Annotated in this window: 48 protein-coding genes (1 of these 48 running past the window's edge); 18 read left to right on the forward strand and 30 right to left on the reverse strand. The window is 70.9% G+C overall.

Translation table 11 applies throughout. From position 1 onward, the window contains the following. Window positions 1-268: 268 nt before the first annotated feature. The 3 genes from ACFYO5_RS31605 to thyX all read right to left on the reverse strand — a co-directional run bounded on the left by ACFYO5_RS31605 (window position 269) and on the right by thyX (window position 3,914). Complete coding sequence (locus ACFYO5_RS31605; RefSeq protein WP_388715347.1) at window positions 269-1,954, reverse strand: ribonuclease J; 1,686 nt, start codon at window positions 1,952-1,954, stop codon at window positions 269-271. Between the two features lie 127 nt (window positions 1,955-2,081). After that, on the reverse strand, window positions 2,082-2,981 hold the full coding sequence (gene dapA, locus ACFYO5_RS31610; protein ID WP_356561777.1) for a 4-hydroxy-tetrahydrodipicolinate synthase: 900 nt from the start codon (window positions 2,979-2,981) through the stop codon (window positions 2,082-2,084). A 192-nt stretch (window positions 2,982-3,173) separates the two neighbouring features. Next, on the reverse strand, window positions 3,174-3,914 hold the full coding sequence (gene thyX, locus ACFYO5_RS31615) for an FAD-dependent thymidylate synthase (protein WP_356561779.1): 741 nt from the start codon (window positions 3,912-3,914) through the stop codon (window positions 3,174-3,176). Between the two features lie 227 nt (window positions 3,915-4,141). On the opposite strand from thyX, the gene ACFYO5_RS31620 reads away from it, so the two are divergent. After that, window positions 4,142-4,378, forward strand: coding sequence for a hypothetical protein (locus ACFYO5_RS31620; protein ID WP_388715352.1), 237 nt, complete (start codon window positions 4,142-4,144; stop codon window positions 4,376-4,378). Window positions 4,379-4,467: 89 nt separating this feature from the next. Further along, window positions 4,468-5,022 carry a hypothetical protein gene (locus ACFYO5_RS31625; RefSeq protein WP_388715355.1) on the forward strand — a complete coding sequence of 185 codons (555 nt, stop codon included), beginning with the start codon at window positions 4,468-4,470 and terminating at the stop codon, window positions 5,020-5,022. Between the two features lie 60 nt (window positions 5,023-5,082). Here the strand turns inward: ACFYO5_RS31625 and ACFYO5_RS31630 are convergent, their stop codons facing one another. The 5 genes from ACFYO5_RS31630 to rpsO all read right to left on the reverse strand — a co-directional run bounded on the left by ACFYO5_RS31630 (window position 5,083) and on the right by rpsO (window position 10,517). Further along, the gene (locus tag ACFYO5_RS31630) at window positions 5,083-5,541 is read right to left on the reverse strand and encodes a hypothetical protein (RefSeq protein WP_356561784.1); all 459 of its coding nucleotides are present in this window, start codon (window positions 5,539-5,541) and stop codon (window positions 5,083-5,085) included. 13 nt (window positions 5,542-5,554) lie between these two features. After that, on the reverse strand, window positions 5,555-6,307 hold the full coding sequence (dapB, locus tag ACFYO5_RS31635; protein WP_388715359.1) for a 4-hydroxy-tetrahydrodipicolinate reductase: 753 nt from the start codon (window positions 6,305-6,307) through the stop codon (window positions 5,555-5,557). Between the two features lie 33 nt (window positions 6,308-6,340). After that, window positions 6,341-7,720, reverse strand: a complete 1,380-nt coding sequence (locus ACFYO5_RS31640; RefSeq protein WP_388715362.1) for a M16 family metallopeptidase — start codon at window positions 7,718-7,720, stop codon at window positions 6,341-6,343. Then, window positions 7,717-9,936: a polyribonucleotide nucleotidyltransferase gene (locus tag ACFYO5_RS31645; protein WP_356561789.1), complete on the reverse strand. Its 2,220-nt coding sequence runs from the start codon at window positions 9,934-9,936 to the stop codon at window positions 7,717-7,719. The genes ACFYO5_RS31640 and ACFYO5_RS31645 overlap by 4 nt, the downstream gene beginning before the upstream one ends. A gap of 293 nt (window positions 9,937-10,229) precedes the next feature. Next, window positions 10,230-10,517: a 30S ribosomal protein S15 gene (gene rpsO, locus ACFYO5_RS31650; RefSeq protein ID WP_073494901.1), complete on the reverse strand. Its 288-nt coding sequence runs from the start codon at window positions 10,515-10,517 to the stop codon at window positions 10,230-10,232. A gap of 325 nt (window positions 10,518-10,842) precedes the next feature. On the opposite strand from rpsO, the gene ACFYO5_RS31655 reads away from it, so the two are divergent. Then, a complete protein-coding gene (locus ACFYO5_RS31655; RefSeq protein ID WP_356561790.1) occupies window positions 10,843-11,136 on the forward strand; it encodes a DUF397 domain-containing protein in 294 nt (97 codons plus the stop codon). A gap of 569 nt (window positions 11,137-11,705) precedes the next feature. On the opposite strand, the gene eccD is transcribed toward ACFYO5_RS31655, so the two are convergent. Beyond that, on the reverse strand, window positions 11,706-13,211 hold the full coding sequence (gene eccD, locus ACFYO5_RS31660) for a type VII secretion integral membrane protein EccD (protein ID WP_356561792.1): 1,506 nt from the start codon (window positions 13,209-13,211) through the stop codon (window positions 11,706-11,708). 316 nt (window positions 13,212-13,527) lie between these two features. On the opposite strand from eccD, the gene eccCa reads away from it, so the two are divergent. From eccCa to ACFYO5_RS31700, 8 genes are all read left to right on the forward strand, one after another. Further along, window positions 13,528-17,499, forward strand: coding sequence for a type VII secretion protein EccCa (eccCa, locus tag ACFYO5_RS31665; protein WP_388715367.1), 3,972 nt, complete (start codon window positions 13,528-13,530; stop codon window positions 17,497-17,499). Window positions 17,500-17,571: 72 nt separating this feature from the next. Continuing rightward, the gene (locus tag ACFYO5_RS31670) at window positions 17,572-17,808 is read left to right on the forward strand and encodes a hypothetical protein (protein WP_388715369.1); all 237 of its coding nucleotides are present in this window, start codon (window positions 17,572-17,574) and stop codon (window positions 17,806-17,808) included. A gap of 475 nt (window positions 17,809-18,283) precedes the next feature. Beyond that, on the forward strand, window positions 18,284-18,727 hold the full coding sequence (locus ACFYO5_RS31675) for a hypothetical protein (RefSeq protein WP_388715371.1): 444 nt from the start codon (window positions 18,284-18,286) through the stop codon (window positions 18,725-18,727). A 5-nt stretch (window positions 18,728-18,732) separates the two neighbouring features. Continuing rightward, window positions 18,733-20,904 carry a hypothetical protein gene (locus tag ACFYO5_RS31680; RefSeq protein WP_388715373.1) on the forward strand — a complete coding sequence of 724 codons (2,172 nt, stop codon included), beginning with the start codon at window positions 18,733-18,735 and terminating at the stop codon, window positions 20,902-20,904. Continuing rightward, window positions 20,904-21,560, forward strand: coding sequence for a hypothetical protein (locus ACFYO5_RS31685; protein ID WP_388715376.1), 657 nt, complete (start codon window positions 20,904-20,906; stop codon window positions 21,558-21,560). The genes ACFYO5_RS31680 and ACFYO5_RS31685 overlap by 1 nt, the downstream gene beginning before the upstream one ends. 5 nt (window positions 21,561-21,565) lie before the next feature. Continuing rightward, window positions 21,566-21,976 (forward strand): hypothetical protein, encoded by a 411-nt coding sequence (locus tag ACFYO5_RS31690; protein WP_388715379.1) that lies wholly within the window; start codon window positions 21,566-21,568, stop codon window positions 21,974-21,976. Between the two features lie 287 nt (window positions 21,977-22,263). Next, complete coding sequence (locus tag ACFYO5_RS31695) at window positions 22,264-22,422, forward strand: hypothetical protein (RefSeq protein WP_388715382.1); 159 nt, start codon at window positions 22,264-22,266, stop codon at window positions 22,420-22,422. Window positions 22,423-22,444: 22 nt separating this feature from the next. Next, on the forward strand, window positions 22,445-23,074 hold the full coding sequence (locus ACFYO5_RS31700) for a hypothetical protein (protein WP_388715385.1): 630 nt from the start codon (window positions 22,445-22,447) through the stop codon (window positions 23,072-23,074). Between the two features lie 395 nt (window positions 23,075-23,469). Here the strand turns inward: ACFYO5_RS31700 and ACFYO5_RS31705 are convergent, their stop codons facing one another. From ACFYO5_RS31705 to eccB, 7 genes are all read right to left on the reverse strand, one after another. Further along, on the reverse strand, window positions 23,470-23,772 hold the full coding sequence (locus ACFYO5_RS31705) for a WXG100 family type VII secretion target (protein WP_356561804.1): 303 nt from the start codon (window positions 23,770-23,772) through the stop codon (window positions 23,470-23,472). Between the two features lie 77 nt (window positions 23,773-23,849). Next, window positions 23,850-24,188 (reverse strand): WXG100 family type VII secretion target, encoded by a 339-nt coding sequence (locus ACFYO5_RS31710; RefSeq protein WP_388715388.1) that lies wholly within the window; start codon window positions 24,186-24,188, stop codon window positions 23,850-23,852. A gap of 93 nt (window positions 24,189-24,281) precedes the next feature. Next, a complete protein-coding gene (locus tag ACFYO5_RS31715) occupies window positions 24,282-25,433 on the reverse strand; it encodes a S8 family serine peptidase (RefSeq protein ID WP_388715391.1) in 1,152 nt (383 codons plus the stop codon). Window positions 25,434-25,590: 157 nt separating this feature from the next. After that, a complete protein-coding gene (locus ACFYO5_RS31720; protein ID WP_388715393.1) occupies window positions 25,591-27,369 on the reverse strand; it encodes a hypothetical protein in 1,779 nt (592 codons plus the stop codon). Next, complete coding sequence (locus tag ACFYO5_RS31725) at window positions 27,369-27,803, reverse strand: hypothetical protein (protein ID WP_356561810.1); 435 nt, start codon at window positions 27,801-27,803, stop codon at window positions 27,369-27,371. Before ACFYO5_RS31725 ends, ACFYO5_RS31720 begins: the two co-directional genes overlap by 1 nt. Window positions 27,804-28,032: 229 nt before the next feature. Next, on the reverse strand, window positions 28,033-29,277 hold the full coding sequence (mycP, locus tag ACFYO5_RS31730) for a type VII secretion-associated serine protease mycosin (protein ID WP_388715396.1): 1,245 nt from the start codon (window positions 29,275-29,277) through the stop codon (window positions 28,033-28,035). 158 nt (window positions 29,278-29,435) lie between these two features. Then, window positions 29,436-30,959, reverse strand: a complete 1,524-nt coding sequence (eccB, locus tag ACFYO5_RS31735) for a type VII secretion protein EccB (protein ID WP_388715399.1) — start codon at window positions 30,957-30,959, stop codon at window positions 29,436-29,438. Between the two features lie 198 nt (window positions 30,960-31,157). On the opposite strand from eccB, the gene eccE reads away from it, so the two are divergent. The 3 genes from eccE (at window position 31,158) to ACFYO5_RS31750 (ending at window position 37,150) form a co-directional block, all read left to right on the forward strand. Further along, window positions 31,158-32,483, forward strand: coding sequence for a type VII secretion protein EccE (gene eccE, locus ACFYO5_RS31740; RefSeq protein ID WP_388715402.1), 1,326 nt, complete (start codon window positions 31,158-31,160; stop codon window positions 32,481-32,483). Further along, on the forward strand, window positions 32,480-33,253 hold the full coding sequence (locus tag ACFYO5_RS31745; protein ID WP_388715405.1) for a hypothetical protein: 774 nt from the start codon (window positions 32,480-32,482) through the stop codon (window positions 33,251-33,253). The genes eccE and ACFYO5_RS31745 overlap by 4 nt, the downstream gene beginning before the upstream one ends. A gap of 471 nt (window positions 33,254-33,724) precedes the next feature. Beyond that, window positions 33,725-37,150 carry an SCO5717 family growth-regulating ATPase gene (locus tag ACFYO5_RS31750; RefSeq protein ID WP_388715409.1) on the forward strand — a complete coding sequence of 1,142 codons (3,426 nt, stop codon included), beginning with the start codon at window positions 33,725-33,727 and terminating at the stop codon, window positions 37,148-37,150. A 69-nt stretch (window positions 37,151-37,219) separates the two neighbouring features. Here the strand turns inward: ACFYO5_RS31750 and ACFYO5_RS31755 are convergent, their stop codons facing one another. The 9 genes from ACFYO5_RS31755 to rimP form a co-directional block, all read right to left on the reverse strand. Beyond that, window positions 37,220-38,170, reverse strand: coding sequence for a bifunctional riboflavin kinase/FAD synthetase (locus ACFYO5_RS31755; protein ID WP_388715412.1), 951 nt, complete (start codon window positions 38,168-38,170; stop codon window positions 37,220-37,222). A 171-nt stretch (window positions 38,171-38,341) separates the two neighbouring features. Continuing rightward, window positions 38,342-41,785, reverse strand: coding sequence for a trypsin-like peptidase domain-containing protein (locus tag ACFYO5_RS31760; protein ID WP_388715415.1), 3,444 nt, complete (start codon window positions 41,783-41,785; stop codon window positions 38,342-38,344). 287 nt (window positions 41,786-42,072) lie between these two features. Beyond that, window positions 42,073-42,978: a tRNA pseudouridine(55) synthase TruB gene (gene truB, locus ACFYO5_RS31765; protein WP_388715418.1), complete on the reverse strand. Its 906-nt coding sequence runs from the start codon at window positions 42,976-42,978 to the stop codon at window positions 42,073-42,075. Next, window positions 42,975-43,427, reverse strand: a complete 453-nt coding sequence (gene rbfA / locus ACFYO5_RS31770; protein ID WP_356561826.1) for a 30S ribosome-binding factor RbfA — start codon at window positions 43,425-43,427, stop codon at window positions 42,975-42,977. Before rbfA ends, truB begins: the two co-directional genes overlap by 4 nt. 44 nt (window positions 43,428-43,471) lie before the next feature. Continuing rightward, entirely contained in the window at window positions 43,472-43,768 is a 297-nt protein-coding gene (locus ACFYO5_RS31775) for a DUF503 domain-containing protein (RefSeq protein WP_356561828.1), read from the reverse strand. Between the two features lie 179 nt (window positions 43,769-43,947). Then, window positions 43,948-47,082 carry a translation initiation factor IF-2 gene (gene infB, locus ACFYO5_RS31780; protein WP_388715422.1) on the reverse strand — a complete coding sequence of 1,045 codons (3,135 nt, stop codon included), beginning with the start codon at window positions 47,080-47,082 and terminating at the stop codon, window positions 43,948-43,950. A gap of 147 nt (window positions 47,083-47,229) precedes the next feature. Then, complete coding sequence (locus ACFYO5_RS31785) at window positions 47,230-47,526, reverse strand: YlxR family protein (protein ID WP_356561832.1); 297 nt, start codon at window positions 47,524-47,526, stop codon at window positions 47,230-47,232. A gap of 127 nt (window positions 47,527-47,653) precedes the next feature. Further along, a complete protein-coding gene (gene nusA / locus ACFYO5_RS31790) occupies window positions 47,654-48,640 on the reverse strand; it encodes a transcription termination factor NusA (protein WP_356561834.1) in 987 nt (328 codons plus the stop codon). Window positions 48,641-48,642: 2 nt separating this feature from the next. Further along, a complete protein-coding gene (gene rimP, locus ACFYO5_RS31795) occupies window positions 48,643-49,167 on the reverse strand; it encodes a ribosome maturation factor RimP (protein ID WP_356561836.1) in 525 nt (174 codons plus the stop codon). Between the two features lie 258 nt (window positions 49,168-49,425). On the opposite strand from rimP, the gene ACFYO5_RS31800 reads away from it, so the two are divergent. From ACFYO5_RS31800 to ACFYO5_RS31810, 3 genes are read left to right on the forward strand one after another with little or no spacing between them, the layout of a single operon-like run. Beyond that, window positions 49,426-50,043: a hypothetical protein gene (locus ACFYO5_RS31800; protein WP_388715426.1), complete on the forward strand. Its 618-nt coding sequence runs from the start codon at window positions 49,426-49,428 to the stop codon at window positions 50,041-50,043. Then, a complete protein-coding gene (locus tag ACFYO5_RS31805) occupies window positions 50,040-50,576 on the forward strand; it encodes a ferritin-like domain-containing protein (protein ID WP_388715429.1) in 537 nt (178 codons plus the stop codon). Before ACFYO5_RS31800 ends, ACFYO5_RS31805 begins: the two co-directional genes overlap by 4 nt. Before the next feature lie 27 nt (window positions 50,577-50,603). Beyond that, window positions 50,604-51,497 carry an aminoglycoside phosphotransferase family protein gene (locus ACFYO5_RS31810; RefSeq protein ID WP_388715432.1) on the forward strand — a complete coding sequence of 298 codons (894 nt, stop codon included), beginning with the start codon at window positions 50,604-50,606 and terminating at the stop codon, window positions 51,495-51,497. A gap of 238 nt (window positions 51,498-51,735) precedes the next feature. On the opposite strand, the gene ACFYO5_RS31815 is transcribed toward ACFYO5_RS31810, so the two are convergent. From ACFYO5_RS31815 to ACFYO5_RS31825, 3 genes are all read right to left on the reverse strand, one after another. Continuing rightward, window positions 51,736-53,439: a proline--tRNA ligase gene (locus ACFYO5_RS31815; RefSeq protein ID WP_356561844.1), complete on the reverse strand. Its 1,704-nt coding sequence runs from the start codon at window positions 53,437-53,439 to the stop codon at window positions 51,736-51,738. Window positions 53,440-53,560: 121 nt separating this feature from the next. Beyond that, complete coding sequence (locus tag ACFYO5_RS31820; RefSeq protein ID WP_356561846.1) at window positions 53,561-54,091, reverse strand: GNAT family N-acetyltransferase; 531 nt, start codon at window positions 54,089-54,091, stop codon at window positions 53,561-53,563. Between the two features lie 109 nt (window positions 54,092-54,200). Then, window positions 54,201-55,049, reverse strand: a complete 849-nt coding sequence (locus ACFYO5_RS31825; protein WP_388715437.1) for a GNAT family N-acetyltransferase — start codon at window positions 55,047-55,049, stop codon at window positions 54,201-54,203. Between the two features lie 101 nt (window positions 55,050-55,150). Between ACFYO5_RS31825 and ACFYO5_RS31830 the strand changes: the two genes are divergently transcribed. Beyond that, window positions 55,151-55,888, forward strand: coding sequence for a GNAT family N-acetyltransferase (locus tag ACFYO5_RS31830; protein ID WP_388715440.1), 738 nt, complete (start codon window positions 55,151-55,153; stop codon window positions 55,886-55,888). A gap of 413 nt (window positions 55,889-56,301) precedes the next feature. Here the strand turns inward: ACFYO5_RS31830 and ispG are convergent, their stop codons facing one another. Together ispG and ACFYO5_RS31840 are read right to left on the reverse strand one after the other, a co-directional pair. Beyond that, on the reverse strand, window positions 56,302-57,459 hold the full coding sequence (ispG, locus tag ACFYO5_RS31835; protein WP_356561853.1) for a flavodoxin-dependent (E)-4-hydroxy-3-methylbut-2-enyl-diphosphate synthase: 1,158 nt from the start codon (window positions 57,457-57,459) through the stop codon (window positions 56,302-56,304). A gap of 171 nt (window positions 57,460-57,630) precedes the next feature. Then, window positions 57,631-57,671, reverse strand: the 3' portion of a protein-coding gene (locus ACFYO5_RS31840; protein WP_388715948.1) for a M50 family metallopeptidase. 1,252 nt of this gene lie beyond the right edge of the window; the window shows 41 of its 1,293 coding nt (coding positions 1,253-1,293); the start codon falls outside the window, past its right edge; the stop codon is at window positions 57,631-57,633.

Below are 57,671 nucleotides of genomic sequence, written 5' to 3' on the forward strand. Positions count from 1 at the left end.
TTCCGACTCTATCAGACCGTTTCCGGTTCCGATTTCCTCGGTGCTTTCCAGGTTCCCGCTTTTGTTTCGCGGTTTCCTTTCCGGCGGTTCCGACTTTATCAGAAGTTCTGAGTCGGTTTTCCCGGCCCCTTCCGGTCACCGGTCCGACGCACGAGGCGTCGGTGGTTCCCGTTCAGGCGGAGCCGTAAACGTACTGGAGCGGGGTGCCCCGATGCAAATCGGGGAGCCCCGCTCCAGGTTGACGCCCCCGAGGGGGTCGTCGGTGGGGTCAGACCTCCACGACCACCGGGAGGATCATCGGTCTGCGCCGGTAGGTGTCGGAGACCCACTTGCCCAGGGTGCGGCGGATGAGTTGCTGCAACTGGCGGGGCTCGACGACCCCGTCCTGGGCCGAGCGTTCGAGGACCTCGTTGATCTTCGGCACGACGGCTCCGAAGGCGGAGTCGTCGATACCCGAACCACGGGCCTGGATGTGCGGTCCCGCGGTGATCTTGCCGGTCGAGGAGTCCACGACCAGGAAGACCGAGATGATGCCCTCGTCGCCGAGGATCTTCCGGTCCTTCAGCGCCGGCTCGCCGACATCGCCGACCGAGAGGCCGTCGACGTAGACGTATCCCGCCTGCACCTTGCCGGAGATCTTGGCCTTGCCCTCGATGAGGTCGACCACGACGCCGTCCTCGGCGATGACGATCCGGTCGTGCGGGACGCCGGTCAGGGCGCCCAGCTCGGCGTTGGCGCGCAGGTGACGCCACTCGCCGTGGACCGGCATCAGGTTCTTCGGGCGGCAGATGTTGTAGAAGTACAGGAGCTCGCCCGCGGACGCGTGGCCCGAGACGTGCACCTTGGCGTTGCCCTTGTGGATGACGTTCGCGCCCCAGCGGGTCAGGCCGTTGATCACGCGGTAGACCGCGTTCTCGTTGCCGGGGATGAGCGACGACGCCAGGATCACGGTGTCGCCGTCGACGATGCGGATCTGGTGGTCGCGGTTGGCCATGCGGGACAGGGCGGCCATCGGTTCACCCTGGGAGCCCGTACAGACCAGGACCACCTCGTGGTCCGGGAGGTCGTCGAGCGTGCGGACGTCCACCACCAGGCCCGGCGGCACCTTCAGGTAGCCGAGATCGCGGGCGATGCCCATGTTGCGGACCATCGAACGGCCGACGAAGGCGACCCTGCGGCCGTACTCGTGCGCCGCGTCGAGGATCTGCTGGATGCGGTGGACGTGACTGGCGAAGCTCGCCACGATGATCCGCTTGTCGGCGTTCGCGAAGACCGTGCGCAGGACGTTGGAGATGTCCCGCTCGGGCGGGACGAAGCCCGGGACCTCCGCGTTCGTCGAGTCGGAGAGGAGAAGGTCGATGCCTTCCTCGCTGAGCCGGGCGAACGCGTGGAGGTCCGTGAGGCGGTTGTCCAGCGGGAGCTGGTCCATCTTGAAGTCGCCCGTGTGGACCACCATGCCGGCCGGGGTGCGGATGGCGACCGCGAGAGCGTCCGGGATGGAGTGGTTGACCGCGACGAACTCGCAGTCGAACGGCCCGATGCGCTCACGGTGTCCCTCCGCCACCTCAAGGGTGTACGGACGGATGCGGTGCTCCTGGAGCTTGGCCTCGATGAGGGCGAGGGTCAGCTTGGAGCCGATCAGCGGGATGTCCGGCTTCTCCCGCAGGAGATAGGGGATGCCACCGATGTGGTCCTCGTGGCCATGGGTGAGGACGATGCCCTCGATGTCGTCGAGGCGGTCCCGGATGGACGTGAAGTCCGGCAGGATCAGGTCGATTCCGGGCTGCTCCTCCTCGGGGAAGAGCACTCCGCAGTCGACGATCAGCAGGCGACCGCCGTACTCGAAGACCGTCATGTTGCGGCCGATCTCGCCGAGGCCGCCGAGTGGGGTGACCCGCAGGCCTCCCTTCGGGAGCGGCGGAGGCGGGCCCAGTTCAGGGTGCGGATGACTCAAAAGACTCTCCTCAAACACGCGCGCCACGTACCGGTCGGGCACGTGGCGCTCGTGACGTTCGTGCAGAAGCAGTTATCGATGTGCGCAGGCACCGGTGGCCTGCCGTATTCAGTTGTGAAGTCCGATGTCAGAGCTGTACCCCGCCGGCGGCAAGATCGATCTTGAGCTGGGCGACCTCGTCCGCGGTGAGCTCCACCATGGGCGGCCGCAGTGGGCCCGCGGGCAGGCCCTGCAGGGTGAGTGCGGCCTTGGTGGTCATGACGCCCTGGGTGCGGAACATGCCCGTGTAGACCGGCAGCAGCTTCTGGTGGATCTCCGCGGCCTTCTGGACGTCACCGGCGGTGAACGCGTCCACGAGGGCGCGCAGGTCCGGAGTGACGACGTGACCGACGACGGAGACGAAGCCGACCGCGCCCACGGAGAGCAGCGGCAGGTTCAGCATGTCGTCGCCGGAGTACCAGGCCAGGCGCGAGCGGGCGATGGCCCAGCTCGCGCGGCCGAGGTCGCCCTTGGCGTCCTTGTTGGCGACGATCCGCGGGTGCTCCGCCAGGCGTACCAGCGTCTCGGTGCTGATCGGGACGCCGCTGCGGCCGGGGATGTCGTACAGCATGACCGGCAGCTCGGTGGCGTCGGCGACCGTCGTGAAGTGCCGGTACAGGCCCTCCTGCGGAGGCTTGTTGTAGTACGGCGTGACCACGAGCAGGCCGTGTGCGCCGGTCCGCTGCGCCGCGCGCGCCAGCTCGACACTGTGGTGGGTGTCGTTGGTGCCGACTCCGGCCACGACGTGGGCCCGGTCTCCGACGGCCTCCAGGACGGCTCGTACCAGGTCCGATTTCTCCGCGTCGCTGGTGGTGGGGGACTCGCCCGTGGTGCCGTTGACGATCAGACCGTCGTTGCCGGCGTCCACCAGGTGGGTGGCGAGCCGCTGTGCGCCGTCGAGGTCGAGCGCGCCGTCCGCCGTGAAGGGCGTGACCATGGCGGTGAGGACCCGCCCGAAGGGGGTCTGCGGAGTGGAGGTCGGAGCCATGGGGAACACGCTACTCGTTGCTCAGGGTGGGGTCTGCCCTCGGGGCAGGCGACAAGTGGTGACACATGCGGAGCCCGGCACTGCCTGCTCGGGGGTTCAAGCAGTGCCGGGTCCGTTTGATCAGGCTAGATGAACTTCTCCAAATGCCGCAATACGGACACTTCGCGCGGATGATCCGCACATACGTCTCCGTTACGGGGCCACCCTGCCGTTGGCGTTGAAGGCCGCGTAGGTGAGGGGCATGAGCTTCGCCCACTCGGCCTCCATCTTCTCGCCGACCATCTCGATCTCCCGCTGCGGGAAGGACGGGACCTTGGCCAGTTCGTGCTGGGTGCGCAGGCCGAGGAAGTGCATCAGGGAGCGGGCGTTGCAGGTGGCGTACATCGAGGAGAACAGGCCGACCGGGAGCACGGCGCGGGCCACCTCGCGGGCGACGCCGGCGGCGAGCATCTCCTGATAGGCCGAATAGGCCTGGCGGTACGAATCGTCCATCGTGCGGTTGACCAGGTTCTGCTGGTCCTCGCTGCCCTCCACGAAGACGTACTTGCCGGGGCGGCCCTGCTGCACGAGCTTGCGGGAGGCGTCCGGGACGTAGAAGACCGGCTGGAGCTCCCGGTACCGGCCCGACTCCTCGTTGTAGGACCAGCCCGCGCGGTGGCGCATGAACTCGCGGAAGACGAAGATCGGGGCGCTGATGAAGAAGGTCATCGAGTTGTGCTCGAAGGGGCTGCCGTGGCGGTCCCGCATCAGGTAGTTGATCAGGCCCTTGGAGCGCTCGGGATCCTTCTTCAGCTCGTCCAGGGACTGCTCACCGGCGGTCGAGACGCGGGCGGCGAACAGCACGTCGGCGTCGGACGCGGTGTGCTTGACCAGTTCGACGGTGACGTCGCTCCGGAGTTCGATCTTGGCCTCGTCGTCGGGGGTGGGGGTCACGTTCGGGGTCCTTCCATCGCGTCTTCGGAGCGGCGCCAACTTTACGGGGGTCGCTGGGCCGGAAGTGCACCGGCGTCGCGCGCATCGTGCGGGACGTCTGCCGATATGGGGCACGTTTTCGGGCACTCGCTCGTCTGTATCGGTGACGGCTGGATCGGTGACGACCGCACCGGTCGTGGCTGTCGTGACCGAGTCCGCTCGACGTCTTCCAGGAGGAAGTACCCACCATGTCCCGCCGGCGCGAGCCCGTACCCTTCGCCTTCCTCGCCGAGGCCGACACGTTCCGTAGCAATGTCACTCCCCCGCCCCCCGAGCGGCCCTCCTTCGCGGAGACGGCCGGGCGCTGGCTCCTGGGGCTCACCATCGTGGCCGGGTTGGTGGGCTCGCTGGTCGTCGGGATGCCGGCGCTGGACCCGGATCACTCCGCTCCGCCCAGGCAGTCACAGGCCTCGCAGGGCCGCTGACTCCATCCGGGGCCCCGAAGGTGGTGAGCGGGGGCACAGGCGGATAGCCTCACCGGCACAGCCCACGCATGGACGAGTGAGGACCAGCCGTGCCCCTGCCCTTCCTGACGGCCGACCGCCCATTCGAGGCAGCGGACGACGTCACGCTGCCCTTCGACGACCGTGAGCACTGGCGGCGGCCCTACCGGCCCGGCCCGTGGCGGGTGGCGGCGGCCGCGCTCTGCCTGCTGCTCGCGTCGTACGTGCTGTTCGCGGCGGTGGTCATCGCGTTGACCGGCTCGGTCTCCGAGGCCGGGATCATCTTCGGAGTGTCGCTGCTGGTGATCGCCGGCGCGCTGCGGCTGCTGCGGATGGGGGTGTGGGTGAGTTCGCGCGGCGTACGGAAGGTGACCTTCCTCGTCACGCGGACGCTCGCCTGGAACCGGGTCGTGGCCGTGCGGACCGTGCAGCAGCCGGTCCGGTGGATGGGGCTGCCCCGGACCGTGCAGGGCCAGGCGCTGACCGTCGTACACCAGGACCGGGCCGCCGAGGGCGCTGTGCCGTTGCTGACCACGCACGGGGCCGACTTCCTGGCGCGACCGGAGGCGTTCGACCGGGCCGCGGACTCCGTGGAGGCGTGGGCGGACGAGTACCGCCCGGCCTGAGAGCGCACGTGAGGGGGCCCGGTCCGGCGGTGTGCGGACCGGGCCCCCTCACGTGCGGTCTCAGGAGGAGGCCGGGTGCCGGGGGCCGCCGTGCAGACTGATGGCGCGTTGCATCGCCTTGCGGGCGCGCGGGGTGTCCCGGGCGTCGTGGTAGGCGACGGCGAGCCGGAACCAGGTGCGCCAGTCGTCGGGAGCGGCTTCCGTCTCGGCCTTGCGCCGGGCGAAGACCTCGTCGGCCGAGTCACGGTCGACGCGGCCGCTGGGGGTGCGCTTCAGGTCGTCGACGGGCAGGCCGCCCTCGGCGTCGAGTTCGGCGGCGAGCTGGTTGGCCCTGCGGACGAACTGGGTGTTCTTCCACAGGAACCAGACGCCGATGACCGGCAGGATGAGCACCGCCACGCCGAAGGTGACGGTGAGGAGCGTGCCGGACTGGATGAGCATGACGCCCCGGCTGCCGGCCAGGAGGAAGTAGAAGACCAGGACGGCGGCCGTGAGGGCGTAGGAGAGCTTCGCGCGCATCGTTGTCAGGGGCTCAGTTCAGGTCCAGGAAGTGCTCCAGGCCGAAGGTCAGGCCCGGAGTCGTCACCACCCGGCGGGTCCCCAGCAGGATGCCCGGCATGAAGCTGCTGTGGTGCAGGGAGTCGTGGCGGACGGTCAGGGTCTCGCCCTCACCGCCCAGCAGGACCTCCTGGTGGGCCAGCAGGCCGCGCAGCCGGACGGCGTGCACCGGCACGCCGTCGACGTTCGCGCCGCGGGCCCCCTCCAGGGCCGTCACCGTGGCGTCCGGGGCCGGGGCGGAGCCGGCGGCGCGGCGGGCCTCGGCGATGAGCTGGGCGGTGCGCGTGGCGGTGCCGGAGGGGGCGTCCACCTTGTTGGGGTGGTGCAGCTCGACGACCTCGACCGACTCGAACCAGGGCGCCGCGATCTGCGCGAACCTCATGGTCAGTACGGCCCCGATGGAGAAGTTCGGCGCGATGAGCACGCCCGTCTCCGGGGACCGCTCCAGCAGGCCGGTCAGCCGCGCGAGGCGTTCCTCGGTCCAGCCGGTGGTGCCGACGACGGCGTGGATGCCGTGCCGTACGCAGTAGTCGAGGTTGTCCATCACCGAGGCCGGGGTGGTCAGCTCCACCGCGACCTGGGCGCCGGTCTCGGTCAGCGTCTCCAGCCTGTCGCCGCGGCCGAGGGCGGCCACCAGCTCCATGTCCTCGGCGGCCTCGACCGCCCGGACCGCCTCGGCGCCGATGCGGCCCTTGGCGCCGAGAACCGCCACGCGCAGCTTGCTCATCTGTTGCTTCCTTACGGGAACTGACGGGAGGGGTTAGGCGACGGCCTCGTGCAGTCGGGCCGCCTGCTTGTCCTTGAGCGGGCCGATGACCGACAGCGACGGCCGCTGCCCCAGGATGTCGCGGGCCACCTCGCGGACCTCGTCCGGGGTCACCGCCGCGATCCGGGCCAGCATGGAGTCGACCGACATCTGCTCGCCCCAGCACAGCTCGCTCTTGCCGATGCGGTTCATGAGCGCGCCGGTGTCCTCCAGGCCGAGGACGGTGGAGCCGCGGAGCTGGCCGATGGCGCGGCCGATCTCCTCGTCGGACAGGCCGTGCTCGGCGACGGTGTCGAGTTCGTCGCGGCAGATCTTCAGCACGTCGTGCACCTGGCTGGGCCGGCAGCCGGCGTACACGCCGAACAGTCCGCAGTCGGCGAAGCCGGAGGTGTACGAGTAGACGCTGTAGGCCAGGCCGCGCTTCTCCCGGACCTCCTGGAAGAGTCTGGAGGACATGCCGCCGCCGAGGGCGGTGTTCAGCACGCCGAGGGCCCAGCGGCGCTCGTCGGTGCGGGGCAGGCCGGGCATGCCGAGGACGACGTGCGCCTGTTCGGTCTTGCGGCCGATCAGTTCGACGCGGCCCGCGGTGCGGATGGTGCGCCGTCCGTCGCGCGGGGCGATGGGGGCGGCGTCGGTCTCCTTCAGCGCGCCGGCCTTCTCGAAGGCGGCGCGGACCTGCCGTACGACCTTGTTGTGGTCGATGTTGCCCGCGGCGGCGACCACCAGGTGGGTGGGGTCGTAGTGCTTCTTGTAGAAGCGGCGGATGCGGTCGGCGGTGAGGGCGTTGACCGTGTCGACCGTACCGAGGACCGGGCGGCCGAGGGCGTTGTCGCCGAACATGGTGTGCGCGAACAGGTCGTGCACGCCGTCGCCGGGGTCGTCCTCGGTCATGGCGATCTCTTCGAGGATCGCGCCGCGCTCGACGTCGACGTCCTCCTCGCGGATCAGGGAGCCGGTCAGCATGTCGCTGACGACGTCGATGGCGAGCGGCAGGTCGGCGTCGAGCACGCGCGCGTAGTAGCACGTGTACTCCTTCGCCGTGAAGGCGTTCATCTCACCGCCGACCGCGTCGAGGGCGGAGGAGATGTCGAGCGCGGATCTGCGGCGGGTGCCCTTGAACAGCAGGTGCTCGAGGTAGTGGGTGGCGCCGTTCAGTGCCGGGGTCTCGTCGCGGGAGCCGACGTGTGCCCAGATGCCGAAGGTGGCGGAGCGGACCGAGGGGAGCGTCTCGGTGACGATGCGCAGGCCGCCCGGGAGGGTGGTCTTGCGGACCGTGCCGATGCCGTTCTCGCCCTTGATGAGGGTTTGGGTACGGGCGACGGCCCGCGCCTCCGAAGAGGGGCGGGCCGTCACCTGGGAGCTACGGGACGTCACTGCTCGGCGTCGTCCTTCTGGTCGTCGTCGGACGCTTCGCCCTCGATCACGGGGATCAGGGAGAGCTTGCCACGGGAGTCGATCTCGGCGATCTCGACCTGGACCTTGGAGCCCACGGCCAGGACGTCCTCGACGTTCTCCACGCGCTTGCCACCGGCGAGCTTGCGGATCTGCGAGATGTGCAGCAGACCGTCCTTGCCCGGGAGCAGCGACACGAACGCGCCGAAGGTCGTCGTCTTCACGACGGTGCCCAGGTAGCGCTCGCCGACCTCCGGCATGGTCGGGTTGGCGATCGAGTTGATCGTGGCGCGGGCCGCCTCGGCGGACGGGCCGTCGACGGCGCCGATGTAAATCGTGCCGTCGTCCTCGATCGTGATGTCGGCGCCGGTGTCCTCCTGGATCTGGTTGATCATCTTGCCCTTGGGGCCGATGACCTCGCCGATCTTGTCCACGGGGATCTTGACGGTGATGATCCGCGGGGCGTTGGGGGACATCTCGTCCGGCGTGTCGATCGCTTCCATCATCACGTCGAGGATGTGGAGGCGGGCGTCACGGGCCTGCTTGAGGGCGGCGGCCAGGACGGAGGCGGGGATGCCGTCCAGCTTCGTGTCGAGCTGGAGGGCGGTCACGAACTCCTTGGTGCCGGCGACCTTGAAGTCCATGTCGCCGAAGGCGTCCTCCGCACCGAGGATGTCGGTGAGGGCGACGTAGTGCGTCTCGCCGTTGATCTCCTGGGAGATCAGGCCCATGGCGATACCGGCGACGGGGGCCTTGAGGGGCACACCGGCGTTCAGCAGCGACATGGTGGAGGCGCAGACCGAGCCCATGGACGTCGAGCCGTTGGAGCCGAGGGCCTCGGACACCTGACGGATCGCGTAGGGGAACTCCTCGCGCGTCGGCAGGACCGGCACGATGGCGCGCTCGGCGAGCGCGCCGTGGCCGATCTCGCGGCGCTTCGGGGAGCCGACGCGGCCGGTCTCGCCGACGGAGTACGGCGGGAAGTTGTAGTTGTGCATGTACCGCTTGCGGGTCACCGGGGAGAGGGTGTCCAGCTGCTGCTCCATGCGGAGCATGTTGAGGGTGGTGACGCCCAGGATCTGGGTCTCGCCACGCTCGAACAGCGCGGAACCGTGCACGCGCGGGATGGCCTCGACCTCGGCGGCGAGCGTACGGATGTCCGTGACGCCACGGCCGTCGATGCGCTTCTTCTCCTTGATCACGCGCTCGCGGACCAGCTGCTTGGTGAGCGAGCGGTACGCGGCGGAGATCTCCTTCTCGCGGCCCTCGAACTCCGGCAGGAGCTTCTCGGCGGCGAGCGCCTTGACGCGGTCCAGCTCGGCCTCGCGGTCCTGCTTGCCCGCGATGGTCAGCGCGGCGGACAGCTCCGGGCGGACGGCGGCGGACAGCGCCTCCAGGACGTCGTCCTGGTGGTCGAGGAAGATCGGGAACTCGCCGGTCGGCTTGGCGGCCTTGGCGGCGAGGTCGGCCTGGGCCCTGCAGAGCACCTTGATGAAGGGCTTCGCGGCGTCCAGACCGGAGGCGACGACCTCTTCGGTCGGCGCCTCGGCGCCGCCCTCGATCAGCTTGATGGTCTTCTCGGTGGCCTCGGCCTCGACCATCATGATCGCGACGTCGCCGTCCTCCAGGACGCGGCCGGCGACGACCATGTCGAAGACGGCGTCCTCCAGCTCGGTGTGCGTCGGGAAGGCGACCCACTGGCCGCGGATCAGCGCGACGCGGACGCCGCCGATCGGGCCGGAGAAGGGCAGACCGGCCAGCTGCGTGGACGCGGAGGCGGCGTTGATCGCCACGACGTCGTACAGGTGGTCGGGGTTGAGCGCCATGATCGTGGCGACGACCTGGATCTCGTTGCGAAGGCCCTTCTTGAAGGACGGACGCAGCGGGCGGTCGATCAGGCGGCAGGTGAGAACGGCGTCCTCGGAGGGACGGCCCTCACGGCGGAAGAAGCTGCCGGGGATCTTGCCGGCGGCGTACATCCGCTCCTCGACGTCCACCGTCAGGGGGAAGAAGTCGAGCTGGTCCTTGGGGTTCTTCGAGGCGGTGGTGGCCGACAGCACCATGGTGTCGTCGTCCAGGTAGGCCACGGCCGAGCCGGCGGCCTGGCGGGCCAGACGGCCCGTCTCGAAGCGGATGGTGCGGGTGCCGAAAGTGCCGTTGTCGATGACGGCTTCGGCGTAGTGGGTCTCGTTCTCCACTAGTGTTTTCTCCTCGTCCTCGTCCCTGGACTGCCCGTGTGGCAGGGGGACGGTGGCGGAGAGGCGCTCCGTGCGGTGCGGGCCGGTCTTCGATCGAAGCACCCGGGGATCGCTTCCCCCCGGGGGCCACTACCGAGGACCGGCGGCGGCTACGTGCGCCCCTCCTCGTCCGTGTCGTGCGTATTTCGTTCTGCTACCACACTACAAAGCGTGGGTGACACTCCGCACGTTCGCGTACGTACGGCAAAGGGAGCGGTCCCCGATGCTGACGGGAACCGCTCCCTTCATGCGTGCTACTTGGCGCCGGCCGCACCGCGGCGGATGCCGAGGCGGTCGACCAGGGCACGGAAGCGCTGGATGTCCTTCTTGGCCAGGTACTGCAGCAGCCGGCGGCGCTGACCGACCAGGATGAGCAGACCACGACGGGAGTGGTGGTCGTGCTTGTGCGTCTTGAGGTGCTCGGTCAGGTCGGAGATCCGACGGGAGAGCATGGCGACCTGGACCTCGGGGGAGCCGGTGTCGCCCTCCTTCTGGCCGAACTCGCCGATGATCTGCTTCTTCGTAGCGGCGTCGAGCGACACGCGTACTCCTCGTAGTCTGTGGTGGGCCACCGAGTGCCCCCGGTCTGTGTCTCGGGGGAGCTTCCGTTACTCGGGAGGCGGGGATGCGCTGGGCGCGGCCTCCAGGGCCGTCAGGGTTCCTGAGGGCGATCCGGGGGTGCGTACACAAACGTCCGTCCATCAGGGTACCAGGAGGTGGCGGGCGCCTTCACCGCGGTCCGCGAACCGCCGAGGCGGCGCCCGGAGGGCCACTAGGGTGAGCGCTCGGAGCGTTCTTTGAGGAAGCAACGTTGTTCGCCCGGGAACGAGCGTTGTTCTTCCCTACGTCGGAAGGGGTCGCTGCGACATGGCGGAGACGGCAGAGGAGACCAAGGCGCGCAAGGAGCGGGAGAGGGACGAGCTGTACGCCCTCGACATCTCCGGCGTCGAGTGGCACAGCGCGCCCGGTACGGAGGAGCACGAGGAGCGGGTGGAGATCGCCTACCTCCCCGCCGGTGCCGTGGCGATGCGTTCGTCGCTGGACCCCGACACCGTGCTGCGCTACACGGAGGCGGAGTGGCGGGCCTTCGTCCTGGGCGCGCGGGACGGCGAGTTCGACCTGGAGCCGGCGCCGCACAACGGCGGGCTGGCGGCGCAGTAGGCGGTCGGAGGCGCGCTGCGGGCGGTCCGGTGGGGGGCGGTAGGCGTCTCCGGTGGGCGCGGTAGGCGGTCCGGTGGCGCGGTAGATGATCTCCGGTGGGCGCGGTAGCGGTCCGCGGGGTGCGCGCTGTTGCGGTCCGCCGGTCTCCGGTGGGCGCAGTAGGCGGTCCGGTGGCGCGGTGGGTGATCCCCCGGTAGACGCAGTGGGCCTCCGCGGTGGACGCCGTGGCAGTGCGCAGTAGGTGCCGTGGCGTCCGCAGTAGACGCCGTGGCGGTCCGCAGTAGACGCAGTGGCGGTCGGCCGTCGCCGGCCGCCACGCGCGCGTGGCCGCTTGGTGCGGCTCCTTCAGCTCACCTTCACACGGCTCGTTCGGCGTCGTTTTCGCCGCGGTGCTCCGGAGGCCGCGGTGCTCCGGAGGCCGCGGTGCTCCGGAGGCCGAGGAGCAGGTGTGTCGGCTTCGGCGAAAGCCGGCGGCGAGGCCGTCGGCTTTCTTGACGCCCAGGAACGGGCGGCCGGTCGGCGTCCCTCGCCGGTCACAGGTCCGGGACGACGACCAGATCGTCAGCTCGTCAGCTCGTCATCGCGCGGGCCGCCGCGTAGACGTCGAAGACGGCCAGGGCCAGCGGCACCAGGGTGAGCAGGACGAAGCCCTCCGCGATCTCCGTGAACCGTCCCCAGAACGGCGTGAGACCGCCGCGTGAGCCGATCAGACCGATCGCGGTGACCAGCGCGGACGCCGCCGCGATCGCCGCGACCAGCCAGATCGTCCGGATGTCGAGGTCGGTGCGGTCCCCCGTGAGGGCGTCGCGGAAGACCGACAGCGGCGGGTTGAGCGCCAGGCCCAGGCCCAGCAGCACGAGGCCCGCGAGGCCGGCGGCGAGGACGGGGGCGACCTGCGCGGTGTAGCGGAACAGGTGGGCGCGCATCAGCAGGGCGATGCCCACGGCCAGGGCGAGCAGCTGGGCCCAGATGTCGTCGGAGAACCCCAGGACCGCGCAGGCGCCGACCGCGATGAGGGCACAGCCGCCGACCAGACCGACGAGGAGTTCGTGGCCGCGGCGGGCCTGGGCGGTGATCCGCTCGACGTCGACCGGCTCCTGCGGGGCGGGATCGGCGCCGTACGCGCTGCGCCGGGTGGTGTCGGGGGTGTCGAAGCCGATCGGGAGCCGGGCGAAGCGCATGGACAGACCCGGCAGGAAGGCGAGCGCGCCCACCGCCACGGGGGCGCACAGAGCCGCGGTCTCGGACGGCGTCCAGTGCGCGAGGATCGCCGCGAACACCGCCGCAAGTCCGGCGCCGGACGCCACGACGAAGGCGACGAAGGGGCCGTCCCCGCCCGGTGAGCACAGGGTGAGGAGCACCGCCGCCAGCAGTACCGCCGCGCAGGCGAGGAGGAACTGGAGCTTGCCGATGCCCTGGCCGTCGGCGAGTTCGAGGAGACCCGAGCCGGCCACGCCGACGTTGGGCAGCGCGCCGAGTCCGAGGGCGATGGCCGAGGGCCGGTCGTCGTAGACGCGGGCGCGGACGCAGGCCAGGGCGACCAGGAGGACGCCGACGACGGCGGCGAGGACGCCGGGCAGTGAGTGCATGTCGTGGCGCGGGTCGCCCGTCCAGGCCACGAAGGCCAGCAGGGCCGGCAGGACGCCTCCCCCGACGAGGCCCGCGGCACGGGTCAGGTGGCCGCCCCACAGGGCGTGCTCGCGGGTCACGGCCGCGGCGACCGCCTCGGAGACGTCGTCGAAGACGGCCGGCGGCAGCGACTCGGAGAAGGGGCGCAGGGTGAGGAGTTCGCCGTCGAGGATGTGCTGGGCCGCGAACGAGCGGGAGCCGTCGAGGACGGTGCCGTCCCGGCGTACCAGGTGGTAGCCGACCGGGGCGCCCTCGGCAGGGCTCTGCCGGGAGAGCCGGAGGATCTCCGGATAGATGTCGACGACCGGGATGTCGTCGGGCAGCGCCACGTCGATCCGGCTGTCGGGCGCGACGATGGTGACCCGGCAGAAGCCGAGGCCCGTGCCGGAGGCGACGCCCGGTCCCTGCCCTCCCCCAGTGGCTGCCGCGGAGGCCGTGATGCTCACCTGCTGCTCCCCCTCAGTGATGGTTCCGCGTCGGCGGTGTGAAAATTTCCGGGTCCTGTCGTGCCGCGTGGGACCGGTGGGTCCTGCCGGGCGGCGACACCGGCGCCGTCGGGCGGCCGGAGAGCGCCGAACCGTTCCGGATCTCACGGAATGTCCCGGCTCTCCCGGACCGACTCGCATGTGCTCACGCGAACATCCGGCACCCTACCGCCCCCTCGTCGCATCAGAAGTCAGTAGGATCACGCGGCGGCCGCGTCCGCCTGACACGGGGTGGCGGACGGTACCTACCCGGGGCCGGCAAGGGAATTGGTGAGCAGTGAGCCACATCGTCGTGAAGCGCCCTCCCCGGGCACTGCCGTCCGAGGTGCCCACGGGCGAGATCGTCGTGCAGCCTCCGCCCGAGCTGCCGCGGGGGCATCAGGAGAGCGTGCTGATGCAACTGCTGCCCACGCTGGGCATGGGCGGTTCGGTCGTCTTCTTCTTCACGAGCGGTCAGCCGTTCATGAGGATCATGGGCATGGTCATGATCGCTTCGACGGTGGCCATGTCCATCGCGATGGTGATCCGCTTCCGCCGCGGCTCGCAGGGGCAGTTGGCGGACCTGCGCCGCGACTACCTGAGCTATCTGGCGCAGACCCGCCTGACGACGATCGCCACCGCGAAGGCGCAGCGGGACGCGCAGTACTACCTGCACCCCTCCCCCGAGCAGCTGTGGGCCCTGGTCGCCGAGGGCAGCCGGGTGTGGGAACGGCGGCCCGGGGACGAGGACTTCGCCCAGGTCCGCATCGGTCTCGGCGCCCAGTCGCTGGCCACGCCGCTCGTCAGCCCCGAGACCGCTCCCGTGGAGCAGCTTGAGCCGCTGACCGCGGGCGCGTTCCAGCGGTTCCTCGCCGTCCACAGCACCCTGGACGCCCTGCCGATGGCCGTCTCACTGCGCGCCTTCTACCACGTCACGGTCAGCGGCGATCCGCAGTCCGTACGGTCCTCCGCCCGCGCCATGGCCGGTTCGCTCGCCGCGCTGCACTCCCCCGAGGACCTGATCCTCGTGGTCGCGGCGGGCCGGGAGGAACTGCCGCACTGGGAGTGGGCCAAGTGGCTGCCGCACGTGCAGGCACCGGGCACGGTCGACGGCGCGGGCAGCCGCAGGCTGATCGGCGGCGACACACGCGAACTGGAGAACCTGATCGCCTCCCGGCTCTCCGGCCGTCCGCGCTTCCACCCGAACGCGGCCCCCTTGTCGGAGGAACCGCACATCGTCGTCGTCCTCGACGGCGTCTCGCTGCCGCCCGACTCGTTCCTCGCCAACCCCGAGGGCCTCCAGGGCGTGACGGTCCTCGAGGTGGTCCCCGGTGAGCTGACCGGGCCCGGCGGCGAGTTGTCCATCGTCGTGGAACCCGGCGTGCTGCACCTGGAGTCCGGGCACGGGGCGGTCTACGAGGGGACGCCCGACGAGCTGTCGTACGAGTCCGCGGAGGTGCTCGCGCGGCAGTTGGCGCCGCTGCGCACGGCGGCGGGCGGCGACGACGACGAACCACTGCTGGCCAACCTGGAATTCACCGACCTGCTGAACCTCGGTGACGCGGCGTCCGTCGACCCGAAGCGCACCTGGCGGCCGCGTTCGCTGGCCGAGCGGTTGCGCGTGCCGATCGGCGTCGGCGAGGACGGCCGCCCGGTGATGCTGGACCTCAAGGAGGCGGCGCAGGAGGGCATGGGCCCGCACGGCCTGTGCGTCGGCGCCACCGGCTCCGGCAAGTCCGAACTGCTGCGCACCCTGGTGCTGGGCCTCGCCGTCACCCACTCCTCGGAGACCCTGAACTTCGTCCTCGCCGACTTCAAGGGCGGCGCGACCTTCGCGGGCATGGCGCAGATGCCGCACGTCGCGGCCGTGATCACCAACCTGGCGGACGACCTGACGCTGGTCGACCGCATGGGCGACTCCATCCGCGGCGAACTCAACCGCCGCCAGGAGATGCTGCGCGACGCGGGCAACTACGCCAACATCCACGACTACGAGAAGGCGCGCGCGGCCGGCGCCCCGCTCCAGCCGATCCCCTCCCTGGTGCTGGTGATCGACGAGTTCAGCGAACTGCTCACCGCCAAGCCGGACTTCATCGAGATGTTCGTGCAGATCGGCCGCATCGGCCGCTCGCTCGGCGTGCACCTGCTGCTGGCCTCGCAGCGCCTGGAGGAGGGCCGGCTGCGCGGCCTGGAGACGTACCTGTCGTACCGCATCGGTCTGCGGACCTTCTCGGCCGCGGAGTCACGGGCGGCGCTGGGCGTGCCCGACGCCTACTCGCTGCCCAACGTGCCCGGTTCCGGCTTCCTGAAGTTCGGCACGGACGAGATGCTGCGGTTCAAGGCGGCGTACGTCTCCGGCGTCTACCGTTCCGGCCCGCAGCGGGCCGCGCTGGGCGGCGGTCAGCTGCCGGTGGACCGCCAGCCGGTGCTGTTCACGGCGACCGAGGTGCCGGTGCGGTACGCGCCGGTGCCCCAGCAGCGGCCCTCCGGAGACGATCCCGAGGTCGACGAGGCACTCGCCGACACCGTCCTCGACGTCATCGTGCGCCGGCTGGAGGCGCAGGGCCCGGCGGCCCACCAGGTGTGGCTGCCGCCGCTGGACAGCCCGCCCTCGCTCGACGCGCTGCTGCCGGGCCTCACGGCCGTGCCGGGCCGAGGACTCACCCAGCCCGGTTACGAGGGCGCGGGCCGCCTCGTCGTCCCGGTCGGCCTGGTGGACAAGCCGTTCGAGCAGCGCCGCGACGCCCTCTGGGTGGACTTCTCCGGTGCCGCGGGCCACATGCAGATCCTCGGCGGCCCGCAGTCCGGCAAGTCGACGCTGCTGCGCTCGCTGATCAGCTCCTTCGCCCTCACCCACACCCCGCACGAGGTCCAGTTCTACGGCCTCGACTTCGGCGGCGGCGGCATGGCCTCGCTGGCCGGACTGCCGCACGTCGGCGGGGTGGCCTCGCGACTGGACCCGGAGCGGGTACGGCGCACGGTGGCCGAGGTGTACGGCGTGCTGATCCGCCGCGAGGAGTACTTCCGCTCCGCGGGCATCCCGTCGATCAACGACTTCCGGACCCGGCGGGCCAGGGGCGAGATCTCCGTCACCGACCAGCCGTGGGGCGACGTCTTCCTGGTCATCGACGGCTGGGGCAACTTCCGCTCCGACTACGAGGCACTCGATCAGGTGATTCACGAGATCGCCGCGCGCGGTCTCGGCTACGGCATCCACCTGGTCCTGACGGCCTCCCGCTCGATGGAGGTCAGGGCCGCCCTCAAGGACCACCTGATGAACCGCCTGGAGCTGCGGCTCGGCGACACGATGGACTCCGAGATCGACCGCAAGGCCGCCGCGAACATCCCGACGGGAGTCCCAGGCCGGGGCCTGTCCCCGCAGAAGCTGCATTTCATGGCGGCGGTGCCGCGCATAGACGGGCTCGCCTCGGACACCGACCTCGCCGACGCCACACAGGCCCTGTCCGCGGAGGTCTCCCGCCACTGGGAGGCGCCCGGCGCACCCGAAGTGCGGCTGCTGCCGCGCGAGTTCCCGGCCGAGCAGCTGCCTGCGGGCGACCGGTTCCCGCGTCAGGGGGTGGCCTTCGCGCTCGACGAGAACAACCTCGAGCCGGTCTTCCTCGACTTCGAGCAGGATCCCTTCTTTCTCGTCTTCGGCGAGAGCGAGTCGGGCAAGTCCAACCTGCTGCGCCTGCTGATCAAACAGCTCTCGGAGCGCTACGCGGGCGACGAGTGCAAGTTCTTCGTGGTCGACAACCGGCGCTCCCTGCTGGACGCCACCCCCTCCTCGCACCTGGCCGAGTACATCCCCATGTCCAACGCGATGGACCACCACATGTCCGCGCTGGCCGACCTGATGAAGCGCCGCTCGCCGACGGCCGACGTGACGGCACAGCAGCTCCGGGACCGCAGTTGGTGGCGCGGACCGACGGTGTTCGTCGTCGTGGACGACTACGACCTCGTCGCCACCTCCAGCGGCAACCCGCTGGCGGGGCTGACGGAGCTGCTCCCGTTCGCCCGGGACGTCGGCGTCCGCTTCATCGTCGCGCGCTCGACGGCCGGCGCGGGCCGTGCCTCGTACGAGGCGTTCATGCAGCGCATCAAGGAACTGGGCGCACAGGGCGTGGTACTGGCCGGCGACCCGGGCGAGGGCGACGTCCTCGGCGGGGTACGGCCGCGGCCGATGCCCGCGGGGCGGGGCATCTTCGTGTCCCGCAGGCGGGGCAAGCCGTTGGTTCAGGTGGGCCTGTTCCCGGACGATACGCGCTGAGGTGCTGTACCGGATCGGCGAGTTGTTGGTACCGGGCGCGACCGGGTTGTCGTACTTGAGGTGGGGAGGGACTTGCAGATGGCCGGTGTGGGGATTTTCTTGCTCATGTTGGCTCTGGTGCTGGCCGGTCTCGGCTCCGCCGACCAGCGGGCACTGTGGTGGCGCTTCCAGGCGAAGCGGTTCCGGGATCCGGCGGCGAACGAGCCGTCGGACTCGGCGTATCGGTCCCAGCGCGTCGTGGCCTTCCTGTGCGCGGCGTTCATGGTAGGCGTGGCCATTTGGACGTTCTCACTGGCTGCCGAGATGTGAGACGCCGGTGGGGGCGTGGCGTGCGGTTCACCCGGAGGGGCTTTTGACCTCGAAATACGCACCGCTTTGCCTGTGAGCAACGCTTCGACCGTTCGCCTTCCTAGTGCGAAGGAACTCTTTTCTGTTCCGTCCACAACCCAGCCATCCCGCGTGATTCGTCCAAGCTTCGCCTCATGTCAGGCCCGAGCGCGCAGGGGGGTACTCCTGGCGGGTGACCCGGGCGACGGCGACTTCCTCGGCCGAGTACAGCCGCAGCCGGTGTTCATCGGGCGGAAGGCTTTCATGCCGCCGCGGCGGCGGAAGCCGTCGGCCGAATGTGTTGACGGACGCGGGGAGTGCCGAGGGGCAGCCCAGTATCGTGAGATTCACGAACCGGTGTGAGTCACGGGTGAGTGCGCAGATCTCGCCTGTTGGGGGCTTGAGTGGTGCCGCGCCATCCGCCGGACGGGGGCAGGGCCACGGGGAGGATTCACGCATGGCGTGGAACGAGTGGGAGCAGCTCAAGAGTGCGGCGGCGGAGCAGCCCGCGCGGATGCAACTCAATCAGTACCCGGCCGATGAGGGCGGGGACGGCACTCAGGGAGACCTGGTAGTAGGTCATCAGGATCTCGAGGCGGTTGGCAAGGCCGCCCATGACCTGTTCGAGGACTTCATGACCTACAGCGGGCACGCGCGCGCGGCCTCGACAGCTGCCGCGGGCGGACTCAAGAGCGAGGGCTTCGCCGTTGGATCCGCGCTTGATCATGTGACAGAGCGCTGGAGCGAGCAGTCGAAAACCCTACTTGACGCTTGCGCCCACATCTCCAACCACCTGCGGTTCACCAAGAACCAGCACGCTGGCGACGACTCGTACATCTCCGGCACGGTCAGCAGCATCGCCCTGCTGGACGAGGGCTTCGACGACCGGAAGGGCCACTGACACCGATGGACCTCGACGCCCTGCGTTATGGCGATTTCTCCAAGCTCGGTGAAGCGGTGACCGACTGGGAGCAGATGACGAAGAAGCTCGCGGACCTGCAGAAGGATGCCGAGAGCAATCTCAAGGCCAAGGCGGACAAGGCCAAGTGGGCCGGCGTCAACGCAACTGTCACCCGCGAGTTCATCGCCAAGACCGCAGCCGAGTTCGCCGACGCGCACACTCAGGCCGAATCCATCACGAAGATTCTCAGTGACACCCGTGACGAACTCATCGGATTCCGATCACAGTTGGATGACGCCATTTCCCGGGGTGCACAACAGCACCTGACGGTGGTCGACACTGGCGAAGGCACATTCACTGTCACCAGCAACACGCGGTCGGACTGGGCGTCCGACCCCAGCGGGAAGACCAGCGCGACGGACCAGAAGTCGGTGGACAGCCTCCGCAACGAGATCCAGGCCATCCTGAGCAAGGCGACGCAGAGCGACAACAGCGCCGCGAAGGTCCTGCGGCTTCTGGTCGACCATGCCAAGTACGGGTTCGCAGATGCCTCCTATGCCGACCGGGACTCCGCTGCCAAGGCCGTTGCTGCGGCGGAGCAACTGGCCAAACTGGCCAGGGATCCCGCCGACATGAGCCTCGACGACATTGCGCGCTTCAACCGCACGATGGAGCTGTACAACGGCGACTCCCTGTTCGCGGAACAGTTCGCCACCCGCCTCGGCCCCAAGGGGACGCTCCAGTTCTGGACCGACATGACTTCCGCCCACGCCGGCGCGAGGGGTGCGGAGCTCGACACGATGAAGAGCCTCCAGAAGAACCTGAGCCTGACCCTGGCCACGGCGTCCTTCTCTGATTCCGAAGCCATGGAGGGATGGAAGAAAGACCTCATCGCCGAACGGAACACCAACTTCCGCGCTACCGGCTCGGGCAACCCGATCGGGGCACTGGGCTCGCAGGTCATCAGCAGCCTGCTGCGAGATGGCCAGTACGACACCGAGTTCCTGGACGACTATCGGGAGAAGGTATTCAAGGTAGACAAGGGAGCGGGGGACGCGGGCACGCGTGAGCTCTGGGTCAAGGGGTACGACGCTCTGGACCTCGTCTTCGGTGAGGGTAACGGTCGCGATCCGCTTAACGGGTTGTTCGAAGGTCTCTCCCACAACCCGGAGGCAGCAACGAACGCGTTCGAGTCCAAGGCGGATCTGGACCACATGCTGGGCACCACGGTGTACACCGATCGGGGGGAATCTTTGGGCCGGGCACTGGAGGCTGCCACGACCGGCGCGTCCGCAGGCGACACGACCCAACAGGCCCCGCCGCACAGCGAGTCGCAAGTACGCATCATGAAAAACATCATGGAGGCTGTCGCTCAGCCGGGCGGAGGCGCGGACCTTGTGAGCAAGGGGCTTGGCGACAGTTTCGGCAATATGGCGGCCTCCTACATGCCAGAAATCAGCCAGACACTCGCTGGTCACGGCGCGGAACCCATCTTCCTTACGAACAGTGAGGACCCCGACGGCCTGGAGGAAGTTCGGGATGTCGTCAGATTTCTTTCCGCGGTGTCCATCGATCCCAACGGAAGAGCAGGGATCATCCTCGGTGAGAGTATCTACACCAGCACCCTCCTCGAGGCACACCTCACCAATCCGGGATTGTTCGACGGCTCTCAGGAACAAGTCCTCACGGATATCGGTAAGAACGCCGGGACCGTTGAGGGAATCATTGCTCATTCCCTTGCGGACGACGAAGTGCGCACCGCTGTAAAGGGCGAGACGGAGTACAACAACGCTCTGAAAGCTAAGGGAGACTTCGCTAAGACCTGGGTCGCGATCGGTCTGGCCAATATGTCGGTACCCTCCGCGTACGGAGGGGCGGCGATGGGGGCCGCGGGCGGAGGAATGCTCGGAGCTATCGCCGGGTTGGCAGTCGACCGCGTACTCGAGGGCCAGCAACTCGAAGGCACCAAGGACCGGGCTCTCTACGATAGCGCCAAGGACTTCTACGACTCACGTGACTCGGTGAGCCAGCAGGCGCAGTGGGCGGCAGCGGACACCATTAACCGGAACAATCTGGACCTCCCCGAACAGGGCACTCAAGATCTGATCCGCGACGCCGTCAATGAGGGATATGACGCAAGCGGCGATCTATTGGACAGAACAAAGGAGCGCCCCTAGTGGAAAAGCCAACGTGGAGCCCAGAAAAGCTCGCCACATGGAATACTGGGAGGGGATTCCTGCTCTGCCTCGTGGTTTTGAGCCTTCTCGGTGGCGCCGCATGGATCTTCCTCATCAAGGGTCTCTATCTACTTCCCGAGGAAATGTGTGACGGCACACTCAAGCGGAGCATGGTCACTCAGCTGCTGCCGCAGGCGCGATCGGCGAAGGACGGCTCCGATCGCCGAGGCACCGGGGACGATTTCAGTTTTTCCTGTTACGTCACAACGAGCAACGATTCATCCATCTCGGGTCAAGTGGACATCCGACCCATTTCTAAGGATGAATGGGTAAAAAATTATCAGGGTGATGGTGAGGACCACTCAACCGTCCGCATCTCCGCCAAGGGCGTAGAAGCTGTGGCTCAACTCAATGCCGACAGCCCTGCCGCAGGGGTTTACGTGTCCTGCATTCCTCCTGTCATCCCCTCCTACAACGCCTCTAAGCCCTATGCGGTCGTCACTGAGGTCACTGTGGCAGGCGACACGAAAGCCACTGGCTCAGGGCTGCGACAGGCTCTGACCGACATCGCGTACCGCCTCACCAAGCACGCCTACGAACTGGCCGAATGCAAGGACTCGCACCACTTCCCGGAGGACCTGCCCCGCTACCACTGACACCGATGGCCCTCGACGCCCTGCGTTATGGCGATTCCTCCAAGCTCGGTGAAGCGGTGACCGACTGGGAGCAAATGACCAAGAAGCTCGCGGACCTGCAGAAGGATGCCGCGAGCAACCTCAAGGCCAAGGCGGACAAGGCCAAGTGGGCCGGCGTCAACGCCACCGTCACCCGCGAGTTCATCGCCAAGACCGCAGCCGAGTTCGCCGACACGCACAACCAGGCCGAATCCATCACCAAGATCCTCAGCGACACCCGTGGCGAAGTGATCGGTTACCGCAGCCAGTTGAACGACCCCATCACACGTCCCGCGCAGCGCAGCCTGACCGTGATCGACACCGGCGAGGGCTCGCTCACCGTCACTGGTAACACCCGGCCGGACTGTTCTCATCCCTTCTTGATGCACATCTGGTAGACCCGCCTGCGCTCGACGGAGGCCGCGACCAGGTCCTTGAAGGAATCGGCAGAAACGCAGGGATCATTGACGGAATCGTCGCTCATTCCATCGTCGATGCAGATATCGAAGAAATGCCGGCGGAGAGTACCGTTTTGAGGAAGTTACCCAGATCCGGCGCAGGTTGTCGTTGAACTCTTCTTCGCTCTCGACCGATTCGGCGTTTGCTCGAGGGCAGGGAGTTGGATGGCGCGTTGGGCGAGGCCGTGTACCGAAATGCGCAAGATCTCAGCACAACTCAGGATTCGGTGAACCAGCAGACCCAATGGTCGGCGCAGGACGCGCTGAAACGACATCACGTGGACGCCCCGGAAGACGGAATGAACACCCTCATCGGAGATGCCGTCAATGAGGGATGGGAATCGAGCGACAACATTCTGAGAACCAGCAAGCCGCGCCCGAACTGAGACGTAGTGTGACAGGACCCACATGAGCAAGAGTACGAAAATCGTGGCTCTGATCACGGCCTTGCTGGCCCTGACGACTGGAGTCTGGTTCTCCTACCGGGAGGTTTTCACCAGAGGGCTCGATCACCTGCCGTCGAAAGTGTGCGACGAAGCCGTCAAGAGAGAAACCGTGATGCGGACTCTTCCGGACGCCAGATCAGCTGAAGAAGGATCTGACACTATTGGTGCAGGTTACGGCTTCATGTTCACCTGCCACATCAACACCACAAGTGAATCCCTGCTCTCAGGCGAATCAGAGATACAGGACTCATCTCAGAAGAGCTGGGAAAAATACTACAAGTCTTACGGTGGGGAATCGAAAGGAAAGACCGAGCAGACCGCCGAGGGTGGAGTTTACGCTCTTTCCAGAGGTGATTTCGCCAGTGTCTACGTCCCATGCGTTCCCAGGGGAAGCAAGGCTGTTGACGCGTCGCAGGCACCAGCTTTGATAACCGAGGTTCGGGTCATCGGGGAAAGCCGAGCCACGGGTCCTGCCCTGCATCAAGCACTGGTTGACTTCGCCTACGAGATGACCCGGCACGCCTATGCCTTGGGTAAGTGTCAGAACGCCCACAAGTTTCCGGATGAACTCCCACGTTTCGGGAAGAGCTAAAGGACGCCAGTTTTCTTGTCGGGTAACAGTCCGGCATGCGTGCCCCATGTCACGAGGGATCAAGTGAGCCACAGGATGAGCTGCGCCGCTGCCGACGTCGCAAGGGGGCCCATGCCCTACCGACGGCGCGAACGCACACGGTTGCGGGCAGCTTTCCGAAGAGGATGTTGAACACGACGCCTCTGAGCCGGATCACCGAGGGACTCGACAGCTCGCCGTCCGTCCAGGTCTTCACTCTTGCTCCGGGAGCAGTACTCGTCATGCGCCGTCTGATCGTCGGCTGCACCGAGCAAGTGTGGGCAGACAGTGGCCAGTCCGCAGCCGCCGGCGGCATACGGAAAACCGGGGTGGGCACCTCCCGCGCGTGCCCACCCCGGTTTCGTTTGTACGCGCTTCTACTGGAAGTAGCTGGCGCCCTTCAGGTCGCCGCCGCGGTAGTCGCCGCCGGCGGTGTGGACCTTCTGCGAGATCTGGACCAGCGCCGCGTGGATGCCCCGCGCGTGCTTGTTCCACTCCTCGCTCTTGCCCTGGAACGCCTGGAACGCCTCGCCGCCCCAGCCCGAGGACACGTTGAGCACGGCCTGCCGCAGAGCTTCGAGGTCCTCCTCGAGCTTCTTGGCCTGGTCGCCGAGTTCGGTGGCGAGCGCGTCCATGGTGCCGTACGTGACGGCAAGCTCGTCGTAGTGGACTCCGGACATGTTTCCTCGTTTCCTTAAGATTTCAGCCGGGCTGCGCAGCCCGGACAACGGTGTTGATCAGAACCGCCGATGACCTGTCAGTAGCTGCTCAGGGCCGACGTCTTCCCACCGAGGTCTTCTACCGAGATCTTCTTGAGGTCGGCCTCAATCTGGTCTTCGAGGTTGCGCTTGTCGGTCTTGTTCATGTTGATGCCCTCAAGGAAGTCATCGAGCATCTTGCCGATCGCGACCATGTGGCCGTTGATTTCCGTCTGCTTGACGTTGAACGCGTTGGCACCCTGACCCGTCCAGGCCTTCTCGATCATGTCGATCGTGCCCTGAAGCTTCGCCAGCGAGCCCCGGATGTTGTCATACCGGTCGATGACTTCTGTCTGGAGCTTCTGTACGTCGCCGTCATTGAGCTTGCGGTCGACCATTTCGGCACCCCTTTTCGTGAGAGCTGTGGTTCTGCTCTGCGTGCGTCACCGCACCAGAACGGTTGTGTGTGGCTGTCCGTGGTACGTCGATCGTCATGCGCCCCGCCGTGAACGGACCACGGCGAACGCGCCGCCGCCGATCACCAGCACGGCCGCCGCGGCCCCGAGGGCCACCCACATCGTGGTGTTGTCGTCGGAGGAGCCCGAACTCGATCCTGCCGCCGAAGTCTGGCCGCCTGAAGCGTTTTTCGGGGGCTGTGACGAGGTTGATGCGGAAGGGGAGGGCGAGTTGTTCGTGTCCGCGCCCGTAACGCCCCTGGCGTTTTCCTTCGCGAGAGGGTCGGTGTCGGCCGCGCCAGGGTTGAACTTGCTGTTCTCCAGCACCTTGCGGGGACGGATCAGTCCGTAGCCCAGGTACGTGCTCGGGTCGTCCTTGGCCCAGTCGCGGCCTGCGGTCTCGATGAGGCTGGCGAGGACCTGGTTCGCCGTCCAGTCGGGGTGGGCGGACCAGATGAGGGCGGCGGAGCCCGAGGTGATGGCGGTGGCCATACTTGTTCCCACACCGACGCAATACGAGCGGAACGTCTCGTCACACCATGTGGGTACGTCTAGGCCAGGGGCCGCTAGGTCAACGTAGTTCCCGTACTCCGAGAATTTCCCGACTTTTCCGGACTCGTCGGAAGCGGCAACGCCGACTACGTAAGGGTAGGCGGCAGGGTATCCAATGAAGTTTTTCTTTTCCGCATCGTTGCCCGTGCCGGCGATCATCAACTTGCCTTTGGCTTGGGCGTACTTCACCGCGGCTTCCATGACGGGATCGTCGACGTCAATACCGAAGGACATGTTGATGATTTTGACGTCGCTGTCAGCGACAACTCTGAGCACTTCTGCGGCGAGAGGAGCCTTCTTCATCTCTGCAGCGCTATCCAACCCTCTGAGAGCGATTCGGTACGGAACGACCTTCGCCCCCGGGGCGAGACCCTTCAGGCCGCCACCGGCCCCAGTGCCGGCGATGAGTTCGGCCATACTCGTTCCGTGGCCCAGGTAGTCCTCAGTCGCCTTGTAGCCCACAGCCTCCGGAACCTCGTCCACAAGGACCTGGCCCTTAAGCGAGGGAGTGTTTGGGTTGACTCCCGTATCGACAACGGCAACCTTGACGCCCTTGCCGGTGCTCACCTGCCACATTTGGTCGGCCTTCATTGCGGACAGGTACCACTGTTTGGTCTGTGCATCGGCGGCTGACACGCTCGGGGCCGTACCTGCCGAGAGAACTGCCAAGACGCCGAGCGCTGAACATACGGCAGAAAGCCGTCTCCCGTTTCGTGCCACGAAAGACGTGCTCCGCTCGCTGCGTCGGCTGATCCCTGCCACCATGCCTCTGCCTGTCCTTGTTCTTGTCCGGTCAGTCGGTCGACGACGCATCATCGTGCCGCTCGTCTCGGCGGGAACCTGTCTCGCCAGAACCCTGCTTGCGCCCGGAAGCACGGGTCACGCTCGGACCGCCGGGCGAGTTTCGGCTGCTCTTGCTACCAGAAGCCCGCCCCTTCGGCATTCCGACCACGCCCTCGGGGGGCCTGCCGACAACGGGACGAGCCGCCTTCCCTGCGCCCGTGCCCGTTGCCGAGCCGGAGGTCCCGATCACCCCACGCTGGCCGGGCCTTTCGCCCGTAACACGGGAGGTAGGGGCGCCTTCACCCCCGACGACCGTGCCGCGCGGCAGTCTGGAGCCGTTGGTAGTCGGCGTCCCACCGGTGACCGGCCTCCCGCCCACGACACCATCACCGGTGCGTCCGGCGCCCGTACGCCCAGCGCCGGGACGCCCGGGGTTCGTAGCACTCTGGCCAGTGACCGGCCCACGGGCCGTACTTCCGGCGCGTCCAGCGGCCTGCCCTCCGACTTGTGGCACCCCACCGACCACGCCTCGCCCCATTGGACCGGCATTTCGGCCACCTACCTGCCCTGGCACGGAGGCGCGTCCCATCGGGCCCATGGGACTGGTACCACGGCTACCTGCCTGCCCTGACGCAAAGGCGCGTCCTGTCGGTCCGATGGGACCACTTCCTGCCCGCCCTGCCGCAGCGCCACCTGGCACACCACCAACTCGTCCTTGCGCCGAGGTAGGGAGTTTGCTACCCAGCGAGCCTCCAGCCCCCCTGACGCGCCCAGCAGTGCCTCGCAAGGTAGGAGGTACGGCAGTGGGGACGAATGGAGTAACGGATCCCGCCGGGGTACCACTTGGGCCTGCTGTCGAGGGTGGTGTGACAGGCGTCGGCTTGATGGCGTCCTGAGACGGCAACGTGCCCACGCTGTCGATCTCCGTGCCTACGTGAGACTCGGGAAACTTGACGGCGGCGTCCACGCCTTTATGAGGCGACGGCAGGCTCTCCGCTCGCGGCCGCTCCGCCTCTGCGTCCGCGCGATGTTGACTCGTGGTTCCCGCTTCAGCCACGGTGTTGAGCCCGAGAGGGTGCTTCTTGGGCTCGTAAGGAGCTCCATAGTTTGGCGGCGGAGGCGGCACCCCCACATCCGGCATCTTCGGAAACACCGGCTCCTCGGCCAGCTGCATCATCCCGCTGGACACCGTGTAGAACGACGCCAGCCGGTACATCTGGTTGATCGCCTCTTGGCGGTCCTTCTCGGCCTTGACCGCTGCCGCGTAGTCCTTGTTGGTGTCGACCTGCGCGGGCATCGGGAAGTCGTCGGCCTTTTTGCGGTCGGTGCGGGTGTCGCGCGGTGGCATGGACTTGCGTACGGAGGCCAGGCCGGAGCCTGCCGCCAGGACCTGTGTGCCCACCTCGTCGGCGTAGCTGGCGAGTGCGAGCGCGGTGGTGGTGAGGTCCATGCCCCAGGTGTAGAACGCGGTGTGGGCCTCGCCCTCCCAGTCGACGGCGCCGAGGTTGCGGCTGAGTTCGTTGGCGGCCTCGTTGATGGCGTCACGGGCGTCGACGAGTGCCGTGGCCGCGCTCTCCAGCGTTTCCGGGCTCGCCGACTCGACGATGTCGATCATCTCGTTGAGGTCGTAGCCCTCGAAGCTGGTCTTGCCGAAGTTCACCGGCTTTCCGCCGGAGAACGGGCTGACCACGGCGGCCATGTTCCTGACGTTGTCCACGCTGGAGTTCTGCTGGGCCGCGTCCTGGCGTTCCGGCTGGTAGTCGTCCGGCTTCTTGTCCCCGCCGCTCATCAGTACCCCGCGTCCGTGTGGTCGGCGTCGTTGTCGCGCTTGAGGTGCTCGTTGAGCAGCTCGTCGCGGTCCTGGTTGACCTCGGTGCGGATCGCGTGGAACCGGTACCGAAGGTCGTCCTCCAGATTGTCGAAGGTGACGTCCACGCCATGGACGGCGATCTGCATCGCCTCGAGTTGGAGGCCGAGCGACTTGGACAGCGTCGTGATGCGCTCGTGGACGCGCTCGTACTCCAGGTGGAGCGTCTTCGCTTCCGGGAAGTTCCCCATCCCGAAAGCGGTCTCTGACAGGCTGTGCGCCGCGACCTTGGACGAGCCGCCCGCCGAGTCCTCGAAGGCGGTCAGCAGGTCGTCCACGCGCTTCTTGAACGTCGAAAGCGCCATCAGGCCACGCCGTACGTCGGCGGCACCACCGCCCATGTCTGCAGGAAGCACGAAGCTTTCCCTCCCCGTTGTCCGCGGCCGTCCTGAGCAGCCCACGCTCCTCAAGTGTTCCTGACCGCAACATGACCACTGTAGTGACTTCCCGCGACAGCCCCAACTGTCATATGAAACAGCTCTGCTACTACCGGCCGACACTTCACCGATTCTTCACAGCAGGCAACGGCTGTCACCTGGCACACCGTTGCTGCGACCGGCAGCGGACACTGCCGACTCCGGTTGCCTACTCCGCCCCCGCCACCCTGCGCGCCCGTCGCCGTGCGTCCCGGATGGCCACCGCTGTGCCTCCGAGGCCCGCCACCAGGACCGCCGCGGCCACGGCCACGTACGTGGCCAGGCGGGCGTTGCGTTCGTCGGGGGTCTCGCCGACCTGGAACTTCGCGGCCGTCGGGGCCTGCGCCCGGGTGAGGCCCCCCTGGGGGCTCGGGGACTCGATCGGGTGGTCGTCCTCGGTGAGGGCGCGGACCGGGTCGACCACGCCCCAGCCGACCAGGCGGTCGTGGCCGGCGATCGTGCGCTCCGCGGTCTGTTCGATCTGGGCGACGACCTGGGCGGCGGTCCAGTCGGGATGCCTGGCCTTGATCAGGGCCGCCACGCCCGCGACGTACGGCGCCGAGAAGCTGGTGCCGTTGTCGGCGCAGTGGCCGCCCTCGGGGACGGTGGAGATCATGTCCACGCCGGGAGCGGCCACGCCGACGGAGTCGTTGGACTGGGAGAAGGAGGCGCGTTCGTTGTTGCGGTCCGAGGCGGCCACCGCGAGCACGCCCTTGTAGGACGCCGGGTAGGTGTCCTTGACGTTGCCGCCAAGACCGTCGTTGCCGGCCGAGGCCACGACGACGATCTTCTGGGCCAGGGCCTCGTCGATCGCCTTCTCCAGGTCGTCGGCCGGCTTGAGCGCCTTCGAGGTGTCCTGGGAGATGTTGATGACCTGGGCCTTGGCCTGGATGGCGTAGCGGATCGCCGCGGCCAGGGTCTTGGTGTCGCCGTGGCCCTCCGCGTCGTTCTGCTGGATCGGGATGATCGTCGCCTTGGGTGCGAGGCCCACGAAACCGGTGCCGCTGACGGGGCGGGCCGCGATGATGCCGGCGACCTTGGTGCCGTGGCCGACGGTGTCGGTGGTGCCGTTCTCCTTGCCCCGCTCGATCGGGTCGCCGTCCTCGTCCTTGAGGTTCCTCGGCAGCAGGTTGCGGCCGCTCTTGGCGTCGACCGCGCCGGTGAGCTGGGGGTTCTTCACGTCCACGCCGGTGTCGATGACCGCCACCCGCACGCCTTCGCCCTTCGACCGGCTCCACAGTTCGTCCAGGAGGACGCGCTGGAGGGACCAGGGTCGGCCCGGGTAGAGGCCGTTGGGGAAGCTGCACTGGTCGGAGTAGGGCAGCTTGTCGGCCGCCTCGGCGGGGGGTGCGAGGACCGTGGCCGTCGTCAGCAGCGTCGCGGTCGCCGCCAGCGTCGTACGAAGCGCTGCCACCCGAAGCGCCGTCGTACGAAGCGCGGCCACCCGAAGCGCCGTCGTACGAAGCGCTGCCACCCGAAGCGCCGTCGTACGAAGCGCTGCCACCCGATGCACTGTCGCCCGAAGGGCCGTCGCCCGATGCACTGTCGCCCGATGCACTGTCGTCCGCCTCCTCACGAGCCCTGCGGCTGACGTGCCGCCGCCGTCGACAGACGCGGGCCCGTCGGCAGGAACTCCGACCAGGCGGCGGGGATCGGCGCCGGGTCCACGTCCTTGTAGCCGAGCCGGTTCTGTGCCTGCTGCGCCTCGCGCTGGAGCTGCTCGCGCTCCTTGGCCGTGGTGCCGATGCCCGCGTCGTCCGTGGCGCTGTCGGCGTTGGACTGCAGGACGTAGCGCAGGCCCGTGTCGGTGACCAGGAAGACCGGGCCGGCCTTGGTCTGCTCGCCCTGGAACTGGCGGTAGAGCTGGCCGGAGCCGGGGGTGACGTAGGCGCTGGAGGCGCCGGTGGGCAGCTTGGCCGGGTAGTCCGTGCCCACCCAGGTGCTCAGGGTGGTGGCGCCCGAGCCGGCGTCGACGTCGCGCAGGACGTTGCAGATCGTGCTGCGGCTGCCGGAGGCGGCGGAGGCCTCGTTGACGGGCACGGGGTCCCCGGTCGGCCAGTTGTGCTCGGTGCCGAACGCCTGCCCCGGCACGATTGCGCCGGGGCTGACCTCATGGGCCTGCCCCGCCTGGCCGAGCGGGGCCAGCTCCTCGCTGAACAGCAGCAGCTGGGCGATGAAGGCGGAGACCGGGGCGACCCTGCCGGGCAGCACCACGTAGTACTGCTCCGTGTTGTTGTCGAACGCCTTCAGCACCATGCCGACCTTGTTGACCGACGCCTCCAGCTGCCCCGGCGCGCCGGCCGCCGCACCCGGCCGCCCGGTGACCGCCGGGAAGGTGATCGCGTCGCCGGGGTGCAGGGTGGCCAGCCACTCGGCGGAGACCCGCTGGGGCTCCCTGCCGGAGCCGACGACGGCACGCAGCAGCAGCTCGTCACCCTTGTCGACGGGGTATACGGCGCCGCCCGCGTCCACGACGTAACGCTTGCCCTCCGGGTCCGCGACGTAGAGCAGTTGGCCGCCGTGCAGGCGTCCCTTGTCGTCGGTCACCTTCATGTCACGCGAGGAGAGCACCAGCGCGGCCTTCTGGACGGAGCCGCCGCCCGCGCCCGGACGCTCGCAGACCACCCAGCGCTTCCCGGTGCCCGCCTCGGACGCCGGGGGCAGCCGGTCAGGCGCGTAGGGGATGCCGATGGTGACGCCGTGCGGGATCTTGCCGTTGTCGAGGACGGACTCGGCGACGGTGACCACGTCACCCTGTCCGTCGGCGAGGAGCAGTCTCGCGGAGGCCATGTTGAGGACCGGGTGGAGCTGGACCTGGCCGTCGGTCTTCAGGACGACGTAGCGGGTCGTCGACTTGCTCGCCACGATCACCTTGGCGTTGGGTTCGTCCCAGCCCTTGGGCGCGGTCGGCTTGAACATGCCCCAGGCCCCGAAGACCGCCATGACGATCACCCCGACGACGATGCCGGGCAGGACCGAGCGCAGCGGTCGCGGCGCTCCCTCTTCCGATCCGTCGGGCGACGACTGCAGAAAGGCCGCGAGCATGCGGCGCTTCGCGAAGGTGTAGGCATTGAGCTGATCGCGCCGGGATGCCATCTGTCTGTGTCTCTCCCCGTTTTCCGTCCGGGCCGCACGCGCGGGTGACGCGGTCCCCCGCCCCCGATGTCGGAGCGGCCCCCTACTATGCCTGGTATCCGCGGGGTCTTGGGGAGCGGGTAGGGTTCCCGGGCCGTCAAGTGCCCTGTGTGGTGCTGGGATGCGGGCGAGTCGTGAGCAGAACGGGGAGATGGAGTGATGGCTTCGGGAACGCGCGTGCGCTCCGGTGGCCGGTCGCGGACGCGGGGCTCCTCGGAGTCCGGACCGCAGCCGCCGCAGGCGCCACAGCGGTCGGCCGCGTCGGGCGCTCTCCAGCTCAAGGTGCGTTCGGGGCACGCCGGGGCATTCCGGTTGCAACGCCTCGTCCTGTGGCAGGCCGCGGCCGCCGTCCTGCTGGTCGGCTGGGCGATCGGCCCGATGGCCCTGGCAGCGGCCGGTGTCGTCGCCGTCCTGCTCGTGGTGGTCTCCGTGGCGCGCCGCCGCGGCCGTTCCCTGCCGGAGTGGCTGGCCACCGCGCGGGCGCTGAAGGTACGCCGCCGGCAGGCCGCCAAGCTGGAGATACCACCCGGGACCGAGCCGGGGTTCGCCCCGGCCCTGGAATGCGACCCGAGCCTGCGCACCTACGAGTACGGCAGCCGTGACCGGCGGCCCGTCGGGATCGTCGGCGACGGCACGTTCGTCACCGCCGTCCTCCAGGTCGAGGCGGACGCGACCGCGTTGCGGGCGGAGCGCAGCCGGCAGCCGCTGCCGCTCGCCCTGGTGCACGACGCCCTCGACGTGGACGGCATCCGCCTGGAGTCCGCGCAGATCGTGCTGCACACCCAGCCCGCGCCCGCCCTGCATCTGCCGCGCCAGTCCGTGGCCGTGGCCAACTACGCGCCGCTCCAGGAGCAGACCGGCGCGCCGGCGGTGCGCATCACGTGGATCGCGCTGAAGCTGGACCCGGAGCTGTGCCCGGAGGCGGTGGCCGCGCGCGGCGGCGGTCTCGTAGGCGCGCAGAAGTGCGTCGTGCGGGCCGCCGACCATCTGGCGAGCCGGCTGACGGGCGCCGGGTTCCGCGCCACCGTGCTGGACGAGGAGGGGCTGACGGCCGCCCTCGCCACCTCGGTCTGCGCCAACCCGCTGGTGACGGCGGAGGCCGGACGGACCGGGGCGGTGGACCGGCGCACCGAGGAGTCCGGCCGCAGCTGGCGGTGCGACAACCGGCGGCACACGACGTACTGGGTGCGCCGGTGGCCCGCGCTGGGTGGCGGCAGCGGCCCGTCGCTGCCGCAGTTCGTCGCGCTGATCACCGCCATCCCGGCGCTCGCGACGACCTTCAGCCTCACCCTCGCGCGCGGCGAGCGGCAGGAGGTGTCCCTGAGCGGGCACGTCCGGGTGACGGGACGCAGTGACGACGAACTCGTGGCGGCCCGGCGCGCGGTGCAGGGCGCGGCCCGGCACACCGGCGCGGGGCTCGCCCGCCTCGACCGCGAACAGGTGCCCGGCATCCTGGCCACCCTGCCCCTCGGAGGTGTGCGATGACGGTCCCGACGACGCCCACGACACGGACCGGTGCGCCGGAGCCGTCCACCGGTGCCCCGGCCCACCGGCTGCTGCGCGCCGGCTTCGGACTGATCGGTCCGCGGCACGCGCGGCACTCGGTGTCCCTGGAGCAACTGGGCGCGCTCGCGCTGCCCATCGGCGACGACGGCGTCGTCATCGGGGTGGACGCCGAGGGACGGCCCGCCGTCCTGGGCCTCAACCGGCCCACGCCGTACGACGTCGTCCTCATCGGAGGTCTGTGGACCGCGCAGGTGCTCGCGCTCAGAGCCGCGGCGACCGGGGCTCGCGTGGCCGTGGAGACGGGCCGGCCGCAGGCGTGGGCGCAGATGGTGCACGCCATGGGCGGCGGGCAGAACGGTCTGGCGGTGCACGAGGTCGGCCGGGTGCCCCCGCAGGGCGCGTCGGCGGGCACGCCGGTGCTGGTGGTCCGGGACTGCGGGATGCGGCCGCCGCGCGGTCGCGTCGCGTCCGGGCCCTGGCAGGCCGTACTGACGCTGCTGCCGTATCTGTCCCCGGTCGCCCCCCGGCTGCTGCGGCAGGCCCGTCTCGTCGGCGTGCAGCGGATCTCGCCGGACGAGTCGGCGGAACTGGGCCGCGCGTTGGCGCTCCCGCGCGCGGACGTGGAGGCCCTGCCCACGCTCGCCGACGGCTTCACCCTGTGGTGCGCCGACCGCGACCGTCAATACGTCATGACACAGCCAACGGACGCGGAGATCGGGTTGCTGGGGACGCCTCGGCGTATGGACTGAGTCCGCCTCCGGCTTCCCGGGCGCCCGTTGGGGGTTGTCCGTTACCTGTTACCTGTTGCGCGTTGTCTGCTACCCGTTGCGCGTTGTCCGTTGTCCGTTTCATCCAGGCTCCCGGGTTTCCGGGCTTCCTCCGGGCTTCCGGGCTTCCCGGTTCAGGCCTCCAAGGCTTTCCTGTGCGGCACTTGTGGCTCTATGGGCGGTTTGCCGGGGGGCGTGACGTTCCCCGGCGAACTCGTCGGGGAGCCGTCGACGTGATGGACTGGTGCCGACGGTGGGCGGGCCTGCCTGGGCGGGGCATCCGATGATTAGGCTGGTGTCGGGCGCGATGCCGGAAACCGTGGGGTGGGCGTCGGCGTCCTGGGGGAGGACCGGCGTTTCGGACGACCCCCAGACCGCCTCGAACCACCGCGTACGACGAGAAACGGTCGCCCCGGCACGGCTTGAGGGTGCGCGACCACACCAGGAGGAACTGTGAGCAGCGATCGGGACGGGATCCGCGGGGGCTGGGCCACACCCGGCGATGACCAGCCCGACGCGGAGTCCGCCATCGAGACGACGGGCGAGTTCACCATCGACTACGCGCCGCCCGCTTGGTACACGCAGAACGCGGCGGGCGACTCGGGGACGGGGGCGGGGTCGGGCACCGGATCCGGCTCGGGTGCCGGCGGGTCGGCTCCGACGCCCGCGACGAACGTGGCACCCGCGGCGCCGTACGCCCCTCCGGCTCCCCCGGCGCCCGGCGCCCCCTACGCTCCGCCCGCACCCGCGCCCGCACCCCCACCCGCACCCGTGGCCGGGCCGGAAGCGCCGTACCCGGCGCCGGTGGCCGGGCCGGAAGCGCCGTACCCGGCGCCCGTGGCTCCGGCGGCTCCCACGGCTCCGGCCGGTGAGCCGGTCGCCGTGCCCGGATTGCCGACTGACGGCGGGTTCGAGCCGCAGCGGCCACCGCAGCAGCCGCGGTCCGCTCCGCCGGCCGCCGAGGAGGAGAACGGTGCCGGCAACGGCGACCTGGAGAGCGGCGCGACCATGCGCTTCTCGGCGGTCGCCCTGAAGCGGCAGATCGCTGAGCGGGCCGAGGCGGCGGACCCGACGCCCGACAGCGGAGCCGGGTCGGGCGCCACCGCCCGTGAGGGTGACGTCGAGGCCGCGAACGACGAGGTGAGCGGCGGCCACCCTTCGGCGGCCGAGGCCGAGGCGGCCGACGCCGGTGCCGTGCCCGGCGCGGCGGCGCCTGAGCAGGACGCCGACACCACCGCCGAGACCACCGCCGAGGCGCTCCCCGACCGGACCGCCGGAGCGACCGCCGACCAGACCTCGACCGCGGCGGCCGGATCCGCGGACGCCGAGAGCGCCGCCGCCGAGACCGCCGTAGGCGAAACGGTGGACGAGGAGTCGGCCGACGGGCACCTGTCGGACCACTCGCCTGTCGCCGGGCCGGACCACTCGCCTGTCGCCGGGCCGGACGCCTCGACGCGGGCCGAGCCGTCGGCCGCCGCCCCCGCGGTCCCCCTCCCCCAGGCCGAGCCGTCGGCTGCCGCGGTCGCGGCACCGGTCGCCGAGCCGTCGGCCGACGACCCCGCGGACACGGCCGTGGCGCAGGGCGCCGCGCCGGCCGCGCCGCCGGCCTGGACTCCCCCGCCGGCCCCGCCGAGCGGGCTGCCGCCGCTGCCGCCGTCGTACCAGCCCGCAGCTCCCGCTCCGGCGGCCGAGTGGCCGGCTCAGCCGCAGCAGGCCGCCCCCGCACCGGCCGTGGCGGCTCCGCAGCCGCCCGCCGAGCCGCAGACTCAGCCACCCGCTCCGGCGGCCTGGAACCCCCCGCCGCCCACCGCCCCGGCAGCGGAGCCCGCGCCCCAGCCGGCGTACGGCTTCCCGCAGCCCCCGGCCGCTCAGCAGCCGGGCCCTGCGCCCGCGCCCGACGCGCAGCCCGGCTACGGCTTCCCGCAGCCCCCGGCGCCCGCGAGCAACCACCCGGCCGGGAACGGCCACCCCCAGCCTCCGGCCCCCGACTCCCAGCCCGGCTACGGCTTCCCCCACCCCCCGGCCCCCGCTGCCGCAGGCCAGCAGCCGCCGGGCACCCCGCCCGCGCCCGCCCCCGACTCCCAGCCCGGCTACGGCTTCCCGCAGCCTCCCGTGCCCAACGCCCCCGGGGCCTACGGCTTCCCGCAGCCCCCTGCGCCCACGCCCCCCGCCGCCCCCGGCGGCTACGGCTTCCCCCAGCAGAACCCTGCGGCCCCGGCGGCCCCGGCCGCATCCGCGCCCAACCCGCCTCAAGGCCAGGCCCCTTCGGCTCCGCAGCCGCCAACCGCCCCCGCCGGCTACGGCTTCCCCCCGCCCCCGGCCCCGCAAGCTTCGCAAGCCCCCCAGGCCTACCCCGGCATCCCCCACCAGACGGACGGCCAACCGCAGGCGGCCCCGCTCCACGGCGGCCCTCCGCAGAGCTTCCCCGGCCGGCCGCCACAGGCCCCGCAACCGCCGCAGGCCCCGCAGGGCACCCACGCGTCCCAGCCTCCCCAGGCCCCCGTCGACCCCCGTGCGGGTGCCGCCTGGCCGCAGCCGATTCAGCATGACCAGCGGCAGCCGGTCAACCCCGGTGCCGCGCCGCTGGGTTACACCGCGGCCGTGGAGCTGTCCTCCGACCGGCTGCTCAACAACAAGAAGCAGAAGGCCAAGAGCAGCCGCCCGACAGCCGGCGGCGGCCGGTTCAAGATCGGTGGGAAGAAGGAGGAGGCGGAGCGGCAGCGGAAGCTGGAGCTGATCCGGACCCCGGTGCTGTCCTGCTATCGCATCGCCGTCATCAGTCTCAAGGGCGGTGTCGGCAAGACGACCACGACCACCGCGCTCGGCTCCACCCTCGCCACCGAGCGCCAGGACAAGATCCTCGCGATCGACGCGAACCCTGACGCCGGTACGCTCGGCCGCCGGGTGCGACGCGAGACCGGGGCCACGATCCGTGACCTGGTCCAGGCGATCCCGTACCTCAACTCCTACATGGACATCCGGCGGTTCACCTCGCAGGCGGCCTCCGGTCTGGAGATCATCGCCAACGACGTCGACCCGGCCGTCTCCACGACGTTCAACGACGAGGACTACCGGCGCGCGATCGACGTGCTGGGCAGGCAGTACCCGATCATCCTCACCGACTCGGGCACCGGTCTGCTCTACAGCGCGATGCGCGGGGTGCTCGACCTCGCCGACCAGCTCATCATCATCTCGACGCCGTCGGTGGACGGCGCGAGCAGCGCGAGTACGACGCTGGACTGGCTGTCCGCGCACGGGTACGCCGAACTCGTCTCGCGCTCCCTCACCGTCATCTCGGGTGTCCGCGATACAGGCAAGATGATCAAGGTGGAGGACATCGTCAGCCACTTCGAGACGCGGTGCCGGGGTGTCGTCGTGGTGCCGTTCGACGAGCACCTCTCCGCCGGTGCCGAGGTCGACCTCGACATGATGCGGCCCAAGGTGCGGGAGTCGTACTTCAACCTGGCGGCGTTGGTCGCGGAGGACTTCGTCCGGCACCAGCAGATGCACGGCCTGTGGACCAGCGACGGAAACCCGCCGCCGGTCGCCGCCCCGCCCCTGCCGGGCCAGCCCGGCCAGCCCCAGCCGTACCCGTACCCCCCGCAACTCCAGCCCCAGCCCCAGCCCCACCAGCAGCCCTACCCGCAGCCCGGCCAGCAGCCCCACCCGCAGCCCGGCCAGCCGTACCCCGCCGCCCCCCAGCAGCCGGGCGGCCAGCCGTACCCTGCGCAGGGCCAGGCGCAGCAGCCGTACGCGCCCCTGCCCCAGCCCGGCCGGCCGTACCCGGACCACGGCCAGCAGCACCAGCCCGCCCCTCCGCCCCACCCCCAGGGTCCGGACGGGCAGACCGCTCCCCCGCCGCCGCCCCCGCAGCAGTAGCGGCACGCGAGAAGGGCGGCCGGTGTCCGATGACACCGGCCGCCCTTCGCCGTCGTGGGAGCGGGTCCGCTACCGGCCCGTCTCCGCCACCAGTTCCCGGCAGCGCTTCACATCCAACGCCATCTGCTCCAGCAGACCGTCCAGGGACTCGAACCTGGCCTGGCCGCGGACGAACGCCAGGAAGTCGACGGCCACATGGAGGCCGTACAGGTCGAGGCCGACGCGGTCGATGGCGTACGCCTCCACCGTGCGCTCGGTGCCGTCGAACTGCGGGTTGGTGCCGACCGAGATCGCGGCCGGCATCGCCTCGCCGGCCGCGTGCAGCCAGCCGGCGTACACGCCGTCGGCGGGGATCGCGGTGTGCGGGAGGGTCTCCACGTTCGCCGTGGGGAAGCCGAGTTCGCGGCCGCGCTGAGCGCCCCGCACGACCACGCCCTCGACGCGGTGCGGCCGGCCCAGGATCTCCGCGGCGCCCTCCACGTCCCCCTCGGCGACCAGCCGCCGCGTCAGTGTGGAGGAGAACGGCTCGCCGCCGCCCGCGTCGCCGCACACGAACAGGTCGACGACCTCGACCTCGAAGTCGTAGACCTTGCCCTGCTCGACGAGGAACTCCACATCGCCCGCGGCCTTGTGGCCGAAGCGGAAGTTGGGGCCCTCGACGACCGCCTTGGCGTGCAGCTTGTCGACCAGGACCTTGACGACGAAGTCGGCGGGCGACAGCTTCGAGAACTCGGTGGTGAAGGGGAGGATGAGGACGGCGTCCACGCCCAGTTCCGCCATGAGTTCGGCGCGGCGGTGGTGCGGGGCGAGCAGCGGCGGGTGGCTGCCGGGGCGCACGACCTCGCTGGGGTGCGGGTCGAAGGTGACGACGACGCAGGGCACGCCCAGCTCGCGGGCCCGGTCCACGGCGTGCCGGACGATCAGCTGGTGTCCGCGGTGGACCCCGTCGTAAGAGCCGATGGTGACGACGCTGCGCCCCCAGTCCTGGGGGATGTCCTCCAAGCCACGCCAGCGCTGCACTGTGACCGCTCCTCGAACCTGTGTCCGTGTTTGTCGTGTGGTGGTGTGTTCGTGTGTTCCGTTGACCGCATACGCAGCTCTAAGGGTGCCATGCCGGGTGTCTCCGGCCCGCATCGGCATGGGGGCTGTGACTCGCCCCACTGCCCACGGACCGGCCGGGGCGGCCTTCGGTCAGACGGGGACGCGCGCCCCCGCCAGGTTCTCGATCGTGCCGCGGGTGCTCGCGCCGACCAGCGCGGCCATCTCCCCCGGCTCCCCGGTGAGCCAGCCCGCGACCTGTGCGGCGAAGCCGGGGACGTGCCGGGCCAGGTCGACCAGACCGCGCTCGAAACGGGCGGCGCCCTCCGGGGCGCGGCCGAGCAGAAGACCGGTGCGGTGGAGAAGGACGCGCAGGTCGGGGCCGCTGAGCCGGCCCGCCGCGTGCAGCACGGCGTCCAGGACGGCGGGGTCGCGCTCGCGGGCCAGGAGGAAGTCGAGCAGCTCCCGGCGGAGGGCGCCGGGTCCGGCCAGGACACCCGCCAGGGCGGCCCGTACGGTCTCGGATCCGCCGTCCAGCACTCCGGTGACCAGCGGAAGGAGAACGTCGGGACGGGGATGGCCGACGTCGAGGCGGGCGTCCAGACAGACGGCGAGGTCGCCGACGGCCTGTGGGCGATCTTCCAGCACCTCGCGCAGCAGCAGGGCCACCCGGCGGGCCAGGGCCGGGGTGGTGGCGTCGACGAGGGCGCGCAGCAGGGGTCCGGTGTCCGTACCGGGGTGGTCCAGCCGGGCCCGGCAGGCGTCGAGGACCGGTTCCGGGTGGGTGGTGAGGGCGGTGAGCGCCGCGCTCGGCGGCAGCGCCGGGTCGCCCGCCGCGAACCGCTCCAGCGCCCGCCCGAGGTGCCGGTCGCGGGCCTCGGGGTCACGGACGAGGAGGGCGAGCGCGCCGCCGTGGAGGGTCGGGTCGCCGGGGCGGGCGAGGACGGCGAGCGCCGCGTACCGCAGCAGCTCGCGGTCGGCGCGGGTGCGCGCGTGTGCTGCCGCGCGCGCTCCGTGCGTCATCGCGGCGGCGCGCCGCTCCGGCCGTTCGTCGTGCGCCCACCGGTCCACGGCCCGGCACAGTGCGGAGGGTTCCTCCTCGGCCAGCACGGCGAGGAGTTCGTCCGCGCGCGGGTGCGCCCGGTCCACGAGGACCTCGGTGAGGTCGTCCAGTCCCCGGTGCCGGTGGGTGTGCAGGAGCGCCTGAGCGGCCGTCGCCACGGTGGCGTGCGGTGTCGCGGGCAGCGGCCGCTCGTCGTCGAACCAGAGCGCGAGCAGTGGTTGCACGGTGGGGGCGTCGGCGGCGAGCAACCGGGCGACGGCGTCCAGGTGGCGGGGCACGTCCTCGGCGTCCGGGGCCGGGTCCGCGAGGACCAGCCGGCGCAGCAGGTCGAGGCGGAGGCCGGCCGGGAGCGGCAGGGCGGTCCAGAAGGCGGGGCCGAACTCGGCGGGCCCGCCCGGTCCGTCGCAGCGGGCCACGACGAGGTCGGCCAGGAGCCGCAGGACACCGGCGTACGGAGTCGCGTCCGGGACGCGGGGCAGGGTCCCGGCGAGCAGCCGGGCCGCCCACCAGGACTCCGGGTCGGCCTCCAGCGCGTGGGCCAGCTCCTCCAGCCGGGCCGCGAGTCGCCCGGCGCCCTGCTGCCGGCCGAGGTGCAGCAGGGCCTGCACGACGGGGCCGATGCGATGGTGCGGGACGGGCAGCGGATGGGTGCGGTCCGGGGTGCGGGGGCGGTGGACGAGGGCGCGCAGGGCTTCGTCCAGGTCGAGGTGGAGGCCCTGGATCCAGTCGGCGACTTCCTCGTGGGCGAAGCGGTAGCCGCCGCCGGCGGGCACCAGGAGTCCTTCGGCGAGGACGGCGGACGCCCAGCCGGTGCCGCCGCCGAGCCGGGCGGGGGCGGGGCCCCACGGGAACACCGCCTCGAACGACGCCCGGTCCAGTTCGCCCTGGCCCGGCCCGAGGCTGCGCCGGGCCGCCTCGTGGACCTGCCCGGACACCTTGGCGGCGAGCCGTCGTACGGCGGTGCCGCGCACGCCGTTCTCCGCGGCCAGCCGGACCGCGATCCGCAGGCACATCAGGTCGAGGTGGGCGGCGAGGACGTCGTCGCGCCCGACGGGGACCTCGTCGGTGCCGGGGAGGGCGGCGCGGACCTCGGCGTGCAGCCGGAGGGTGAGCGGATGCCGGGCGTCGGGGCCCGCGAGGGCCGTGTCCGCGACGGTGGTGTCCGCGAGGCCGAGCCGGGCACGGGCCTCCGCGGCCTCGGCCTCGGTGAGGTCGCCGAGCGGGACGTGCGGCGGCAGGTCCGGGCCCGTGCGGCCGTAGGACATGCCCGCCGGGAAGTGCGGGCCGGCCTGTTCCCAGTACTCCGCCCGGCATGCCACGACCAGCCGGGCTCCGGTCTCCCGCAGCCAGTCCGCCGTGCCCCCGGTCCACTCGGGGAGGCGGTGGGCGAGCACCGGCGGCATCTCCTCGGGGCCGTCCAGGAGCAGCAGCAGCGGCCGGCCCGCGGCGCGGGCCAGGTGGGCGAACCGCTCCGGGGTCAGGTCGCCTGGGGCGGGGAGCGGGCGGGACGCGGCGACGATCCGGGCGGCGCGGTCCAGCGCGCGGCGGGCCGCGTCGGCGACCGAGTCGTCCGTGGACCTCAGGTCGGCGCCGCGCAGCCACAGCGTGGGCGCCGGTTCCGGGCCGCGGGCGCGCCGGTCGGCGAGGGCCGCGAGTTCGGTCGTACGGCCGCTGCCGGGGGCGCCGACGAGCGCCAGGACGGCGGTCGTGTCCCTGGCGAAGGCGGCGAACTCCCGCGCGGGTTGGGGCCGTTCGACCGGGGTGTGGGAACGGGCGGGTGGTCCGTCGGAGCCTACCGAGGTGGCCGCCAGTTCCAGGAGGCCCGCCAGATTCAGGTCGGCGCCGTAGGCCGGGACGGTGGCCGCGTTGCGGGCGAGCAGGTCGGCGAGGGGGCTGCCCGGTGGGCCGGGGCGCAGCGGGACGGCGAAGCCGGTGTCGTGGTGGTCGGAGCGCAGGGCGGTGCCCAGGACGGCGACGACGGCGCCGGTCTCCGCGTCGAGCACGGGCCCGCCGGCCGCGCCCCCGCCGAGCCGCAGCGCGTCCCGCCCCGCCGTGCCGATGGCCAGCTCCAGGCAGTCCGTGAGGCGGTGGAAGCGGTCGGTGGCCGTGTAGGTCACGGGGGTGGCCGTCAGCACCCGCGCCTCGCGCCAGCAGCCGGCGGCCAACCGGACGTAGGTGCCCCTTCCGACGCCCTCGCGCACGGTGACGGGCAGGGGGTCGGCGTCGAGGCCCTGGGTGCGGACGAGGGCGAGGTCCAGTTCCGGCAGTGGGGTGACCGCGTCGGAGGTGACGACGCGGCCGCGGTCGCCGGCGCCGTACAGGACGAGGCGGGACAGCCCGTCGACGGCCTCGTGGCTGGTGATGACGGTGCCGTGGTGGTCGGCCAGGAAGCCGGTGCCGCGCGGGCGGCCGGCGAGGTCCTGGATCCGGACCAGGCAGGGTTCGGGGACGGGGCGCGGGTCGTCCTGGTGCGACCGGGGGTCGTCCCGCGGGGTGCCGCGGTCGCCGCCGGTGCGCGGGCCCCGTCCCGCCATCGCCGTACCTCCCCGCCGCGCCCGCGTGCCCTCTGGTCCGACGGTAGGCGCACGGTGATCGACGGGACAGGGCGCGATACGAACGCGCCCCCGTGCACCCCCTCGGTTCACTCCGAGCGCCCGTCCGGACGGGTGAATGAACGGGGTGCGTTGGATACACCTAGGGGTGGGGGAACCGAGGGGGGACCGTGGAGCGGCGGCGGAGCAGGACCCCGTGCCCGCCGCTCCACGGGCGAAGCGAGGACGAGGCGAAGGCGCGGCCGGGGAGGCGGGGACGGGGGAGGACGTCAGCCGAAGACGGCCAGGCTCTTGGCCTTGCCCTTCTGCTCCTCCACCAGCGCCAGGAAGCGGCCCTCGGCGTCGAAGACGCCGACCGCGCCGGCGCCCGCGTACTCCTCGGGCATCTCCAGCCGCACACCGTTGAGCAGGAGCCGGGCCCGCCGCTCGTCCACGTCCCAGCGGGGGAACGCGGCCGCGGCGGCCTCCGCGATCGGCATCACCGTCAGCTCCTCCTGGAGCTGGTCGAGGGTGCGGGCGGAGTCCAGCTTGTACGGGCCGACGCGGGTACGGCGCAGAACCGTGAGGTGACCGCCGACGCCCAGGTCGGCGCCCAGGTCGCGGGCGAGGGCGCGGATGTAGGTGCCCGAGGAGCAGACCACCGAGACGATCAGGTCCAGGACGGGGGTGCCGTCCTCGGCGAGGGCGTCCCGGACGTCGTAGACCGTGAACGAGGAGATGGTGACCGGGCGGGCCGGGATCTCGAAGTCCTCGCCGTCGCGGGCCCGCTTATAGGAGCGCACGCCGTCGATCTTGATGGCGCTGACCTTGGACGGGACCTGCATGATCCGGCCGGTCAGCTTGGCGATCCCGGCGTCGATGGCGTCACGGGCGATCCCGGAGGCGTCGGTGGCGGAGGTGATCTCCCCCTCGGCGTCGTCCGTCAGGGTGTTCTGGCCCAGCCGGATCGTCCCCAGGTACTCCTTCTCGGTGAGCGCGAGGTGCCCGAGGAGCTTGGTGGCCTTCTCGATGCCGAGGACGAGGACGCCCGTCGCCATCGGGTCGAGCGTCCCGGCGTGGCCGACGCGGCGGGTCTTGGCGATCCCCCGCATCTTGGCCACGACGTCGTGCGAAGTGAAGCCCGACGGCTTGTCGACGATGACAAGGCCGTCGGGCGGGGTCTGCTTGCGGTTCATTCGGCGGCGTCGTCCGTCTCGTCGTCGTCACCGGGCTTCTTGTACGGGTCGGCGCCGGCGGCGTACCCGGCGCCCGCGGACGCCTCGCGCACCTTCTCGTCGGACTGCCGCGCCCGGTCGAGGAGGTCCTCGATGGTGCGGGCGTTGTCCGGGAGGGCGTCGGCGACGAAGCTCAGCGTGGGCGTGAACTTCACGCCCGCCGCGCGGCCGACCTCGGAGCGCAGGACACCCTTGGCGCTCTCCAGGCCCGCGGCGGCGGCGGCCCGCTCCTCGTCGCCCCCGTACACGGTGTAGAAGACGGTCGCTTCCCTGAGGTCACCCGTGACGCGGGTGTCCGTGATGGTGACGTGGGAGCCGAGCCGCGGGTCCTTGATCCCGCGCTGTAGCTTCTGGGCCACCACCTCTCGGATGAGGTCCGCCAGCCTCTTGGCGCGCGCGTTGTCGGCCACTGGTCCGTCTCCCGTTCTTTCTTCTCTTGCGTTCTCTGGTGTGGTCAGTCGTCGTCTTCGCCGTGGAGACGGCGTCGGACCGACAGCAGGTCCACCTCGGGGCGCGCGGCGACCAGCCGTTCGCACCGGTCCAGTACATCGGTCAGATGCTCCGTGTCCCCGGACACCATGGCCAGGCCGATGACCGCCCGGCGGTGCAGGTCCTGATGGTCCACCTCGGCCGCGCTCACCGCGTACTTGCGCTGTAGCTCGGCGACGATCGGGCGGACGACGGAGCGTTTCTCCTTCAGCGAGTGAATGTCGCCGAGGAGGAGGTCGAAGGACAGAGTCCCCACATACATGTGTAACCGGTTCACCCGCCGGTACGGGATCGACGACCCTGGCCTGAACGGACAGGGGCATCAAGAACGGTACAACGATCCCGGCCGGGGCTCGACGGGGTTTCCCCCGCTCACCGCCGCCGGAACGCCGCACCGGCCGGCGGGGACAGCGCCCCGCCGGCCGGCACGAACCGTGGATGTCACACCCGCGGCTTCTCCCGCATCTCGTACGTCGCGATGACGTCGTCGACCTTGATGTCGTTGAAGTTTCCGAGGTTGATACCGCCCTCGAAGCCTTCGCGGATCTCGGTGACGTCGTCCTTGAAGCGACGCAACCCGGAGATGTTGAGGCTCTCCGCGATGACCTTGCCGTCGCGGATAAGGCGCGCCTTGGTGTTGCGCTTGACCTCGCCCGAGCGGACCAGGACACCGGCGATGTTGCCCAGCTTGGACGACTTGAAGACCTCGCGGATCTCCGCCGTGCCCAGCTCGACCTCCTCGTACTCCGGCTTCAGCATGCCCTTCAGGGCCGCCTCGATCTCCTCGATGGCCTGGTAGATCACCGAGTAGTACCGGACGTCGACGCCCTCGCGCTCCGCCATCTGCGCCGCGCGGCCCGCGGCGCGGACGTTGAAGCCGATGACGATGGCGTCGGAGCCGGTCGCCAGGTTGATGTCCGACTCGGTGACCGCACCCACACCGCGGTGCAGGACGCGGATGTCGACCTCGTCGCCGACGTCGAGCTGGAGCAGCGAGGACTCGAGGGCCTCCACCGAACCGGACGCGTCGCCCTTGATGATGAGGTTGAGTTCCTGCACCAGGCCGGCCTTGAGCGCCTCGTCCAGGTTCTCCAGGGAGAACCGGACTCCGCGCCGGGCGAAGTTGGCGTTGCGCTCGCGCGCCGCCCGCTTCTCGGCGATCTGGCGTGCCGTGCGGTCCTCGTCGACGACGAGGAAGTTGTCGCCGGCGCCCGGGACGTTGGTGAGACCCAGGACCAGGACGGGGGTCGACGGACCCGCTTCCTCGACGTTGTTGCCGTTGTCGTCGAGCATCGCCCGGACACGGCCGTACGCGTCGCCGACCACCATGGTGTCGCCGATGCGCAGCGTGCCGCGCTGGACCAGGACCGTCGAGACGGCACCACGGCCACGGTCGAGGTGGGACTCGATCGCGATGCCCTGCGCGTCCTGCTCCGGGTTGGCCCGCAGGTCGAGCGAGGCGTCCGCGGTGAGGACCACGGCCTCCAGCAGGCTCTCGATGTTGAGGCCCTGCTTGGCGGAGATGTCGACGAACATGGTGTCGCCGCCGTACTCCTCGGCCACCAGACCGAACTCGGTGAGCTGACCGCGCACCTTGGTCGGGTCGGCGCCCTCGACGTCGATCTTGTTGACCGCGACCACGATCGGCACGTCGGCCGCCTTGGCGTGGTTCAGCGCCTCGATCGTCTGGGGCATCACACCGTCGTTGGCCGCCACCACGAGGATCGCGATGTCGGTCGACTTGGCACCACGGGCACGCATGGCGGTGAACGCCTCGTGACCGGGGGTGTCGATGAAGGTGATCCTGCGCTCTTCACCGTTGACCTCGGTGGCGACCTGGTAGGCGCCGATGTGCTGCGTGATACCGCCGGCCTCGCCCGCGACGACGTTCGTCTTGCGGATGGTGTCGAGGAGGCGGGTCTTGCCGTGGTCGACGTGACCCATGACGGTGACGACCGGCGGACGGACCACCAGGTCGTCCTCGTCGCCCTCGTCCTCGCCGAACTCGATGTCGAAGGACTCGAGCAGCTCGCGGTCCTCCTCCTCGGGGCTGACGATCTCGAGGACGAAGTTCATCTCGTCCGCGAGGAGCTTCAGCGTCTCGTCGGAGACGGACTGCGTGGCGGTGACCATCTCGCCGAGGTTCATCATCACGCCGACGAGCGACGCCGGGTTGGCGCCGATCTTCTCGGCGAAGTCGGTCAGCGAGGCACCGCGCGACAGGCGGACGGACTGTCCGTTGCCGCGAGGCAGCATGACGCCGCCGACCGACGGGGCCTGCATGGCCTCGTACTCCTGGCGCCTCTGACGCTTCGACTTGCGACCGCGACGCGCGGGACCGCCGGGACGACCGAAGGCGCCCTGCGTGCCACCACGGGCACCGGGACCGCCGGGACGGCCACCGAAGCCGGGACGACCGCCGCCGCCACCGCCGGGACCGCCGGGACGACCGGCGAAACCGCCGCCACCGGCACCGGGGGCACCGGGACGACCGGCGAAGCCGCCGCCACCGCCACCGGGACGACCGGCGAAGCCGCCGCCGCCACCGGGACGACCGCCGCCGCCACCGCCGGGACGACCGCCGCCGCCCGGACCGCGGCCGCCGGGACCGCCGCCACCGGGACGGGGGCCGGCAGCCGGACGCTGCGGCATCATGCCCGGGTTCGGACGCGGGCCGCCGCCGGGACGCGGAGCGCCGCCCTGCGGGCGGGGCATGCCGCCCGGGGACGGACGCGAGCCGCCCGCGGACTGCGGACGCGGAGCGCCGCCCGGGGCGCCGGGCGCCTGGGGACGCGGACCGGCGCCGGGGGCACCGGCACCGCCGGGACGCGGACCGCCGGGGCCGCCCTGCGGGCGCGGGGCCTGCGGACGGGCCATACCGGCGTTGCCGCCGGAGGTGAAGGGGTTGTTGCCCGGACGGGGACCGGCCGGACGGGAACCGCCCGGACGCGCGGCGCCGCCACCGGGACGCTGACCCTGCGCGGCGGCCGGGCGCTGGCCCTGACCACCCTGCTGACCCTGACCGGCGGCCGGACGGCCGGCGGGACGGGGTGCTCCGGGACGCGGGCCGGAAGCCGGCGGGGAGGCCGGCTTCTGGGCGGCGGGAGCGGCCGGTGCGGCCGGGGGCGCCGGCGGAGCGGTGAACTCCGGGGCGGCGGGGGCCGGACGCGGCGCGGGCCGGGGGCCCGGACGCGGGCCGGAAGCCGACGGGGAGGCCGACGGCGCGGGGGCCGACGGAGCCGACGAGGCGGCCGGAGCCGCGGGCGCGGCGGGCGCCTCGGGCTGCTGGGCCGTCGGCGGCTTGGGGGAGGCCGGCCGGGGCGCGGCCGGACCCGGACGGGCCGCCTGCGCCTGCGAGGGCGCCGCGGGCCTGGGGGCAGCCTTGCGCGGGGCGGGCTTGGCGGACCTGCCGCTGCCACCACCCTGGAAGGCGTCGGTCAGTTTGCGTACAACGGGCGCTTCGATGGTCGAAGACGCCGAACGGACGAATTCACCGAGTTCTTGGAGCTTGGCCATGACGACCTTGCTCTCGACTCCGAACTCCTTGGCGAGTTCGTATACCCGGACCTTAGCCACTTCGCTCCTTTTAGGTCCGGGTGTGTCCGGACCGTCGCTACTTCATGGGCGTACTCATCGCGTGCTCATCGAGTGCTCATCGCAATCTCGACCTACTTCCAACTCGCGGGGTACCAGAGCCGCACGGAGGTTCCGTGCGACGCCTTCTTACGGTGTCGCCTGTTCGGCAACGATCGTCTGCTCGACGAACTGGCGCAACGCCTTTGTGTCGAGCGCTCCCGGGGCTCGCAACGCCCTCGTGAACGCCCGGCGGCGGACCGCCTGGTCGAGACAGACCTGGGCGGGATGCACATACGCACCCCGGCCGGGCAGCGTACCGCGAGGATCGGGGACGCAAGCGTCCTCCATCGCCACGATGCGCAACAGTTCCGTCTTGGCCGCCCGCTCCCGGCATCCCACACAGGTGCGCTCGGGACGTGCTCGGGCGTGCGTCCGGCCAGACACAGTTAAGTCTACCTCCCCGCGGCGACCTCACTCCTTCGGGGCAGGAGTCGAACGGTTGCCGCGCGTATAACTGACGTGATCTGAGCGTGCTACGGCTTGGATCTATTCCCCGGGCTCGTGCCGAGGGTCATTCCCCGGGCTGCTCGGTGTCCGGCCGGATGTCGATCCGCCAGCCGGTCAGACGGGCGGCCAGGCGGGCGTTCTGCCCCTCCTTGCCGATCGCCAGCGACAGCTGGTAGTCCGGCACCGTCACGCGCGCGGAGCGGGCCGCCATGTCGACGACCTCCACCTTGGAGACCCGGGCGGGCGACAGGGCGTTCGCCACCATCTCGGCCGGATCGTCCGACCAGTCGACGATGTCGATCTTCTCACCGTTCAGCTCGCCCATGACATTGCGCACCCGGCCGCCCATCGGGCCGATGCAGGCACCCTTGGCGTTCAGGCCGGAACGCGTGGACCGGACGGCGATCTTCGTGCGGTGGCCGGCCTCGCGGGCGATGGCGGAGATCTCGACGGACCCGTCGGCGATCTCCGGCACCTCGAGCGCGAACAGCTTCTTCACCAGGTTCGGGTGCGTCCGCGAGAGCGTCACGGACGGACCGCGCACACCCTTCGCCACCCGGACGACGTACGACCGCAGCCGCATGCCGTGCGGATACGTCTCGCCCGGCACCTGCTCCTGCACCGGGAGGATGGCCTCGAGCTTGCCGATGTCGACGAGCACGTTCTTCGGGTCGCGGCCCTGCTGGACCACACCGGTGACGATGTCGCCCTCACGGCCCGCGTACTCGCCGAGCGTGGCGTCGTCCTGGGCGTCCCGCAGGCGCTGGAGGATCACCTGCTTGGCCGTGCTGGCGGCGATGCGGCCGAAGTCGGACGGGGTGTCGTCGAACTCGCGGGGCTCCTGGCCCTCCTCGAGGTCCTCGGGGTCCTCCTTCGCCCACACGGTCACGTGACCGGATTCCCGGTCGAGCCGCACGCGCGCGTGGCGGCGGCTTCCGTCGGTGCGGTGGTAGGCGATGAGGAGGGCCGACTCGATCGCCTCGACCAGCAGGTCGAAGGAGATCTCCTTCTCCCGCACCAAGCCCCTCAGGGCACTCATGTCGATGTCCACGGCTACGCCTCCTCCTCTTCCTTCATGTCCTTCTCGTCCTGCTCGTGCTTGTCCTTGCGGTTGAACTCGACCTGGACGCGGGCCTTGTCGATGTCGGCGAAGGCGAGCCTGCGGGCGGTGGCCTTGCGGCCCTTCACGCCCGGCACCTCGACGTCGAGGCCGTCGTCGTCCACGTCGAGGACGCGGGCGACGATCTCGCCGCCCTCGTGGAGCTGGAACCTCACCAGGCGGTCCGTGGCACGGACGTAGTGGCGGTGCTCGGTGAGGGCCCGCTCCGCGCCCGGGGTGCCGACCTCGAGGGTGTACTCGCCCTCGCCCATCGCGTCCGTCTCGTCGAGCTTCGCCGAGAGCGCGCGGCTCACATCGGCGATCTGGTCCAGGTCCGCTCCGGTGTCGGAGTCGACGACGACGCTCAGCACCCGCTTGCGACCGACGGAGTCCACGGTGATCTCTTCGAGGTCGAGCCCCTGGGAGGTGACGAGAGGTTCGAGCAGTTCTCGCAGCCTCTCGCTCTGGGTGGTGCTCATCCGGGTGACTCCTCGGCCGCGTGTGCTGTTGTGGGATGGGTCGTGTGTCTGGTCAAAGGGTATCCGGTCGCGGGGTGTGTTGCCGTCCACCGAGTGGCCCACCGGCGCCGGACGACACCTGTCGGCGCCCGGCGGACGACCGGCGGTGCCGGTGGCCGGTGCCGGGCGGACGCGCGGGTACGGTGATCACGGGCCTGCCCGCGCGTGAGCGGCCCCTGACCGGTTCCTTTCGTACGAGATTCCCCGAGGACGTCTGCCGTGCCGTTCCCGCCGCCAGTGCGCACCCCCCGCGGGCCGCGCCGCAGGACCCTGCTCGCCTCGGCCGCCGGGGCCGCCCTGCTGGCCGGCTGCTCCGCCGGCGAGGAGGACTCCGGGAAGAAGGCCTCGGGCGACAGCCCGTCGGCCTCGGTGGAGGGTCGCGCACGCGCGCGTGCGGCTGCGGACAGCGCCGGCCTGGTGAAGCGCTACGACGCCGTCCTCGCCGTCCATCCGACGCTGGTGGCGCGGCTGGCACCGCTGCGGGCGGAGGTCGTGCGGCACGTGACGGCGTTCGGTGGTGCCGGGGGTGTCGCGACGGCGTCGCCCTCCGCCCCGGCCCCCGAGTCGCCGGCGGCGGCACCGTCGGCGTCCGCGGGCGCGTCCGCGGGAGCATCGGTCTCGGGTGCGACCCCCGGGGCTGTCCCGCCCGCTCCGTCCGTCGTCGTTCCGGCGAACGCCAAGGACGCGCTCGCCGACCTGGCCGGGGCCGAGCGGACCCTCGCGGACCGCAGGGTCACGGCGCTGGCGGAGGTGCCGGGCGAGCTGGCCCGGCTGCTGGCCTCGGTGGCCGCGGCCGGGGCGGCCCACGCGTACCTGCTGACGGAGGAGGCCCGATGAGCGGGCGGGACACCGGTGAGGTGACGGCCCTCCAGGCCGCGCTGGCCGCCGAGCACGCGGCGGTGTACGGCTACGGAGTGGTCGGCGGCCGGATCAGCGAGGCCCGGCGCACGGAGGCTCGGGCGGCGTACGACGCGCATCGGGCGCGCCGGGACACGCTGGCGCGCGAAGTGCGCGCCCTGGGCACCGAGCCCATCGCGGCGAGCGCGGCGTACGCCCTGCCGTTCGCGGTGGCGGACTCCGCCGCGGCGGTCCGGCTCGCCACCGAGCTGGAGGAACGCGTCGCCGGGGTCTACTCCGACCTGGTCCGGGCCACCACCGGTGCGCTGCGCCGGGAGGCAGCCGGGGCGCTGCGGGAGGCCGCGGTGCGCGCGGTGCGCTGGCGCGGCGGCAGCGTAGCCTTCCCTGGTCTCGCCGAGCGGGCCGGTGCGGGGACGGATCCGGCCGCCACCGGGGCCGGGGCCCCGGCGACGAAGGCGGGCTCGGCGTCACCGACCCCCGCATCGACCCCGGCCCGCACACCGACGGCATAGGCCGGAGCAGGAGAGGACGACTCGCGTATGGCTTTCGAACCGCCGCAGCGTCTGGTCAGGGCACTCGGCGAGAGCGCGCCGGACGGTGACGACTGGTTGCAGAAGCTGCCGGAGACGGTCCGACTGGCCGCCTCCCGGCGTGAGTTGACCGTCGAGCGGGTGCAGGTGCCCGGTGGCCGCAGCAGCCTGGTCGTGCTGGTGCGCTCCGCCGACGGGACGCCGGCCGTGCTGAAACTGGCCCCGTCCCGGTTCCGGCCGGAGGCGGAGCGGACCGCCCTCGCGCACTGGGACGGCCTGGGTGCCGTACAGCTGGTGGAGGGCCCGGTGAGTGAAGGGGTGCTGCTGCTGGAGCGGCTGCACCCCGATGTGTCGGTGCGGTCGCTGCCGGAGGCGAAGGCGCTGCTGGAGGCGGTGGGAACGCTGCGGCGGCTGTGGGTGGATCCGCCGGCCGGGCACTGCTTCGAGACGGTGGCCGAACGGACCGGGCGACAGGCCGAGGCGATGCGCGCGCGTGCCGACGGGGAGGTGGCCGCGCTCGTCGACGCGGCGCTCGCGGCCCGCGCGGAGCTGCTGGCCGCGCCGCCCGAACACCGGCTGCTGCACGGGACGTTCCGGCAGAGCAAGGTGCTCGCGGGTGAGCGGATGCCATGGCTGGCCGTGGGGCCGGACCCGGTCGTCGGCGAGCGCGCCTTCGACCTGGCGCGGCTGGTCCGGGACCGGGTGGAGGACCTGATCGCCTCCCCGTCGGGGGCGGCGACGACCCGGCGGCGGGTGAAGCGGCTCGCGGAGTCGCTGGAGGTGGACCAGGAGCGGCTGCGGGGGTGGACGCTGTTCCGGGCGGTGGAGTCGGGCGTACGGGCCCTGCGCGTGGGGCGGCCCAAGGACGCGGAGCTGTTGTTGGAGTTCGCCGGGTGGGTCTAGGCGGGTTCCGCCGGTGACACGGCCGCGGCCGGGCCGCGGCGGACCGTCAGCCGTGACGGGCGGTCCGCCCTGGCGGCCCCTCGGCTCCGGCGGGCGTTCGCCCTCCCTGCCCGTCCGCCTTGACGGGTGGCGGTAGCCCTGGCGCCCCGACGGGCGGGACGGCCGGCGCGAGGTCCGTCGTGCGCCTCGCGCCGCCGCGGACCGCCGCGGCGGCGCCCCGTCTCCCGCCGGAAGGCGTCTACGCGGTCGTGAGGCGGGCGATGGCCTCGTCCACGGTCAGTTCCTCGCGCTCGCCGGTCCTGCGGTCCTTCAGCTCCAGGACGCCCTCGGCGGAACGGCGGCCCGCGACCAGGATCTTCGGCACGCCGATCAGCTCGGAGTCGGTGAACTTCACGCCCGGCGAGACCCCGGCCCGGTCGTCGACCAGGACGCGCAGACCGGCCGCCCGCAGCTTCTCGGAGACGTCCAGGGCCAGTTCGGTCTGGAGGGCCTTGCCCGCGGCGACCACGTGCACGTCGGCCGGCGCCACCTCGGCGGGCCAGCACAGGCCCTTGTCGTCGGCGCTCTGCTCGGCCAGGGCCGCGACCGCGCGGGACACGCCGATGCCGTACGAGCCCATGGTGACGCGGACCGGCTTGCCCTGCTGGCCGAGGACGTCGAGCTTGAGGGCATCGGCGTACTTGCGGCCCAGCTGGAAGATGTGGCCGATCTCGATGGCACGGTCCAGCTTGAGGCCGGTGCCGCACTTCGGGCAGGGGTCGCCGTCCCGGACGACCACGACGTCGACGTACGCGTCGACCTCGAAGTCACGGCCCGCGACGACGTTCTTCGCGTGCGTGTGCTCCTTGTTGGCGCCCGTGATCCACGCGGTGCCCGGCGCCACGCGCGGGTCGGCGATGTAGGTGACCTTCTGCAGGCCCTGCGGGCCGACATAGCCGCGGACCAGGTCGGGCCGGCCCACGAAGTCCTCCGCGGTGACCAGCTCGACGGAGGCCGGCGCGAAGTGCGCCTCGACCTTGTCCAGGTCGACCTCGCGGTCACCGGGCACGCCGACGGCGACGATCTCGCCGTCCACCTTGACCAGGAGGTTCTTCAGGGTGGCGGAGGCCGGCACGCCGAGGGAGGCGGCGAGGGTCTCGATGGTCGGGGTGTCCGGGGTCGGGATCTCCTCGGCCGCGGGCACGGCGGAACCGTCGACCGGCTTCGACTCGTAGGTGATCGCCTCGGTGTTGGCCGCGAAGTCGCAGTTCGGGCAGTCCGCGAAGGTGTCCTCGCCGGCCTCGGCCGGGGCCAGGAACTCCTCCGACTTCGAGCCGCCCATGGCGCCCGCGGTCGCCGCGCAGATGCGGTAGTCCAGGCCCAGACGCTCGAACACCCGCTGGTACGCCTGGCGGTGCAGGGCGTACGACTTGGCCAGGCCCTCGTCCTCGGTGTCGAAGGAGTAGGAGTCCTTCATCAGGAACTCGCGGCCGCGCAGGATGCCGGCGCGGGGGCGGGCCTCGTCGCGGAACTTCGTCTGGATCTGATAGAGGATGACCGGCAGGTCCTTGTAGGACGTGCACTGGTCCTTGACCAGCAGGGTGAAGATCTCCTCGTGGGTGGGGCCGAGGAGGTAGTCGCCGCCCCTGCGGTCCTTGAGGCGGAACAGCTCGGGGCCGTACTCGTCCCAGCGGCCGGTCGCCTCGTACGGCTCCTTCGGCAGCAGGGCGGGGAGCAGCACCTCCTGGGCGCCGATCGCGTCCATCTCCTCGCGGACGATCCGCTCCACGTTGGCGAGGACCTTCTTGCCCAGCGGCAGCCAGCTCCAGACGCCGGCGGCGGTGCGGCGGACGTAGCCGGCGCGGACGAGGAGCTTGTGGCTGAGGACCTCGGCGTCCGCCGGGTCGTCGCGCAGCGTCTTCGCCATCAACTGGGACATGCGCTGGACCGGTGCGTTGGCCATGGTGTACGAACTCCTGCCGATCGGGATCCCCCCTCGCGAACCGGGCCGGGAGTGGGGAGGGTGCTGGCTAGGAGGTTAGCCGGGAGCCCCGTGCCGCCGGAAATCCGTTATCCGCGGCGCGCTATCCGCGGCGCAGCGGGAGAGGGGCGCCCATCACGGCGTAGGGGCGGGGGGCGCTGGGGAAGAGGACGCGGCGGGCCAGGTCCTGGTAGCCCAGGGAGCGGTAGAGGGCTCGGGCGGGGCTGTCGATGTCGATCGCGGAGAGGATCGAGCGGGGTTGGGTCGCGGTGTCGGTGATCGTCGTGATCAGGGAGCGGCCCGCGCCCCGGTTCTGGTACTCCGGGTGGACGTGCAGCTCGGTGATGACGAAGGAGTCGTCGAGCCAGTCGTCGTCGCCGTTGGCGCGGAGGTAGGGCTCGACGACGGTGGACCACCAGTGGGCGCGGTCGTTGGGCATGCCGTAGACGAAGCCGACGAGTCTGTCGCCGACGGTCGCGCCGTACGCTCTCGCGCCGGGGGTGGTCATGTGGCGCAGGACGATCTGCCTGCGGACGGCCACCTCGTCCGGGCCCAGTCCGAAGGCCACGGCTTGGACTGCGAGGGCCTCGTCCACGTGCGCGGGAAGGTCCAAGGGGCCGATGACGAGGTCCATGACGGGAGCCTACAGGGGGGTTCCGGTCGGCCGGCGGGTGCGGAGCGGATGTGGCCGGTCCGGTTGGGCCGCGGAGCCGGACGTGGGTACCGCGCCGCGTCCGGTCCCTTCAGAACAGGACGCTCATGAAGGCGCCGACCTCCTCGAAGCCCACCCTTCGGTACGTCCGCCGCGCCGTCGTGTTGAAGTCGTTGACGTAGAGACTGACCACCGGGGCGATGTCCGCGAGCGCGTGGCGCAGTACGGCCGCCATGCCGGGGGCGGCCAGGCCCCTCCCCCGGTACTCCGGGGCCACCCAGACACCCTGGACCTGGCAGGCCTTGGGGGTGGCCGCGCCGATCTCCGCCTTGAAGACGACCCTGCCCCGGTCGTCGAGGCGGGCGAACGAGCGGCCGGAGCCGACGAGTTCGGCCACCCGCGCCTGGTAGAGCAGGCCGCCGTCGCCGGCCATCGGGGAGACGCCGACCTCCTCGGTGAACATCGCCACGCACGCCGGCATGATCGTGTCCATCTCGTCCTTGCGGACGCGGCGCACGTAGGGGTCCGGGGCGATGTCCTCGGGCATGCGGTCGGTGACCATCAGGGGCTGGCGGGCCCGGACGTCGCGGGCCGGGCCCCAGTGCGGTTCGAGCAGCCGCCACAGCAGGGCGGTCGCGTCGGCGGGGCCCACGATGGAGGAGCAGCGGCGGCCGGCCCGGCGGGCGCGGTCGGCGAAGGCGCGGACGGCACGGGGGGTGGCGCAGATCGGGACCAGGTTGGCGCCGGCGTAGCACAGGGACGTCAGCATGCCGTCCTCGTACCAGCCCCACATCTCGCCGCCGAGGCGCCATGGGTCCAGGCCCGCGACCTGCACCCGCGAGGTCACGAAGGCGTTGGTGACCGGCTCGCGGTCGAGGACGGCGAGGGCGGCGTCCAGGTCGCTCGGTGCGAGGACCCGGGAGGTGGTCTGCGTCAACACGTGCGGGGCCTCACACTGGGGTCTGCCTGATCTCCGCACTGTACCCGCCGAGATTGTGCGGCGCCGCCCGTCCTGCGGGGACCCTGTGCTACCAACGGCACATGATCTTGCGAACCGAGAGAACCGACGCGCGCACGTGGCCGCGGGAACAGCTCGCGGAGCTCTTCAGCGAGGGGTTCCCGGCGTTCATCACCGCCGACCCCGTGAGCAAGGAGTACATCGGCCGGGTCCGGGAGTGGTTCGCCGACCTCGATCTCTTCCTCGTCGACGAGGAAGGGGTGCCGGTCGCCGGCGGGTGGGGTGTGCCGATCCACTGGGACGGGCAGGTCGACACCCTTCCCTCCGGATACAGCGAGAGTCTGGTCCGGGCCGTCGAGGGGCGCGAACAGGGCGTCACGCCGGACACCCTGGTGATCTGCGGGGCGATCGTCGGTCCGTCGCTCACGGGGCGGGGGCTGGCGGGACGGGCACTGGGCGCTCTGCGGGACGCCGGGCAGGAGGCGGGGCTGAGCCGGGTCGTCGCGCCGGTGCGGCCGACGACGAAGGCACGGTATCCGCTGACCCCGATCGACTCCTTCATACGGTGGCGGCGTGCCGACGGTGCCGCGCTCGACCCCTGGATCCGCACGCACGAACGTCTCGGCGCGGAGATCCTCAAGGCGGCGCCGGCCTCCCAGACGATGACCGGGACGGTCGCCGAGTGGGAGGGCTGGACGGGTCTGACGCTGCCCGAGTCGGGGGACTACGTCATCCCCGACGGCCTGAGCGTGCTGCGGGTCGACCGGGGGGCGGACGTGGGGGTGTACCGGGAGCCGAACGTGTGGATGCGGCACCGCTGACGCGGGACCCGGGGGTGTTCGCCTCGGGTGCTTCGCCAAGGGGTCGGGTTGCCGGCAGGCGGGCGGATGCCTGCGGGTGGTAGGGGCGGTGTGCGCCGTCCCCGCGTCCTCTGGGCGCGTGCGGCACGGCTGAGACGTGGTCGGGGGTGTCCGCCTCAGGTGTTTCGCCAAGGGCGGTGGGGTTACCGCCTCGGGCGACGGGCCGATGGGTGCGGGTGAGTGAGTGCTCATCGCGCCGTATTTCGCGCCCTTCGACGCCTGCGGCGATCCATCGGCGCGCCGGCCCACCGTGCGGTGAGCGGTCACGCCTCCGTCGGCAGGGGGTCGCGGGCGGTGACGCCCTGCGGCAGCGTTCGGGCCGGGCGCCCCCCGGCGCCTGCGGTGATCCGCCGGTGTGCGGCCCGGCCCGGGGATCAGCCCGCTACCGATACCTGGGGTTCGCCCGACGCGACGCCGTCGGATTCCATCTGTTCGGCCAGCTTCATGGCCTCTTCGATGAGGGTTTCCACGATCTTGGACTCGGGGACGGTCTTGATGACCTCGCCCTTGACGAAGATCTGGCCCTTGCCGTTGCCGGAGGCCACGCCGAGGTCGGCTTCGCGGGCCTCGCCGGGGCCGTTGACGACGCAGCCCATGACCGCGACGCGCAGCGGGACATCCATGCCGGTCAGGCCCGCGGTGACTTCCTCGGCGAGCTTGTAGACGTCGACCTGGGCGCGGCCGCAGGACGGGCAGGAGACGATCTCCAGGCCGCGCTGCTTGAGGTTGAGGGACTCCAGGATCTGGTTGCCGACCTTGACCTCCTCGACCGGCGGGGCCGACAGCGAGACGCGGATCGTGTCGCCGATGCCCTGCGAGAGGAGCGCGCCGAAGGCGACCGCCGACTTGATCGTGCCCTGGAAGGCGGGGCCCGCCTCGGTCACGCCGAGGTGGAGGGGGTAGTCGCACTGGGCGGCGAGCTGGCGGTAGGCCTCGATCATCACGACCGGGTCGTTGTGCTTGACGGAGATCTTGATGTCGCGGAAGTCGTGCTCCTCGAAGAGGGACGCCTCCCACAGGGCGGACTCGACGAGGGCCTCGGGGGTCGCCTTGCCGTACTTCTGGAGCAGGCGGCGGTCGAGGGAGCCGGCGTTCACGCCGATGCGGATCGGGGTGCCGTGCTCCTTGGCGGCCTTGGCGATCTCCTTGACCTTGTCGTCGAACTGCTTGATGTTGCCCGGGTTGACGCGGACAGCGGCGCAGCCGGCCTCGATCGCGGCGAACACGTACTTGGGCTGGAAGTGGATGTCCGCGATCACCGGCAGCTGTGACTTGCGGGCGATGGTGGCGAGGGCGTCGGCGTCGTCCTGGGTCGGGCAGGCGACGCGGACGATCTGGCAGCCGGACGCGGTCAGCTCGGCGATCTGCTGGAGCGTGGCGCCGATGTCGGAGGTGCGGGTCGTGGTCATCGACTGCACGGACACGGGGGCGTCCCCGCCGACCGCCACGGACCCGACCTGGATCTGCCGGCTCTTGCGGCGCTCGGCGAGCTTGGTCGGAACGGACGGCATGCCGAGAGAAATCGCAGTCATCTGCTGTGCAACCCCAAGTCGTGGATCAGAGTCCAGGTCCCGTCGGTGGCGGGCTCCAGGCTTCGAGATTACGGCACGGGGCCCGGCGGGGGCACATCCCCGCTGTCAAACCCACTCGATGGAAGGGCGGCCCGGCACGGATCGTGCCGGGCCGCCCTCGACGCCGTACCGCTAGGAGATTTTCACCGGGTTGACGACGTCCGCGATCAGCA

This window comes from Streptomyces sp. NPDC006259 (assembly GCF_042870975.1).
In the GTDB taxonomy this organism is placed as follows: domain Bacteria; phylum Actinomycetota; class Actinomycetes; order Streptomycetales; family Streptomycetaceae; genus Streptomyces.

Coding starts and splice junctions, on each gene's coding strand:
- dapA (WP_356561777.1), bottom strand. CDS start 2,981: ATGGCTCCGACCTCCACTCCGCAGACCCCCTTCGGGCGGGTCCTCACC.
- ACFYO5_RS31620 (WP_388715352.1), top strand. CDS start 4,142: ATGTCCCGCCGGCGCGAGCCCGTACCCTTCGCCTTCCTCGCCGAGGCC.
- ACFYO5_RS31630 (WP_356561784.1), bottom strand. CDS start 5,541: ATGCGCGCGAAGCTCTCCTACGCCCTCACGGCCGCCGTCCTGGTCTTC.
- dapB (WP_388715359.1), bottom strand. CDS start 6,307: ATGAGCAAGCTGCGCGTGGCGGTTCTCGGCGCCAAGGGCCGCATCGGC.
- ACFYO5_RS31655 (WP_356561790.1), top strand. CDS start 10,843: ATGGCGGAGACGGCAGAGGAGACCAAGGCGCGCAAGGAGCGGGAGAGG.
- ACFYO5_RS31675 (WP_388715371.1), top strand. CDS start 18,284: ATGGCGTGGAACGAGTGGGAGCAGCTCAAGAGTGCGGCGGCGGAGCAG.
- ACFYO5_RS31680 (WP_388715373.1), top strand. CDS start 18,733: ATGGACCTCGACGCCCTGCGTTATGGCGATTTCTCCAAGCTCGGTGAA.
- ACFYO5_RS31690 (WP_388715379.1), top strand. CDS start 21,566: ATGGCCCTCGACGCCCTGCGTTATGGCGATTCCTCCAAGCTCGGTGAA.
- ACFYO5_RS31700 (WP_388715385.1), top strand. CDS start 22,445: ATGAGCAAGAGTACGAAAATCGTGGCTCTGATCACGGCCTTGCTGGCC.
- ACFYO5_RS31705 (WP_356561804.1), bottom strand. CDS start 23,772: ATGTCCGGAGTCCACTACGACGAGCTTGCCGTCACGTACGGCACCATG.
- ACFYO5_RS31710 (WP_388715388.1), bottom strand. CDS start 24,188: ATGGTCGACCGCAAGCTCAATGACGGCGACGTACAGAAGCTCCAGACA.
- ACFYO5_RS31720 (WP_388715393.1), bottom strand. CDS start 27,369: ATGAGCGGCGGGGACAAGAAGCCGGACGACTACCAGCCGGAACGCCAG.
- eccB (WP_388715399.1), bottom strand. CDS start 30,959: ATGGCATCCCGGCGCGATCAGCTCAATGCCTACACCTTCGCGAAGCGC.
- eccE (WP_388715402.1), top strand. CDS start 31,158: ATGGCTTCGGGAACGCGCGTGCGCTCCGGTGGCCGGTCGCGGACGCGG.
- ACFYO5_RS31745 (WP_388715405.1), top strand. CDS start 32,480: ATGACGGTCCCGACGACGCCCACGACACGGACCGGTGCGCCGGAGCCG.
- ACFYO5_RS31760 (WP_388715415.1), bottom strand. CDS start 41,785: ATGGCGGGACGGGGCCCGCGCACCGGCGGCGACCGCGGCACCCCGCGG.
- truB (WP_388715418.1), bottom strand. CDS start 42,978: ATGAACCGCAAGCAGACCCCGCCCGACGGCCTTGTCATCGTCGACAAG.
- ACFYO5_RS31775 (WP_356561828.1), bottom strand. CDS start 43,768: ATGTATGTGGGGACTCTGTCCTTCGACCTCCTCCTCGGCGACATTCAC.
- rimP (WP_356561836.1), bottom strand. CDS start 49,167: ATGAGCACCACCCAGAGCGAGAGGCTGCGAGAACTGCTCGAACCTCTC.
- ACFYO5_RS31805 (WP_388715429.1), top strand. CDS start 50,040: ATGAGCGGGCGGGACACCGGTGAGGTGACGGCCCTCCAGGCCGCGCTG.
- ACFYO5_RS31810 (WP_388715432.1), top strand. CDS start 50,604: ATGGCTTTCGAACCGCCGCAGCGTCTGGTCAGGGCACTCGGCGAGAGC.
- ACFYO5_RS31815 (WP_356561844.1), bottom strand. CDS start 53,439: ATGGCCAACGCACCGGTCCAGCGCATGTCCCAGTTGATGGCGAAGACG.
- ACFYO5_RS31820 (WP_356561846.1), bottom strand. CDS start 54,091: ATGGACCTCGTCATCGGCCCCTTGGACCTTCCCGCGCACGTGGACGAG.
- ACFYO5_RS31830 (WP_388715440.1), top strand. CDS start 55,151: ATGATCTTGCGAACCGAGAGAACCGACGCGCGCACGTGGCCGCGGGAA.
- ispG (WP_356561853.1), bottom strand. CDS start 57,459: ATGACTGCGATTTCTCTCGGCATGCCGTCCGTTCCGACCAAGCTCGCC.